The 55,924-nt window shown below is 72.0% G+C and carries 51 protein-coding genes and 4 pseudogenes (2 of these 55 cut by a window edge); 27 read left to right on the forward strand and 28 right to left on the reverse strand.

The features are described 5' to 3' along the window. The 6 genes from ACFYOH_RS35005 to ACFYOH_RS35030 form a co-directional block, all read left to right on the forward strand. Positions 1–405, forward strand: the end of a protein-coding gene (locus ACFYOH_RS35005) for an aldehyde dehydrogenase family protein (protein ID WP_388634266.1). It extends 918 nt beyond the left edge of the window; the window shows 405 of its 1,323 coding nt (coding positions 919–1,323); the start codon falls outside the window, past its left edge; the stop codon is at positions 403–405. A gap of 41 nt (positions 406–446) precedes the next feature. Beyond that, a complete protein-coding gene (locus ACFYOH_RS35010; protein ID WP_388634268.1) occupies positions 447–1,352 on the forward strand; it encodes an aldo/keto reductase in 906 nt (301 codons plus the stop codon). A 199-nt stretch (positions 1,353–1,551) separates the two neighbouring features. Then, positions 1,552–1,932, forward strand: coding sequence for a BlaI/MecI/CopY family transcriptional regulator (locus ACFYOH_RS35015; RefSeq protein WP_388634271.1), 381 nt, complete (start codon positions 1,552–1,554; stop codon positions 1,930–1,932). Further along, positions 1,929–2,864: a M48 family metalloprotease gene (locus ACFYOH_RS35020; protein WP_388634273.1), complete on the forward strand. Its 936-nt coding sequence runs from the start codon at positions 1,929–1,931 to the stop codon at positions 2,862–2,864. Before ACFYOH_RS35015 ends, ACFYOH_RS35020 begins: the two co-directional genes overlap by 4 nt. 129 nt (positions 2,865–2,993) lie before the next feature. Further along, positions 2,994–3,383: a VOC family protein gene (locus tag ACFYOH_RS35025; RefSeq protein WP_388634276.1), complete on the forward strand. Its 390-nt coding sequence runs from the start codon at positions 2,994–2,996 to the stop codon at positions 3,381–3,383. Positions 3,384–3,419: 36 nt separating this feature from the next. Then, entirely contained in the window at positions 3,420–4,499 is a 1,080-nt protein-coding gene (locus tag ACFYOH_RS35030) for an adenosine deaminase (RefSeq protein ID WP_388634277.1), read from the forward strand. Here the strand turns inward: ACFYOH_RS35030 and ACFYOH_RS35035 are convergent. From ACFYOH_RS35035 to ACFYOH_RS35045, 3 genes and pseudogenes are all read right to left on the reverse strand, one after another. Then, positions 4,481–4,996: a DUF664 domain-containing protein gene (locus ACFYOH_RS35035; RefSeq protein ID WP_388634280.1), complete on the reverse strand. Its 516-nt coding sequence runs from the start codon at positions 4,994–4,996 to the stop codon at positions 4,481–4,483. The genes ACFYOH_RS35030 and ACFYOH_RS35035 overlap by 19 nt on opposite strands. 28 nt (positions 4,997–5,024) lie before the next feature. Further along, positions 5,025–5,171 (reverse strand): annotated as a pseudogene (locus ACFYOH_RS35040) (carotenoid oxygenase family protein); the annotation flags it as partial. Positions 5,172–5,402: 231 nt separating this feature from the next. Next, positions 5,403–6,329, reverse strand: a complete 927-nt coding sequence (locus ACFYOH_RS35045; protein ID WP_388634283.1) for a LysR substrate-binding domain-containing protein — start codon at positions 6,327–6,329, stop codon at positions 5,403–5,405. Between the two features lie 111 nt (positions 6,330–6,440). Here ACFYOH_RS35045 and mgrA point away from each other — a divergent pair, with 111 nt between their 5' ends. Next, positions 6,441–7,433, forward strand: coding sequence for an L-glyceraldehyde 3-phosphate reductase (gene mgrA / locus ACFYOH_RS35050; protein ID WP_388634286.1), 993 nt, complete (start codon positions 6,441–6,443; stop codon positions 7,431–7,433). A gap of 256 nt (positions 7,434–7,689) precedes the next feature. Here the strand turns inward: mgrA and ACFYOH_RS35055 are convergent, their stop codons facing one another. Next, on the reverse strand, positions 7,690–8,073 hold the full coding sequence (locus ACFYOH_RS35055; RefSeq protein ID WP_388634288.1) for a nuclear transport factor 2 family protein: 384 nt from the start codon (positions 8,071–8,073) through the stop codon (positions 7,690–7,692). 327 nt (positions 8,074–8,400) lie between these two features. On the opposite strand from ACFYOH_RS35055, the gene ACFYOH_RS35060 reads away from it, so the two are divergent. From ACFYOH_RS35060 to ACFYOH_RS35075, 4 genes are all read left to right on the forward strand, one after another. Continuing rightward, positions 8,401–8,811 carry a hypothetical protein gene (locus tag ACFYOH_RS35060; RefSeq protein WP_388634290.1) on the forward strand — a complete coding sequence of 137 codons (411 nt, stop codon included), beginning with the start codon at positions 8,401–8,403 and terminating at the stop codon, positions 8,809–8,811. Between the two features lie 69 nt (positions 8,812–8,880). Next, entirely contained in the window at positions 8,881–11,220 is a 2,340-nt protein-coding gene (locus ACFYOH_RS35065) for an FHA domain-containing protein (protein WP_388634292.1), read from the forward strand. 38 nt (positions 11,221–11,258) lie between these two features. Beyond that, positions 11,259–11,822: a hypothetical protein gene (locus ACFYOH_RS35070; RefSeq protein ID WP_388634295.1), complete on the forward strand. Its 564-nt coding sequence runs from the start codon at positions 11,259–11,261 to the stop codon at positions 11,820–11,822. After that, positions 11,822–12,835: a serine/threonine-protein kinase gene (locus ACFYOH_RS35075; RefSeq protein ID WP_388634297.1), complete on the forward strand. Its 1,014-nt coding sequence runs from the start codon at positions 11,822–11,824 to the stop codon at positions 12,833–12,835. The genes ACFYOH_RS35070 and ACFYOH_RS35075 overlap by 1 nt, the downstream gene beginning before the upstream one ends. An 11-nt stretch (positions 12,836–12,846) precedes the next feature. Here ACFYOH_RS35075 and ACFYOH_RS35080 read toward each other — a convergent pair whose 3' ends face one another. Beyond that, positions 12,847–14,115 carry a streptophobe family protein gene (locus ACFYOH_RS35080; protein ID WP_388634299.1) on the reverse strand — a complete coding sequence of 423 codons (1,269 nt, stop codon included), beginning with the start codon at positions 14,113–14,115 and terminating at the stop codon, positions 12,847–12,849. 201 nt (positions 14,116–14,316) lie between these two features. Between ACFYOH_RS35080 and ACFYOH_RS35085 the strand changes: the two are divergent. Together ACFYOH_RS35085 and ACFYOH_RS35090 are read left to right on the forward strand one after the other, a co-directional pair. Further along, positions 14,317–15,528 (forward strand): annotated as a pseudogene (locus tag ACFYOH_RS35085) (DUF6777 domain-containing protein); the annotation flags it as partial. Between the two features lie 380 nt (positions 15,529–15,908). Further along, on the forward strand, positions 15,909–16,361 hold the full coding sequence (locus ACFYOH_RS35090) for an ATP-binding protein (RefSeq protein WP_388634301.1): 453 nt from the start codon (positions 15,909–15,911) through the stop codon (positions 16,359–16,361). 19 nt (positions 16,362–16,380) lie between these two features. Here ACFYOH_RS35090 and ACFYOH_RS35095 read toward each other — a convergent pair whose 3' ends face one another. Continuing rightward, positions 16,381–17,274: an RNA polymerase sigma factor SigF gene (locus tag ACFYOH_RS35095; protein ID WP_388634304.1), complete on the reverse strand. Its 894-nt coding sequence runs from the start codon at positions 17,272–17,274 to the stop codon at positions 16,381–16,383. A gap of 570 nt (positions 17,275–17,844) precedes the next feature. Between ACFYOH_RS35095 and ACFYOH_RS35100 the strand changes: the two genes are divergently transcribed. Beyond that, entirely contained in the window at positions 17,845–18,327 is a 483-nt protein-coding gene (locus ACFYOH_RS35100; RefSeq protein WP_388634306.1) for a VOC family protein, read from the forward strand. 23 nt (positions 18,328–18,350) lie between these two features. On the opposite strand, the gene ACFYOH_RS35105 is transcribed toward ACFYOH_RS35100, so the two are convergent. The 5 genes from ACFYOH_RS35105 to ACFYOH_RS35125 form a co-directional block, all read right to left on the reverse strand. Further along, positions 18,351–19,259, reverse strand: coding sequence for an aminoglycoside phosphotransferase family protein (locus ACFYOH_RS35105; protein WP_388634309.1), 909 nt, complete (start codon positions 19,257–19,259; stop codon positions 18,351–18,353). Positions 19,260–19,314: 55 nt separating this feature from the next. Beyond that, positions 19,315–20,193: a geranyl diphosphate 2-C-methyltransferase gene (locus ACFYOH_RS35110; protein WP_388634311.1), complete on the reverse strand. Its 879-nt coding sequence runs from the start codon at positions 20,191–20,193 to the stop codon at positions 19,315–19,317. Between the two features lie 64 nt (positions 20,194–20,257). Then, the gene (locus tag ACFYOH_RS35115) at positions 20,258–21,328 is read right to left on the reverse strand and encodes a family 2 encapsulin nanocompartment cargo protein terpene cyclase (RefSeq protein WP_388634314.1); all 1,071 of its coding nucleotides are present in this window, start codon (positions 21,326–21,328) and stop codon (positions 20,258–20,260) included. Further along, positions 21,325–22,767: a family 2B encapsulin nanocompartment shell protein gene (locus tag ACFYOH_RS35120; protein ID WP_388634317.1), complete on the reverse strand. Its 1,443-nt coding sequence runs from the start codon at positions 22,765–22,767 to the stop codon at positions 21,325–21,327. The genes ACFYOH_RS35115 and ACFYOH_RS35120 overlap by 4 nt, the downstream gene beginning before the upstream one ends. Before the next feature lie 285 nt (positions 22,768–23,052). Further along, a complete protein-coding gene (locus ACFYOH_RS35125) occupies positions 23,053–24,060 on the reverse strand; it encodes a zinc-binding alcohol dehydrogenase family protein (RefSeq protein ID WP_388634435.1) in 1,008 nt (335 codons plus the stop codon). Between the two features lie 163 nt (positions 24,061–24,223). Here ACFYOH_RS35125 and ACFYOH_RS35130 point away from each other — a divergent pair, with 163 nt between their 5' ends. Both ACFYOH_RS35130 and ACFYOH_RS35135 read left to right on the forward strand, forming a co-directional pair. After that, a complete protein-coding gene (locus tag ACFYOH_RS35130; protein ID WP_388634320.1) occupies positions 24,224–25,018 on the forward strand; it encodes a VOC family protein in 795 nt (264 codons plus the stop codon). Between the two features lie 33 nt (positions 25,019–25,051). Next, the gene (locus ACFYOH_RS35135) at positions 25,052–25,747 is read left to right on the forward strand and encodes a ribonuclease H (protein WP_388634322.1); all 696 of its coding nucleotides are present in this window, start codon (positions 25,052–25,054) and stop codon (positions 25,745–25,747) included. Positions 25,748–25,762: 15 nt separating this feature from the next. On the opposite strand, the gene ACFYOH_RS35140 is transcribed toward ACFYOH_RS35135, so the two are convergent. Together ACFYOH_RS35140 and ACFYOH_RS35145 are read right to left on the reverse strand one after the other, a co-directional pair. Then, positions 25,763–26,584 (reverse strand): tyrosinase family protein, encoded by an 822-nt coding sequence (locus ACFYOH_RS35140; protein ID WP_388634324.1) that lies wholly within the window; start codon positions 26,582–26,584, stop codon positions 25,763–25,765. A gap of 36 nt (positions 26,585–26,620) precedes the next feature. After that, positions 26,621–27,007: a tyrosinase cofactor gene (locus tag ACFYOH_RS35145; protein ID WP_388634327.1), complete on the reverse strand. Its 387-nt coding sequence runs from the start codon at positions 27,005–27,007 to the stop codon at positions 26,621–26,623. A gap of 339 nt (positions 27,008–27,346) precedes the next feature. Between ACFYOH_RS35145 and ACFYOH_RS35150 the strand changes: the two are divergent. The 4 genes and pseudogenes from ACFYOH_RS35150 to ACFYOH_RS35165 all read left to right on the forward strand — a co-directional run. Then, a pseudogene (locus ACFYOH_RS35150) lies at positions 27,347–27,895 on the forward strand (FAD-dependent monooxygenase); the annotation flags it as partial. Positions 27,896–28,010: 115 nt separating this feature from the next. Beyond that, positions 28,011–28,832: a lipase family protein gene (locus ACFYOH_RS35155; protein ID WP_388634330.1), complete on the forward strand. Its 822-nt coding sequence runs from the start codon at positions 28,011–28,013 to the stop codon at positions 28,830–28,832. Positions 28,833–29,127: 295 nt separating this feature from the next. Next, positions 29,128–30,111 (forward strand): aldo/keto reductase, encoded by a 984-nt coding sequence (locus tag ACFYOH_RS35160; protein ID WP_388634332.1) that lies wholly within the window; start codon positions 29,128–29,130, stop codon positions 30,109–30,111. Between the two features lie 53 nt (positions 30,112–30,164). Continuing rightward, a complete protein-coding gene (locus ACFYOH_RS35165) occupies positions 30,165–30,719 on the forward strand; it encodes a DUF6328 family protein (protein ID WP_388634335.1) in 555 nt (184 codons plus the stop codon). A gap of 36 nt (positions 30,720–30,755) precedes the next feature. Here the strand turns inward: ACFYOH_RS35165 and ACFYOH_RS35170 are convergent, their stop codons facing one another. From ACFYOH_RS35170 to ACFYOH_RS35200, 7 genes and pseudogenes are all read right to left on the reverse strand, one after another. Then, positions 30,756–31,814 (reverse strand): hypothetical protein, encoded by a 1,059-nt coding sequence (locus ACFYOH_RS35170; RefSeq protein WP_388634337.1) that lies wholly within the window; start codon positions 31,812–31,814, stop codon positions 30,756–30,758. A gap of 119 nt (positions 31,815–31,933) precedes the next feature. Further along, positions 31,934–32,662, reverse strand: a pseudogene (locus ACFYOH_RS35175) (TIGR03557 family F420-dependent LLM class oxidoreductase); the annotation flags it as partial. Further along, a complete protein-coding gene (locus ACFYOH_RS35180) occupies positions 32,578–34,212 on the reverse strand; it encodes a protein kinase (protein ID WP_388634339.1) in 1,635 nt (544 codons plus the stop codon). The pseudogene ACFYOH_RS35175 and the gene ACFYOH_RS35180, both read right to left, overlap by 85 nt. Before the next feature lie 197 nt (positions 34,213–34,409). Beyond that, positions 34,410–35,372, reverse strand: coding sequence for a threonine/serine dehydratase (locus ACFYOH_RS35185; protein WP_388634341.1), 963 nt, complete (start codon positions 35,370–35,372; stop codon positions 34,410–34,412). A gap of 99 nt (positions 35,373–35,471) precedes the next feature. Beyond that, complete coding sequence (locus tag ACFYOH_RS35190; protein ID WP_388634344.1) at positions 35,472–36,491, reverse strand: polyprenyl synthetase family protein; 1,020 nt, start codon at positions 36,489–36,491, stop codon at positions 35,472–35,474. Further along, positions 36,488–37,528, reverse strand: a complete 1,041-nt coding sequence (locus ACFYOH_RS35195; protein ID WP_388634346.1) for a tetratricopeptide repeat protein — start codon at positions 37,526–37,528, stop codon at positions 36,488–36,490. Before ACFYOH_RS35195 ends, ACFYOH_RS35190 begins: the two co-directional genes overlap by 4 nt. A 156-nt stretch (positions 37,529–37,684) precedes the next feature. Beyond that, complete coding sequence (locus tag ACFYOH_RS35200) at positions 37,685–38,362, reverse strand: AIM24 family protein (protein WP_388634349.1); 678 nt, start codon at positions 38,360–38,362, stop codon at positions 37,685–37,687. 308 nt (positions 38,363–38,670) lie between these two features. Here ACFYOH_RS35200 and ACFYOH_RS35205 point away from each other — a divergent pair, with 308 nt between their 5' ends. Further along, positions 38,671–39,195, forward strand: a complete 525-nt coding sequence (locus ACFYOH_RS35205; protein WP_388634352.1) for a cysteine hydrolase family protein — start codon at positions 38,671–38,673, stop codon at positions 39,193–39,195. Positions 39,196–39,491: 296 nt separating this feature from the next. Here ACFYOH_RS35205 and ACFYOH_RS35210 read toward each other — a convergent pair whose 3' ends face one another. After that, positions 39,492–40,667 (reverse strand): serine hydrolase domain-containing protein, encoded by a 1,176-nt coding sequence (locus ACFYOH_RS35210; protein WP_388634353.1) that lies wholly within the window; start codon positions 40,665–40,667, stop codon positions 39,492–39,494. A 318-nt stretch (positions 40,668–40,985) separates the two neighbouring features. Here ACFYOH_RS35210 and ACFYOH_RS35215 point away from each other — a divergent pair, with 318 nt between their 5' ends. After that, entirely contained in the window at positions 40,986–42,773 is a 1,788-nt protein-coding gene (locus ACFYOH_RS35215) for a M4 family metallopeptidase (RefSeq protein ID WP_388634355.1), read from the forward strand. Positions 42,774–43,058: 285 nt separating this feature from the next. Continuing rightward, positions 43,059–44,414 (forward strand): SGNH/GDSL hydrolase family protein, encoded by a 1,356-nt coding sequence (locus tag ACFYOH_RS35220; protein ID WP_388634357.1) that lies wholly within the window; start codon positions 43,059–43,061, stop codon positions 44,412–44,414. Here ACFYOH_RS35220 and ACFYOH_RS35225 read toward each other — a convergent pair. From ACFYOH_RS35225 to ACFYOH_RS35235, 3 genes are read right to left on the reverse strand one after another with little or no spacing between them, the layout of a single operon-like run. Beyond that, positions 44,335–44,688: a UBP-type zinc finger domain-containing protein gene (locus ACFYOH_RS35225; RefSeq protein ID WP_388634360.1), complete on the reverse strand. Its 354-nt coding sequence runs from the start codon at positions 44,686–44,688 to the stop codon at positions 44,335–44,337. The genes ACFYOH_RS35220 and ACFYOH_RS35225 overlap by 80 nt on opposite strands. Next, positions 44,685–46,145, reverse strand: coding sequence for an ATP-binding protein (locus ACFYOH_RS35230; RefSeq protein ID WP_388634362.1), 1,461 nt, complete (start codon positions 46,143–46,145; stop codon positions 44,685–44,687). Before ACFYOH_RS35230 ends, ACFYOH_RS35225 begins: the two co-directional genes overlap by 4 nt. Positions 46,146–46,161: 16 nt before the next feature. Further along, positions 46,162–47,838: an FAD-dependent oxidoreductase gene (locus tag ACFYOH_RS35235; RefSeq protein WP_388634364.1), complete on the reverse strand. Its 1,677-nt coding sequence runs from the start codon at positions 47,836–47,838 to the stop codon at positions 46,162–46,164. Positions 47,839–48,076: 238 nt separating this feature from the next. Between ACFYOH_RS35235 and ACFYOH_RS35240 the strand changes: the two genes are divergently transcribed. Next, positions 48,077–48,943: a universal stress protein gene (locus ACFYOH_RS35240; RefSeq protein WP_388634366.1), complete on the forward strand. Its 867-nt coding sequence runs from the start codon at positions 48,077–48,079 to the stop codon at positions 48,941–48,943. 1 nt (position 48,944) lies between these two features. Here the strand turns inward: ACFYOH_RS35240 and ACFYOH_RS35245 are convergent, their stop codons facing one another. The 3 genes from ACFYOH_RS35245 to ACFYOH_RS35255 form a co-directional block, all read right to left on the reverse strand. Then, positions 48,945–50,180: a DUF4032 domain-containing protein gene (locus ACFYOH_RS35245; protein WP_388634369.1), complete on the reverse strand. Its 1,236-nt coding sequence runs from the start codon at positions 50,178–50,180 to the stop codon at positions 48,945–48,947. A gap of 31 nt (positions 50,181–50,211) precedes the next feature. Next, on the reverse strand, positions 50,212–50,958 hold the full coding sequence (locus tag ACFYOH_RS35250) for an MBL fold metallo-hydrolase (protein ID WP_388634372.1): 747 nt from the start codon (positions 50,956–50,958) through the stop codon (positions 50,212–50,214). 78 nt (positions 50,959–51,036) lie between these two features. Further along, complete coding sequence (locus ACFYOH_RS35255; protein WP_388634374.1) at positions 51,037–51,666, reverse strand: alpha-ketoglutarate-dependent dioxygenase AlkB; 630 nt, start codon at positions 51,664–51,666, stop codon at positions 51,037–51,039. Positions 51,667–51,770: 104 nt separating this feature from the next. On the opposite strand from ACFYOH_RS35255, the gene ACFYOH_RS35260 reads away from it, so the two are divergent. After that, positions 51,771–52,442, forward strand: a complete 672-nt coding sequence (locus ACFYOH_RS35260; RefSeq protein WP_388634377.1) for a TetR/AcrR family transcriptional regulator — start codon at positions 51,771–51,773, stop codon at positions 52,440–52,442. A 56-nt stretch (positions 52,443–52,498) separates the two neighbouring features. Continuing rightward, positions 52,499–54,172, forward strand: coding sequence for an FAD-binding dehydrogenase (locus tag ACFYOH_RS35265; protein WP_388634379.1), 1,674 nt, complete (start codon positions 52,499–52,501; stop codon positions 54,170–54,172). A 2-nt stretch (positions 54,173–54,174) separates the two neighbouring features. Here the strand turns inward: ACFYOH_RS35265 and ACFYOH_RS35270 are convergent, their stop codons facing one another. After that, positions 54,175–54,522 (reverse strand): DUF488 domain-containing protein, encoded by a 348-nt coding sequence (locus tag ACFYOH_RS35270; RefSeq protein ID WP_388634382.1) that lies wholly within the window; start codon positions 54,520–54,522, stop codon positions 54,175–54,177. A gap of 159 nt (positions 54,523–54,681) precedes the next feature. Here ACFYOH_RS35270 and ACFYOH_RS35275 point away from each other — a divergent pair, with 159 nt between their 5' ends. Continuing rightward, on the forward strand, positions 54,682–55,924 hold the 5' portion of the coding sequence (locus tag ACFYOH_RS35275; protein ID WP_388634384.1) for a M1 family metallopeptidase. 167 nt of this gene lie beyond the right edge of the window; the window shows 1,243 of its 1,410 coding nt (coding positions 1–1,243); the start codon lies at positions 54,682–54,684; the stop codon falls past the right edge of the window.

Genomic DNA, 55,924 nt, shown 5'->3' on the forward strand with positions numbered 1-55,924 from the left:
GGGCGGATCGCGGTCGGCGGCGAGAGCGACCGCATGGCGAAGTACATCGCGCCGACCGTCCTCGCGGACGTCGACCCCGCGTCGCCCGTCATGCAGGAGGAGATCTTCGGCCCGATCCTGCCCCTCGTCACCGTGTCCGGCCTGGACGAGGCGATCGCCTTCATCAACGACCGGGACAAGCCGCTCGCCCTCTACGTCTTCAGTGAGTCCGAGCGGACCCGCGCGCGCATCGCCGCCGAGACCTCCTCCGGCGGCCTCGGCCACGGCCTTCCCCTCGCCCATCTCACCGTTTCCGACCTGCCGTTCGGCGGGGTGGGGGAGAGCGGCACGGGCAGCTACCACGGACGCTACTCCATCGAGACGTTCAGCCACCGCAAGGCGGTCCTGCACAAGCCGCTGGGCTGAATTCCCTTGCACGGCAGGCCGGATGTGCGAAACTCCGCCGAATGACCGTTCAAACGATCACTGCGGACGCCTCCGGCACCTTCCAACTCGGCGACCTGCCCGTCCACCGCATCGGCTTCGGAGCCATGCGGCTGACGGGCAGCGCCGCGTTCCACCTCGGCACGCCCAGCGACCGCGCCCGCTCGATCGCCGTGCTGCGCCGGGCCGTCGAACTGGGCGTGAACCACATCGACACGGCAGCCTTCTACTTCTCCGCCACCCGCTCGGCCAACGAACTGATCAACACCGCCCTCGCCCCGTACCCCGAGGACCTGGTCATCACCACCAAGGTCGGCCCCTTCCGCGACTACCACGGCGAGTGGGGCGACCCGGCGCGCCCCGACCAGCTGCGCGGCCATGTGGAGGAGAACCTGCGCCAGCTCGGGCGCGACCACCTCGACGTCGTCAACTTCCGCCGGCAGGAGCAGGATTCGATCGCCGAGCACTTCGGCGCGCTCGCCGAACTGCGCGAGGCCGGCCTGATACGCCACCTGGGCATCTCGGGTGTCGGGCCGCGCCACCTCGCCGAGGCACTGGAGATCGCCCCGGTGGTGTGCGTGCAGAACCGGTACGCCCTGGACCGGCCCGATCCCCTCGACGACGAGATGCTGCGCCTGTGCGGCGAACACGGCATCGCGTTCGTCCCCTTCTTCGCCGTCGCGGGCCAGGCCGGACCGCGGGCGGCGGCCGACACCCATGACGACACCGTGCGCGACATCGCCCGCGCCCACGGAGTGAGCCCCGCGCAGCTCCGCATCGCCTGGACCCTGCACCAGGGTCCCCATGTCCTCGCCATACCCGGCACCGGCAACCCGGACCACGTCGCCGAGAACGTCGCGGCGGGCGCGCTGCCCCTCACAGCGGACGAACTGGCCCGGCTCGACGCCCTGCACACCCCGGCGAGCTGACGCTCCCGGCCGCAACCCGGGGCCTTCTCCTGGAAGGCGGCCCGCCGGGCCCCGGGTCCCCTGTCGCCCGGACGGCGGCCCCCGTACGATCGGCCCTCCCATAATGGGTGCGGGGGCACAGCCGTACGAAGACTCGATTGACTACCATCGTGTAGACGGTCGCCCGGGCCGCACACGAAGACGGGGTGAGGGACGTTCCATGACCGAGGCGAAGGACGAGCGCCGGCCGGCCGGCGAGCTGGAGGCGAGCGTCATGGCCGCACTCTGGGCCGCGGGCGGACCGCAGACGCCCGGCCAGGTCCAGCGGAGCCTCGGCGCGGACCTGGCCCGTACGACGGTGACCACGATCCTCACCCGCCTGTACGAGAAGGGCGTCGTCGAGCGGCACCGCCAGGGTCGCGGCTACGCCTACCTCCCGGTCCGGGACGTCCAGGACGCCCACGGTCTCACCGCCCGCCGGATGCACAGCGAACTCGACCGGGACAGCGACCGCCAGACCGTCCTCGCCCGCTTCGTCGCCCAGCTCAGCCCCGACGACGAACGGATCCTGCGGGACCTGCTAGAACCCGACGAACGATGACCGCGCTCCTGCTGCTGCCCCTGCTGCTGCCGTTCGCCCTGCCGGCCCTGGCCCGCCGGGCCCTGGACCGGCTGGCCCCGGCCGCCGCGCTGTGGGCCGTCACCGGCTGTGCGGTGGTGCTCGCCGGCTGTTCGCTGGCCGCGCTCGGCTCGTTCGTGCTCATCGGGCTGCTCAAGGTCCCGCTCTTCGCCGCGCTCGGCGAGCTGATACACCCGCTGCGCACCGCCTCCGACCTCGTCGTGCTGCCGGCCGCCGCGACCTCCGTCGGCGCGCTCGCCGTCTGCGGCTGGACCCTCGTGCGCTCGGTGCTGCACCAGACCCGCGCCTTCCGTGCGGCCCGCACGGAGGCCGGGCACGGCCCCTCGGCGGGCGATCTGTGCGTGGTGGACTCGCCGCGCCCCGACGCCTACGCGCTGCCCGGCCGCCCGCACCGCATCGTCGTCACCACCGCGATGCTGCGCAGCCTGGACGGCCCCGAGCGGGAGGCGCTGTTCGCACACGAACGGGCGCACAACGACGGCCACCACCACTACTTCCTGGCCGCCGCGGAACTGGCCGCGCACTGTCATCCGGCGCTCCGCCCGGTCCGCGGGACCATCCGCCTCGCCGCCGAGCGCGCCGCCGACGAGGCCGCCGCCGCGAGTGTCGGCGACCGGCGCCTGACCGCCCGGGCCATCGCCCGCGCGGCCCTCGCCGGACAGGCGGCCGGCTCAGCCCACTCGGAGCGTCCTGACTTCGCGCCCGCCGCTACCACCGGCCCCGTCCCGCAGCGCGTCCAGGCCCTGCTGGCCGCACCTCTGGTGCCCCGGGCCGGCCATGCGATCGCCGCCCTGCTCATCGCCTGCACGGCCGTCTCCTGTGCCGCCTCGGTCGCCGGCATGGCCGACTTCCACCATCGGGTGGAGATCGCCCAGGGCGACGAACGGCCCTGACGCGCCACACTCGAGAACGGCCGCGGCAACCTTTCGGCAACCCTGGCGCAACGCGCGTAGACGAGGACTGGCGCCAGCAAGGTTTTACGTATAACCTCACCCGCTAACCACCTCCACCGGAAGGTTCCGATGCGACGCGTCGCCCTGGTCACCCTCGTCGTCGACGACTACGACGAGGCCATTCGCTTCTACACCGAGGCCCTCGGCTTCCGGCTCGCCGAGGACGCCCCGCGCCCCGACGGCTCCCGCTGGGTCGTCGTGGAGCCGGGCGGCGCCGGCACCGGGCTGCTGCTGGCCCGCGCCAAGGGCGAGGCCCAGCGGGCGCGCGTCGGCGACCAGACCGGCGGACGCGTCGGGTTCTTCCTGCACACCGACGACTTCGCCCGCGACCACGCCCGGATGACCGCGGCCGGCGTGACCTTCCTGGAGGAGCCGCGGCACGAGCCCTACGGCACCGTCGCCGTCTTCCAGGACCTGTACGGCAACCGCTGGGACCTGCTCCAGCCCGCCACCCACTGATCAGCACCGCACCACCTGCCGAGGAACGAAAACGCCATGACCGCGCCCCGCATCGACACCGAGACCCTCCGCCGGCTCCCCAAGGCCGTGCTGCACGACCACCTCGACGGCGGCCTGCGCCCCGCCACCGTCGTCGAACTCGCGGCGGAGATCGGTCACACCCTGCCCACCACCGACCCCGACGAGCTGGCCGCCTGGTACTTCGAGGCCGCCAATTCCGGCGACCTGGTCCGCTACATAGCCACCTTCGAGCACACCCTCGCCGTCATGCAGACCCGCGAGGGCCTGCTGCGCACCGCCGAGGAGTACGTGCTGGACCTCGCCGCCGACGGTGTCGTCTACGCCGAGGTGCGCTACGCCCCCGAGCTGAACACCCAGGGCGGGCTGTCGATGCGCGAGGTCGTGGAGACCGTGCAGGAGGGCCTCGCCGCCGGTATGGCCAAGGCGGCCGCCGCCGGCACCCCCGTACGCGTCGGCACCCTGCTGTGCGGCATGCGGATGTTCGACCGGGTCCGCGAGGCCGCCGACCTGGCCGTGGCCTACCGCGACGCCGGTGTCGTCGGCTTCGACATCGCCGGCGCCGAGGACGGCTTCCCGCCCGCCGACCACCTCGCGGCATTCGAGCACCTGCGCCGCGAGAGCGTGCCCTTCACCATCCACGCCGGCGAGGCGCACGGCCTGCCCAGCATCCACCAGGCCCTGCAGGTCTGCGGCGCCCAGCGCATCGGCCACGGCGTGCGCCTCACCGAGGACATCCCCGACCTCGCGGCCGGCAAGCTCGGCCGGCTCGCCTCCTGGGTGCGCGACCGTCGGATCGCGCTGGAGATGTGCCCCACCTCCAACCTGCAGACCGGCTGCGCCACCTCGATCGCCGAGCACCCGATCACGGCCCTGAAGGACCTCGGCTTCCGGGTCACCCTCAACACCGACAACCGACTGGTGTCGGGCACGACGATGACCCGGGAGATGTCCCTGCTGGTCGAGGAGGCCGGCTGGACCGTCGAGGACCTGCGCACGGTCACGGTGAACGCCCTCAAGAGCGCCTTCATCCCGTTCGACGAGCGCACGGCCCTCATCGAGGACGTGGTCCTGCCGGGTTACGCGGCCGCGCTCTGAACGAGCCCCCTGAGGTAGGCGGCCTGTCCGATGTGCTGAAGGTCGTCGGACAGGACGCTCATCAGGCGGACACCCAGGCTGACCGGGGGATCCCAGCGCTCGTCCACGATCCGTTCCAGATCCTTGGCGGCGAGGCCGCGCAGCGCGCCGAGGGTCTGCTCGTGCACCGCGTCGTAGTACCCGGTGAGCAGGTCGGCGGACTCGACCCGCACCTTCGCGACCTTGGCCGGGCTGTGCCCGTACCCGGTGTCGTGGCGGGGCAGGTCGAGGCCGAAGCGCTTCTCCCAGTCCTGGGAGAGCCACACCTGGTCGAGGTCGAAGGCGTCGGCGATGTGGTCGTCCTGCACCCGGGTCAGATGCCAGACGAGCCAGGCGACGGAGTTGGCGTCGGGCGCCGGGCGGTGGTGCAGCGCGTCCGGTCCGAGGCCGTCGAGGACGGCATGGACTTCTTCCTGGATGCGGCCGTAGCCGTCGATGAGGATGTCCTTTGCATGCATACCGTCCACCATCCCAAACAGCGGGCGTTCACGCGTCCGGAATCCAGCTTCCGTGGAAGCCGAGCGGCACCCGGCCGGGCAGGTGCACGCGCGCCACGGGCTCGCCGGTGAACTCCTGAGCGGCGAGGATCACCAGGTCGGCGGCACCACGGTCCGGGTTGTGGACGTACGCGATCGCGCATATGGGGCAAACGCCCCTTCCGGAAAAGGACAGTGACGACCTGTCATCCCTCCTGCGGGATATGCCACCGCCCGGCCCGCGCCGAGACCGGTGAGTGCGCCCGCCGCCGCGAGTCCGGCCGTCGCGCGCAGCACGGTCCGCCGGGTGTGTTCCGCCATGACATGTCCTCCTGACCGTCGTCGTCTTGGCCGACGGTCCCGAGTCTGCGGTGGCGGGCGGCCGTGATCAGGAGGGCTGGGACCCCTCCTGGGGTGGTGCCAGGCCCCCTGTTCCGCCGCCGGTCTCCAGCAGCGTGACGAGCGCCCGGGCGGCGGGACTGGTGGCACGGTCCGGCGGCAGCAGCGCCACGGTCTCGTACTCCGTCTCGCCCGTGCCCTTCAGCGGCAGCGCGGTGAGCGAGGGCCGCTTGTGCCGGAAGTGCCGGGGTACGACCGCGATCCCCAGGTTCTCGTCCACCAGGTCCAGCAGGCTGTGCACGTCGTTGACCTCCAGCGCGACCGTGCGCCGGACGCCGGCCGCGGCGAACGCGGCGTCGGTGCTGCGGCGCGGGCCCCAGTCCGGGTGGAAGTCCACGAAGACCTCACCGGTCAGGTCCTCGGGGGTCAGCACCGCGCCGGCCGAGGCCAGCCGGTGGCCGGGATGACACAGCACGGTCATCGGCTCGCTCGTCAGCGACACCGAACGCAGCTGGTCGCTGTCCGCCTGGGTGCGGTAGGCGAAGGCCAGGTCGAGCCGGCCGGCCGCCACTTCCTCGGCCAGCGCGCCCGAACCGGCCTGCCGCAGCCGGATCTCCACGTCCGGATGCCGGCCCCGGAACGCGGCCAGCAGCCGTGCCACCTGCACCCCGGCGATGCACTGCTCGGTGCCCAGCGCCAGCGTGCCGCGCAGCACGCCCTGCACCGCCGCGACCGCCTCGTGCGCCGCACGGACCTGCGCCAGGATCCGTTCGGCCTCCACCAGCAGCGCCCGCCCCGCCTCGGTGAGCGTCACCCGCCTGGTGGTACGCACGAACAGCGGCGCCCGCAGCTCCCGCTCCAGCGCCCGGATGGACGCCGACAACCCCGACTGGGACACCATCAGGCGTTCGGCGGCCCGGGTGAAATGCTGGTCCTCGGCGACGGCGACGAAGTGCTGGAGATGGCGCAGTTCCATGATTGAGAAGCCTAGCCGCTGAATTCCATCGGATTCTTCTGTTGGACCGCTGCCCGCGCCCCGGGGAAGAGTAGAGCCGGTAGATCGTGTGCCAACCCCTCTGGAGTCGCGTTGTACACCGCACACCCCGACCGTTACGCCGACATGCCCTACCGGCGCACCGGACGCAGCGGGCTGAAGCTCCCCGCGCTGTCCCTCGGCCTGTGGCACAACTTCGGCCCGGACCGGCCCGCCGAGACCCAGCGGGCCATCCTGCGCCGCGCCTTCGACCTGGGCGTCACCCACTTCGACCTCGCCAACAACTACGGCCCGCCGCCCGGCGCCGCCGAGTCCGCGCTCGGCGAGGCCCTGAAGGCCGACTTCGGGCCGTACCGCGACGAGCTGATCATCTCCACCAAGGCCGGCTATCTGATGTGGCCCGGCCCGTACGGCGAATGGGGTTCGCGCAAATACCTGCTGTCCTCGCTCGACCAGAGCCTGAAGCGCATGGGCCTGGACCACGTCGACATCTTCTACTCGCACCGCCCCGACCCGGACACGCCGCTGGAGGAGACGATGGGTGCCCTGCACTCGGCGGTGCAGCAGGGCAAGGCGCTGTACGTCGGCGTCTCCAACTACTCGCCGGAGCAGACCCGCGAGGCCGCCCGCATCCTCGCCGACCTCGGCACCCCCCTGCTCATCCATCAGCCGCGCTACTCGATGCTCGACCGCCGGCCCGAGCAACAGGACCTCCTCACCACCCTTGACGAGCTGCGGATCGGCTCCATCGCCTACTCCCCGCTGGAGCAGGGCCTGCTCACCGGCCGCTACCTCGACGGCATCCCGGAGGACTCGCGGGCCGCGAGCGACAGTCCCTTCCTGAACTCGGACGCGGTCACCGAGGACCTCGTGGCCCGCCTGCGCTCCCTCGACGAGGTCGCCAAGTCCCGCGGCCAGAGCCTGGCCCAGCTGGCCCTGGCCTGGGTGCTGCGCGGCGGCCGGGTCACCTCCGCGCTGGTCGGCGCGAGCAGCCCGCAGCAGCTCGAGGACAGCGTCGGCACCATCCGCAACCTGGACTTCGACGCCGAGGAACTGGAAAGGATCGACGCGATCGTGGAGGGCTGAGCTCCCCCCGTTTCGGGGCCCATCGACCTCAGCCGGGGGAGCGGGGATCTGCTGCGGTACTGCCTCAGCGAGGCCGACGGGCTGCCGCCCGGCCGGCTGCCGGCGCCGGCGGACGAGCGCCTGGCCCCGGCCCCGAGAGCGCCCTCGGCGACCTTTCGAGCACTGCGGGTGCCGAGCGCGGCCGGACCACATGGGTCCGGCCGCCGCTTAGCGGGCGGACCGCCGTGCGCGGCGGACTCACCGCGGCCAGGCGGTGTCAGGCACCGGCCGGCACCCGGTCCAGAAAGCCCAGTACCTGCCGGATCCGGCCCTCGTCGTCCAGCGTGACGACGTCGAACCCAGCCACCGGCGCCGAGCCGTCGGCCTCGTTCACCAGCTCCCAGCCGAAGCGCGCCGTGTCGTGGTGTCCGTCCACCGCACCGAGCGGGCGGAAGACGAACCCGGGGAACTGAGCGTGCGCCGCCGCGATCACGGCCGCGATGCCCTCGTGGCCGCGGACGTCGGCCAGGGGGTCGGTGTAGCCGCCGTCGGTGGTCCACGCGGCGGCGACCGCCTTCTTCAGCGCCTCCGGCTCAGAGGCGTTCCAGGCCTCGAAGTAACGGGCGGCGGCGCTCTCGTAACGGTCGGTGTTCACGGACATGGTGCATCAGCCTCCATCGAGGTCGCATCTGCTGGTAAGTGCTGGTCAAAGCCGGATCCGGGGCTTCGCCGATCCGGTGTGACCACCATGCCGGAGCACCGAGGGGCGGGTCGATTACCTGCCTGGTAATGCCCGGGGGGTGCGAACGCGCCGGTGCGTTCCGGCCAGAACCGGCGGTGAATATGCCAGCAGACTGGCCGGAAAGTCATGGTGACAGTGTTTCGGGAGTGGCGATACTCGAACGTCAGGGGCACTTCACCGCACAGGAGCCGCACGGAGAGCGAGGCCGGTTCGGGCGCAACCAGCGAGGCGACGGGGGAGTGAGACGTGCACGACGAATTCCTGTGCCATGTCACGGCGTACGGCATGTGCGACGGCCGGCGCATCGGGGTACCGCTCGGCACCTATCGCGCGCCCACGCTGGCCCTGGCCCTGTGGTGGCTGCGCGACCGCGCGTCCTGGATCGCCGAGCGCCTGGACCCGAGCCCGGAGGACCCCGCCTTCCCGGTGGGCGCGCTGGTGCCGGTCGCGGACACGGTGGCGGACGTGCCCGCGCTGCTGCGCGCCTGGTGCGCCGACGGCGTCCGGCAGGAGCTGGTGGCCGACGAGCTGGCCGGCGGACGGCTGGTGCGGATCGCCGCCAGCGACGACACCACCGAGTACGAACTGCTCGCCGAGTCCGTCGACGCGCTGCGCATGCAGCGCACCCTGCCGGCGCTCGTCGTACCCGTCGCCTGACACGTGTCCGTCGCGGTGCCGCACCCCGACTCCAGGCACACATGTGGACGAATCGGTAGAATTCTTGCCATGGCCGAGCGGCCGATCGCCCCGACGGCGCCCGAACTCGTCCTGGAGACCGACACGGGCTCCACGGTCATGAGCCCGGGCCACGACTACCACGTCGGACGCGACCCGTTGAGCGACATCGTCATCGACGATGCCCGGGTCTCGTGGCACCACGCCGTGCTGCGCTGCGACCAGGACCGCTGGACCCTCACGGACCGGCACAGCACCAACGGCACCTACGCCGACGGCCGCAGGATCAGCGAATGGGGCGTACGCCCCGGCAGCGTGATCCGCTTCGGCAACCCCACCGACGGCCCCCGCGCGGTCCTCGCCGGCGCCCCGCGGCCCGACCCCGACCGCCCCTCCGCGGTGTCCCTGCCCCAGCTGACCGGCACCTTCCGCCGGCCCAGCAGTGTCCGCCCGCTGCCCGTGCGCTCGATCCGCATCGGCCGGGCAGCCGACAACGACTTCGTGGTGAACGACCTGGTCGTCTCCCGGCGCCATGCCGAACTGCGCGCCCACAGCGACGGCACGTACGAGATCGTCGACCTGGGCAGCCACAACGGCACCTACCTCAACGGCCGGCCCGTCACCCGCGCACCCATGGGGCCCGGCGACATCGTCGGCATCGGCCACTCCGCGTTCTGCCTGGTCGGCGACGAACTCCAGGAGTACGTCGACACCGGCGAGATCTCCCTGGACGTGCAGGACCTCACCGTCGCCGTGGACGGCGGACGCAAGGTGCTCCTCGACCACGTGTCCTTCCCGGTGGGCGAGAAGTCCCTGCTCGCGGTGGTCGGACCGAGCGGCGCCGGCAAGTCCACGCTGCTGAACGCCCTGACCGGGCAGCGTCCGGCCGACCGAGGCACCGTCCTGTACGACGGCCGCGACCTCTACCGCGACTTCGCCGAACTGCGCCAGCGCATCGGCCTGGTCCCGCAGGACGACATCCTGCACCCCCAGCTCACCGTGCGCGCCGCCCTGACCTACGCCGCCGAACTGCGCTTCCCCGAGGACACCGCCGCGGCCGAGCGGCGGGCCCGGGTGGACGAGGTCATCCGGGAACTCGGCCTCGAAAAGCGCGCCGACCAGCCCGTGCACAGCCTCTCCGGCGGGCAGCGCAAGCGGGTCAGCGTGGCCCTGGAGCTGCTCACCAAGCCCTCGCTGCTCTTCCTGGACGAGCCGACCTCCGGCCTCGACCCCGGCATGGACCGGTCGGTGATGAACATGCTGCGCGGCCTCGCCGACGACGGCCGCACCGTCATCGTGGTCACCCACAGCGTCCTCAGCCTCGGCGTCTGCGACCGCCTCCTGGTGCTCGCCCCCGGCGGCAAGGTGGCCTACTACGGGCCGCCCGACGACGCCCTCGCATTCTTCGGCTTCGAACAGTGGCCGGAGGCCTTCGAGGCCTTCGACCGCGACCCGGACCGCGACTGGGCCAGGGAGTACCGCGAGTCGCCGTTCCACCGGCACTACGTCGCCGAGGCCACCACCCAGCCCCACCACCCGGGCCCGGCCCCCGTCTCCCCGGCGCCGCCACCCCGCCCACGCGGCTGGGGCGCCCAACTCGGCACGCTGATCCGCCGCTACGCGGCCGTCCTCGCCTCCGACCGCACCTTCCTGCTCGTCATGATCGCCCTGCCGTTCGTCATGGGCGCCATGGCCCGCGCCCTGGCCGGCGGCCGGCTCGCCCGGGACACCGCGATGAACGCGCTGCTCATCCTGTGCGTCGGCGCCGTGCTGACCGGCGCCGCCAACGCGGTGCGCGAACTCGTCAAGGAACGCGTCGTCTACCAGCGCGAACGCGCCGTCGGCCTGCCCCGTTCGGCCTATCTGATGTCCAAGATCGTGGTACTCGGCACGATCAGCGTCGTCCAGGCCGTCGTCCTCACCCTGGTCGCCCTCCTCGGCGTCGACCTGAACACCCCCGGCGGCCGGGGCGTCCTGCTCCCGCCCCTCGCCGAGATCGCTCTGGCCACCGCCCTGCTCGCGTTCACCGCGATGATGCTCGGCCTGCTGGTCTCCGCGCTGGTGCGCAAGGAGGAGGTGACGATGCCGCTGCTGGTGCTGCTCGCCATCGTCCAGGTCGTGTTCTGCGGAGCCCTGCTCCCGCTCAACGGTGTGCCCGGCCTGGAGCAGCTGTCCTGGCTCGTGCCCTCCCGCTGGGCGCTCGGCGCCATGGCCGGCACGGTCGGGCTGTCCCGGATCGTCCCGGGCAACCTGTCCGCCGACCCCCTCTTCCGGCACTCGACAGGCGTCTGGCTGCTCGATCTGGCCATGCTGGTGGTGCTCTCCGTCCTCTACGGACTCGTGGTCGCCCGGCTGCTGCGCCGGCACGAGCCCGCCGTGATGCGGAAGTAGGCGAACGCGATGGCACACACCCGGAAGCAGGCGCCCCGATGAACAGAGCGGCCAGTCCCGGATTCCAGCCCACGCACGTCGTGCCTCGGCACGGCATGCCCGCCTGGGAGGCCCCCGACCCGGCCCGGCCCACCGTGCCCCTCGACCCACTGCTGCCGGTGGAGCTCGTGGAGCGGCGCGGCGACTGGGGGTACATCCGCTGCGCCAACGGCTGGGGCGCCTGGGTCGACGGCCGCCGGCTCGTCGCCGTACCCGAGGACCCGCCCGCCGCCGACGGCCCGGCCGGCACCGCCGATCCGCGGCCCCTGCTGGCCCACGTCGAACAGGCCCTGGCGGATTACCGGTCCGCGGTGGAGGAGCTGGCCGCCGGCACCCTGGACGGCGAGGACTTCGAGGACCGCACCCGGGGCCTCAGGCTCGGGATCGTCGTCGACGCGGAGGCCATGTGGCTGTACGACCCCGAGGAGGGCAGCTGGGTGTACGGCGACGGACGGCGGCTGACCACCTACGCCACCGACCGGGAGGTCACCGGCGAGGACGCCGGCGAGGACGCCGCCGGGCACGCCCCGACCCGGCTGGTGGCACCCGAAGGTGAGCGCTGATGGCGGGCGAGACCAGCCTGTTCTCCGGTCGACCCTCGGAACTCATCGGCCGGCAGATCGCGAGCTACCGCATCGAGAGCGAGATCGGGCGTGGCGGCATGGCCGTCGTCTACCGCGCCCGCGACCTGCGCCTGGACCGGACGGTCGCCCTCAAGCTGCTCGCCCCCGAACTCGCACGCAACGACACCTTCCGCAAGCGGTTCACCCATGAGTCCCAGGTGGCCGCGGCGATCGACCACCCGCACATCGTGCCGGTCTTCGAGGCCGGCGAGACCGACGGGGTGCTCTACATCGCCATGCGGCACGTCTCCGGCAGCGATCTGCGTCACATCCTCGACCTGCGGGGACCGCTGCCGCTGCCGGATGCCGTGCGGATCGCCGCCCAGGTGGCGTCCGCCCTCGACGCCGCCCACGAGCACGGCCTGGTGCACCGGGACGTCAAACCCGGCAACATCCTGGTCGCCGAGGGCATCGACACCGACCACCCCGAGCACGTCTACCTCACCGACTTCGGGCTCACCAAGAAGTCGCTGTCCCTCACCGGCTTCACCAGCGTCGGCCAGTTCGTCGGCACCCTCGACTACGTGGCCCCCGAGCAGATCTCCGGCCGCCCGGTCGACGGCCGCTGCGACGTCTACGGTCTGGCCTGTGTCGTCTACGAGAGCCTCGCCGGCCGGCCCCCGTTCCTGCGCGACGACGACATGGCGCTGCTCTGGGCCCACCAGTACGACGATCCGCCACCGCCGAGCGAGGCCCGCCCCGGCCTCGACCCGGCGCTGGACCCGGTCTTCGCCAGGGCCCTGGCCAAGAGCCCCGACAGCCGCTACGACACCTGTCTCGCCTTCGTCGCCGCCCTGCGCGCCACCATGGCGACCCCCGCCGGCCCGGCCGACGTCCGCCCGGCGCAGGAGCCCGACACGGAGACGCACCACAGGGCGACCGGCCCGCCGAGCCCCCCGCACTGGGCGGACCCGGTGTACCGGGGCGACGCAACCGCGCGAAACCCCGCCTGAAACCAACACACCTAGGGCCCGCTCACCTCGCCCCGCCGGTGCACCCGGCGGGCCAGCAGGCCGCCCAGGAATCCGGCGGCCAGTCCCCACAGCGCACCCAGGCCCACCGCCTGCCACAGCCGGGGCCGGAGGAACAGTTCCCCGGACAGGCCGCCGCCCAGGTTGCCGATGCCGAGCAGGGAGAGTCCGTAGTGCGCGGAGACACGGCACGTCAGACAGATCATCAGCACCGTCAGCGCCAGCGCCACGGCCAGGTGGACGGCGTGCTGCCACAGGCGGATCCGGGCCGGTGAGGTCGCTGCCGTCCAGAATGCCACCGCCAGCAGCAGCACCGCGTCCACGACCACCAGCCACCACCACCGGCCGTCGTAGTCGGTGAGCGAGCCGAGGTTCAGCGACGAGACGTCCGGGGTGCGCAGGATCGCGTCCAGGACATGCGGCATGGGCAGGCCGAACGGGCCGTGCACCCGGCCGTTCCAGGTCGCTCCCAGGCCGATGGTGAGGGCCAGCCAGGCCAGGTTGGGCAGGCCGAGCAGGATCAGCGCGAAGGTCGCCGGGGCGTGACCCCGGGTGGCCGCCGTGATCAGCGCGGCGACCAGGCCGACGACCACGTACGCGAGGAGCAGCACCACCATCGCCTGCGCCGCCGGGCGCACCGACTCCTGGAAACGCAGCAGCCGCCCTGGCACCGGCGCCCCGCGCGCGACCAGCAGCGCCAGCGCCAGCACCCCGGCCAGCCACAGCAGGCCGAACAGCACCGTCAGCGGCACGTCCGCGCTGAAGCCGACGCGGGGCGCGGCATTGAACAGGCCGGTCAGGTCGCTGAGGGTGCCGCTGCCGACGTCCACGGCGAAGGTCTGCCGGGCGCCGAGGGCCAGGCCGATCAGCGCGAGCAGCCACAGCACCGCGATCCGGGCCGCCCAGCCGGCCAGTTCGCCGACCGAGGCGACCGCCCGGTGCCGCAGCGGGCGCAGAAAGCCCCCGCCGATCACCAGCGCGCCGACAAGCGTCACCGACAGCGGGATCACGGTGACCCCGGCCCGGGTCTGCGCCAGCACGCCCGCGTTCCCGGAGAGCTCCACACTTCCGCCGACCGCCGTGACCAGGGTCGCGGCCACCACTCTCGGGAAGGCGTCGTCCGGCAGGTCACCCGCGCCGGCCGCCCACAGGCCCAGCGCCGCCACCAGCACCATGACGGCGAGCCCGGTCAGCACCGCGGCCACGGCCTGCGCCCAGCCATGACGGACGGCGGGCCGCGGGGAAACGGTGGGAACGCTCACGGTTGACACGCTAGGCAGCGGCCGCGCACCCCGCCCGCCGGGTGGGCCGTTCGCGTCGGCTTGCGAGCCTCACCGCCCTGCGACACACAATGGGATCAAAGTGCAGCCAAATGCACCAGAAGGAATTTGACTGAGCAAAGCCGCGTATCGCACCGCGTGTCGCATCGCGTATCGCGACGATCGCGACGGGAAGAAGTGCTCGTGAGCGCCGATCCTCCGTCCTCCGGCCGCCCGACCGGGCCGCCCTCCGGCCCGCTGTCGGGCTCCTCGCGGCCCCCGTCCGGACCACCGCCCTCCCAACCGCCGGGTGGCGGTGGCGGAGCCCAGGGTCCCCACGGGCCGTGGTGGAAGTCCGTGCCGCGGGTGGCAGCCGTCAGCGCCGCCGTGGTCGCCGCCGTGGTCCTCGCTGTGGTCTTCACCCGGCCGGGCGGCGGATCCGCCAAGGGCGGCGAGGTCTTCCTGCAGTCCGCGAACAGCACCGGCCAGGACCCGTTCACGGAGTCCACCGCGAGGCAGAGTTCCGCCCCTCCGCCGCCCTCCGCCGCGCCCTCCGGTACGACCAACGCGGTCCAGGGAGTCGACGGCGGTGCGCCCGGGCTGTACGGCGGCACCGCCCGCACACCAGCCTGCGACGTCGAGAAGCAGGTCAAGTTCCTCCAGGCCGACCAGGGCAAGGAGAAGGCCTTCGCCTCCGTGGTCGGCGTCCAGCCCTCCGGCGTGCCCGCCTATCTGCGCTCGCTGACCCCGGTTCAGCTGCGCGTCGACACCCGGGTCACCAACCACGGCTACCGCGACGGGGCCGCCACCAGCTACCAGTCGGTGCTTCAGGCGGGCACCGCCGTGCTGGTGGACAGCCACGGCGTCCCCCGCGTGCGCTGCGCCTGCGGCAACCCGCTGAACGCGCCGGTCGCCCAGAAGAGCACGCCGAAGCTGGTGGGCCCGCGCTGGCCCTCGTACCGGCCCTCCAACGTGATCGTGGTGACGCCCGCGCCGCAGGTCGTCAACGTCTTCGTGCTCTACGACAACCACCACCAGGACTGGATCCACCGTCAGCGCGGTGACCAGTACGGCCGGCACGACGAGCACGCCAGGCCGCCGGCGTTCCCGCACCCCTGGAACCCGCCCCGGCCGCCGTCCCCGTCGACGTCGTCCTCGTCGAGCGCGTCGCCGTCCCCGTCGAAGTCCTCCCCGTCCTCTTCGCCCTCGTCATCCTCTTCCTCGTCCTCGTCGTCGTCGAGTTCGTCGCCGTCGTCCTCCTCCTCGTCCCCGTCGTCGTCCGCTTCGTCCTCCAAGTCCTCGTCTTCGTCGTCGTCCTCGCCGTCCGGATCGAAGTCGTCGGAATCGAAGTCACCGTCGGAGTCGAAGTCGTCGGCATCGCAGTCGTCCGCATCGCAGTCGTCCGCATCGCAGTCGTCCGGGTCGAAGTCGTCCTCGACCCAGCCGTCCTCCGCCGGGCCGGCGTCGCCGTCCGCGGGCTCTCCCTCGGCGCAGACCTCCAGCGCCGGCGAGAAGTCGTCGCAGCAGCAGACGACCGGCTCCATTCAGCGGTCCTCGGAGAATTCCGTTCCGGCCCCGCCGACCCCGGGGACGCCCGGCGAGTCGGGCGCGATCACGCCCACGCAGCAGGCACCGCAGGGCTCGCCTTCGCAGTGAGCGGTCGCCGCTCCGGGCGGCGTGACCATCGCCACTGTGCGCGGTGGGCGAACGCCCGGGGGGACTGCCGAGCCCGGCATGGGGTACGAGGACAGGTGCACCAGGCGACCGGCCGGGCCGGGCTTTCCGAGAGAGACAGCATGACCAACCACCTTGACGAGGCAGTCATAGCGACTGGCTTCGACGTACCTGTGGAGCCGCTGTGGCGGGCGGCGCACTACACCGGCGAACCCGGTTGCATCGCCCAGGCACGCGCCTTCGCCTCCCGGTTCCTGGAGCAACTGCGCACCGAGTGGTGCGCCATCGCCGACCGCCGCGCCAACGGTGAGCTGCTCCTGGTCGTGAGCGAACTCGTCACCAACGCCGACCGGCACAGCAACGGCCCGTACATCCTGGAACTGGAAGGCACGGACAGTGCCGTCACGGTGTGCGTCTACGACAGCAGCTCCGCCCTTCCCCGCCGCTTCCCGAGGGACCCCGAACGCGTCGGACAGCACGGTATGGAGATCGTGCACGCCCTGGCCTCGGAGGTCACCGCGGAGCGCGTGCCCGTGGGCAAACGGGTGCGCGTCCGCTTCGAACTGAACCGCTGAACCGAACCGGGGCGCCGTCTCAGGCGCGGTCGAGTTCGCCGAGCATCCCCTCGCGCAGCCGGGCGATGATCCGCTTGATCAGCCGGGACACATGCATCTGGGAGCAGCCGAGCCGTTCCCCGATCTCCGCCTGGGTGGCCTCCTCGACGAACCGCATATGGATGATCCGCCGGTCCCGCTCGCTCAGTTCCGCCATCAGCGGCGCGAGCGCCTGGAAGTCCTCGACGAGCCGCAGCCTCTCCTCCTCCACGCCGATGAAGTCGGCGAGCACCGCCTCGCCGTCCTCCGTCCCGTCACCGGTGAGCGCGGCGTCCAGGGAGGCGGAGTTGTACCCGTTGGAGGCGAGCTGGGCCTCGACCACCTGGTCCTCGGGGATGTTCATCAGGGTCGCCAGCTCGGCGACCGTCGGGTCCCGGTCCAGCCGGCTGGACAGCTCCTCGCGCGCCTTGGCCAATTCCACCCGCAGCTCCTGGAGCCGGCGCGGCACGTGCACCGCCCAGGTGGTGTCCCGGAAGAACCGCTTGATCTCGCCGACGATGTACGGCAGCGCGAAGGAGGTGAACTCCACTTCGCGGGCCAGCTCGAACCGGTCGATGGCCTTGATCAGGCCGATCATGCCGGTCTGGACGATGTCCTCCATGTCGTCGCCGCGGTTCCGGAAGCGTCCGGCCGCGAAACGCACCAGCGACATGTTCATCTCGATGAGGGTGTTGCGTGCGTACTGGTACTCGTGCGTGCCCTCCTCCAGCTCGGCCAGCCGGCGGAAGAACTGCCGGGACAGCTCCCGTGCGTCACGTGGTGCGATGGACGCCGGGTCCGCGATGCCGGGCAGTGCTGCCGATACCTCGCCCGGCCTGTCCTGCGCGGTCCTCACGGCGACCTCTGCTTCCGGCCGGATCCCGGCGGTGTTCATGTGCCTCTCCCACGAAAGTCCTGGTCCTGTGTCTGCCTCGGCGGCCTCAGCGTGTCCGTTCTATATCGTTCGTCCGGTTTACCCATCACTCGGTGTTTCACACGTACCAGCTGATGCCGCTGACGGGGCGAGTACCCCCGGTCACGCCGCGCATGCACACGCGGCCGCCGGTCCGGGGAATCGGCCGACGCCGGACCGGCCGGCGCAGCCCGGGCCCGAGCCCATGGCGGAGAAGGAGCCGCTGTGGCGAGACCTGGTCGGCGAGGGTGCTGCGCCGTGAGCGGCGGGCACAGGACCGCAGCCCGAGGGACGTGTCCGACGCGGCCAGGATCTCGCTGCCCTGCTCTGCCCTGCCTGGCCGAGATCGAGCGCGGCCGCACGTGGCCTCCTCGGAGGTCTTCGTGGCCGCGGCGCACGCCCTCGGCGACCTGCTCTCACTGACCCACGACGGGCTGACCAGGCGCACGGGCGCGCAGCACCGGACCATATTGTTCGGCGGCGCGGCCGATGAGTTTTGCCGCGAGGATCGGTCGACACTGGTGACCGCGTTCCCTCGCCAAGGAGGTACTCATGACCACCGACGGATTCCTCACCTGTCTCTGGTTCGACGGCCAGGCCGAGGAGGCCGCCGAGTTCTACGTGTCGGTCTTCAAGAACTCCAGCCTCGGCCGGGTCAGCCGCTACACCGACTCCGCTCCCGGTGAGACCGGCTCCGTGCTGACCGTCGAGTTCACGGCCAACGGCCAGAAGTTCGTCGCGCTCAACGGCGGCCCCCAGTTCAAGTTCAACGAGGCCATCTCCTTCCAGATCCTGTGCGCCGACCAGGCGGAGATCGACCACTACTGGACCAAGCTCACCGAGAACGGTGGCGAGGGCGGCCCCTGCGGCTGGCTGAAGGACAGGTTCGGCGTCTCCTGGCAGGTCGTATACGACCGGATCCCCGAGATCCTCCACGACCCCGACCCGGAGAAGGTCGACCGCGCCATGAAGGCGGTGATGGGCATGGGCAAGCTGGACGTCGCCGCGCTGGAGAAGGCGTACGCGGGGGAGTAGCGGACCCCGTCGGTCCGCGACCGTCACCCGGCCTCGGCGAGGATCTCGGTGATCACATGCCGGGAGTTCTCCGCCAGGGCCGGGTTCGTGTGCCAGTAGTACGGCAGCTGGATCAGCGAGATCGACAGCGCCCAGCCCCGGCCCCGCGCCCACTGAGCGTCGTCGGCGCCGACGGCCTTGCGGAAGGTGTCCCGGACGGACGAGGGCAGCAGGTTCCAGGCCACGATCAGATCCACCGCCGGGTCACCCGCTCCCGCGCAGCCGAAGTCGAGTACCGCGCTCAGCCGGCCCTCGTCGACCAGCACGTTCCCGGGGGAGAGGTCCCCGTGGGCCCACACCGGCGGTCCCGTGTGCTCCGGGGCCCGCAGGGACTCCTCCCACAGGGCCGTGACCGCGCCGGCGTCGACCCTCGGGCCCAGCTCGGCGACGGCTGCCCGGGTGGGCTCGTCCCGGTCCCGCAGCGGACCGCCCCGGTAGCCGGGCGGTGCGTCCTGTGGCGCGATCCGGCGCAGCGCGCGCACGAACGCCGCGAGATCCTCGGCGAACCGTTCCGGCTCCCGCACGGCGCCGGCCACCGGATTGTGCCCCTGCAGCCAGCGGTAGACCGACCAGGGCCACGGATAACCCTCGTCCGGCTCGCCGATGCCCACCGGTTCGGGCACGGCGACCGGCAGCAGCGGCCCGAGCCGGGGCAGCCAGCGCTGCTCCAGCCCCAGGTCCCCTACGGCGCCGGGCCGCCGGGGCAGCCGTACCAGCAGGTCGGTACCCAGCCGGAACATGGCGTTCTCGGTCCCGGCGGACGGCAGCCGGCGCACCGGCAGCGCCGCCCACCGCGGGAACCGGTGGGCGATCATGCGCTGGACCAGCGGGGCGTCGAGGTCGATCTCGTCCGCGTGCATCCTCGGCGGAGTCTGGCTGTCGTGGGCACTCATCGGGGCCCATCCCAGCGCCTCGGCGCCCTCGCCGTCCAATGGATTTCCGTCCTCCTCAGACCCGGTCGGCCGCGATCAGCAGGTACTGGAAGCTGCCGTTGCGGTAGGCGTCCAGGAACGTGTCCTCGATGCCCGTGACCAGATGGTCGGCCTCCCTGCGCAGTTCCCAGTAGGGGATCGTCGCCTCGGTCAGGTCCTCGACGTGCACCGGCACCAGGCGGTTGCGGGCCATCGCCTTGAAGTACTCCGAGCGCGGGTGGATGTCGCAGATGTAGTGGGCGTTGATGAGCGACACCTCGCGCGAGGCCTGCCCGTAGGTGTCGTTGTAGCAGCCGGTGATCACCACGTAGCGTCCGCCACGGCGCAGCAGCCGGGCGTGCTCGGCGAACAGCAGGTCCAGCTCGACGTACATGGTGGACTCGTTGTTCCACGAGGCCGCGTACGCGCCGGTCTCGAAGCCGGTGTCGAGCATGTTGCGGTGGTGGTAGCGCACCTTGTCGTCGATGGCCCGGGCACGGGCCTGCTCGTTCGCGAACTCGGCCTGCTTGGCGGAGATGGTGACACCGTCGGCGTGGCAGCCGTACCGCAGATGCGCCACGACACTGCCGCCGCCCCGGCCGCAGCCGGCGTCGAAGACCCGGTCGGCGGGGGACAGCGGGCCGAGATGCGCGGCGAGCAGCTCGGCCTGGGCGTGTTCCAGGCGGTGCAGTTCGGCGGTGACGCGGTCCCGGCGCCGGTCCGGATCAGGCTCGTCGAGCACCGACCGGTCGGCCTCTCCGATGCCGTAGTGATGGTGATACAGGTCGTCGATCTTGCCGAGTTCGAGGTTGACCGGGTTCTCCTCGGTGTTCCAGTAGTCCGCGACCCGGTTCTGGTAGACGGACTGGGTCGGGATCGCAGCGGGCGTGGTCCGGGCGACGGGGGCGGTGGTCAAAGGTGGCTCCTCGCGCATGTGGCGGTGTTCGTCTTGCATGTGACGGCGTTTCGGGAGAGGGCGGTCACCAGTAGTCGGGCAGGTGGTAGCGATGGGTGTTGGTGGCGTGCCACTCGTGGTTGCCGGACACCCAGGCGGCGAGCCCCCGGGCGTAGCGCTCCACCAGCGGCGAGGTGGCCGACAGCAGGGCCGACTCCTCCTCGAAGGCCGCCATGATCCGGTTGTGGATCTCGACGGACTTCAGATAGGCGGCCTTCAGCCCGCGCCGCTCGTTGGCGGCGACGACCTGCGGCAGGTTCAGATGCTCGGGGTCGCCGGCCAGTTCCTTGGTGAAGGAGTACAGGTCGTTGACGATCGTGGTGGCGTTGCAGGCGAGGGCCGTGATCCGCTGGATCTCGGGGCGGGCGTACACCTGCTCGGGCAGCTCGTAGCCGTCCACGGCGTCGACGATCGACAGACAGGGGCGGAAGTTGTTGAACTGCCGCATCACCAGGTACTCCCAGATCCGCGGCTTGTACCGCGTCTCCGCCCAGGCGGCCTCCGCGAGGTAGCCCAGGTGCAGCCGGGCGATGTCGTGCACGAACCGGTCGGTCTGGCTGGGCGTGGCGAAGCCGGCGAAGTCCTCCAGGGCGAAGTGGTACGAGCGCAGCGGACCGTCGGCCCGTACGCCCTGGCGCCATTCCTCCTCCAGCTCCGGAATGCCGTGGTAGGGATCGAGCGCCGACTGGGCCAGGATCAGCCGGCCGGCGAGGCCGCGGCGTGCCGCGCCCCGGCCCTCGTCCTCCTCGCAGTAGCAGGAGTCGACGATGTTCTCGGCGAGCAGCAGCTTCCCGGCGGCCGTCAGCCGGTCCAGGTCCAGCGCGCCCGGATGCTGCAGGACGACGGCCCGGCCGAACTGGAAGCCGGAGAAATCCCCCTTCCACGCCTCCGGGAACAGATCCAGGCCACGGGCCCAGGTCTCCAGCCTGCGGTCCACCTCGGCTGCCTTCACCGGGTCGGCGGGCACGGCCGGCTGGTGGTGCAGTCCGGGGACGGCCCCGGTGCGGCGGGGTCTGCGCAGGCTCGCGGCGATGTCAGGCGGCCCCGGCAGCGGGTAGGAGGGAGTGGGCGTGCCCGTGGTCTGCTCGGTCGTCATTCGGGGAACCGGCCGATCTGCACGTTCTCCAGGATCCCGGCCGCGTCGGGCACCAGGATGGCCATCGAGTAGTAGGCGGTCACGAGGTAGCTGATGATCGCGGCCGAGTCGATGCCCATGAACCGGACGTTCAGCCCCGGCTGGAACTCCTCCGGGATGCCGGTCTGGTAGAGGCCGACCACCCCCTGGTCCGCCTCGCCGGTGCGCAGCGCGATGATGCTGGTGGTGTGGTCCTCGCTGATCGGGATCTTGCTGCACGGGAAGATCGGCACCCCGCGCCACGCCGGCACCTCGTGTCCGTCGACGCTCGCCGTGCCGGGCACCAGACCACGCCGGTTGCACTGCCGGAAGAACGCCGCGATCGCCTTGGGATGGGCGAGGAACACCTTGGTCTTGCGCCGCATCGACAGCAGCTCGTCCAGGTCGTCCGGCACCGGCGGGCCGGTGAAGGTGCTGATCCGCTGGCCGTGGTCGACGTTGTGCAGCAGCCCGAACTCCCGGTTGTTGACCAGCTCCCACTCCTGGCGCTCGCGGATCTCCTCGACCGTGAGCCTCAGCTGCTGCTGGGTCTGGTCCATGGGGTGGTTGTAGAGGTCGGCGACCCGGGTGTGCACCCGCAGCACGGTCTGGGTGAGGGACAACTCGTATTCGCGGGGGGCGAGTTCGTAGTCCACGAAGCCGCCCTGCAGGGTGGGCTCGCCGACATGGCCGGCCTGCACCGGCACCTCTGCCTCGCCCTTGCGGTTCATCGGCCGCTGCTGCCGCTCCACATAGGCCCGGAGATGGGCGGCGAGGGACGGGACGCGCTCGGTGAACTCCTGCACGACGGCCCAGGGCAGCGCGAGCACCACCCCCGCGGTCTCGGCCCGCACCGAGGTCAGCCACAGCGGATCGGACTGCCCGACCGCCTCGTCGCCCATCTGGTCGCCGTCGGTGACGACCCCTGTGATCTCCTCGTCGCCGTACTTGCCGGCGGTGTAGCGGGTGAACCGGCCATGGACGACCAGATAGGCCTCCGTCACGGGCTGACCCGCCTCGAACAGTACCTGCCCGGCGCGCACCTCCCGGGAGTGGAAGCGGCCGGCGATCTCCCGCAGCACCTCGCCGTCGGGGTAGCCGCGCAGGATCGGCAGCTCGGTCAGCGTCCGAGGGATGACCCGGATGTCGTCGGCGCCGTTCTGCTCGAAGTGCACCCGGCCGCGGCCCGTGCGCAGGGTCAGGCGGCGGTTGACCCGGTAGGTGCCACCCCGGACGTCCACCCACGGCAGTGTCTTCAGCAGCCATCGCGAGGTGATGGCCTGCATCTGCGGTTCGGACTTGGTGGTCGTGGTGAGCTGGCGTGCCGCCCGGGTGCTCAGGCTGGTGAGCTGCCCGTCGGCCGCGGGGTCGGGGGCGGGTTCGTCGACGGCGGAACCGGTGGCGCTGTCCGGTGTGGTCACATTCCCTCCAGCGGAGCTGCGTGCGAACAGGGGTGGCCGGATCGCCGGGTGGTGAGCGTGGTGATCCAGCACCCTGGCCAAGCCAAACAGTCCTCGTGAGGTGCCCGATACAGCGCGAAGGGGGCTGATCATGACACTGGGGTGTGTAAACCTTCCGATCGGGGCACGACCGGCAAACGGTGTGATCGGGCGCCGGTGCGCTGCGCCCCGGCCGGCGTCTGCGCGCGCCGGTGTGGTGCGCCCCGGGCGCTCGGGAGAGGCCGTCGACCAGGGCGCGGGACAGGCTCAGGTCAGGTCGTCGACCAGGACGGCCGCCCCGTCGAACCGGCCGGCCTTGAGGTCGGCGAGCGCCTGCGGGGCGCGGGACAGCGGATAGGCGTGCGTGGTTGCGCGCACGCCGTGCCGGGCGGCCAGGGCGAGAAACTCCCGGCCGTCCGCACGGGTGTTGGAGGTGACGCTGCGCAGTTCCTTCTCGTAGAACAGCTCGGTCGCGTAGTGCAGCGGGGGTACGTCGGTCAGGTGGATGCCGGCGAGGGCCAGCACGCCGCCCCGGTCGAGGGCGCGGAGCGCCACCGGGACCAGGTCGCCGACCGGGGCGAACAGGATCGCCGCGTCCAGCGGCTCCGGCGGCGCCTCGTGCAGGTCCCGCGCGGAGGCGGCGCCCAGCTTCAGGGCCAGCCTGCGGGCGGCGGGCTCCCGGGTGATCACATGCACGGTGGCACCCTCGGCGAGCGCCACCTGCGCGCACAGATGGGCGCTGCCCCCGAACCCGTACAGGCCGAGCCGGCCGCCCTTGGGCAGCCCGGTCCGGCGCAGCGCACGGAAACCGATGATCCCCGCGCACAGCAGCGGCGCCGCCGCCACATCGTCCAGCGCGCCGGGCAGCGGGTAGGCGAAGCCGGCCGGCACGGTCGTGTACTCGGCGTATCCGCCGTCGGCGTCCCAGCCGGTGTACTCCGAGTACGGGCACAGGTTCTCGGCGCCCCGCGCGCAGTACGCGCACACCCCGTCGGTGCGCCGCAGCCAGGCCACGCCGACCCGGTCGCCCGGCGCGAAGTCCCGCACCGCGGCCCCGGCCGCCGCCACCTCGCCGACCACCTCGTGGCCAGGGGTGACCCCTTGCCGGTGCACCGGCAGATCGCCCTCGGTGACATGCAGATCGGTCCGGCACACCCCGCAGGCCCGCACCCGCACCAGCAGTTCGTCCGCCCCCGGCACCGGCACGGGCCGCTCCACCAGCCGCAGCGGATGGTCGTCGACCGGCCCCGGCAGCACCACCGACCACGCCCGCATCGTGCTCGTCGTCATCGCACCGTCGCCTCCATTCCCATTGTCCGGGCGGTTCCCCGGTTCGGCGCGCGGGCCGACGGCCGGATGGCTAGCGTGAGCTTCGGGACGCAAGCCTCACAGGCGGGGGACCATCCGTACGGGACCGAAGACCAGGAGGGCCGCGAGCATGGCCGTGCAACCCGAGGGAACGCCCTGTTGGGCCGATGCGATGTTCAGCGACGTCGAGGGAGCCAAGCGGTTCTACGGCGACGTCCTCGGCTGGACCTTCGGCGAGTCGTCGTCGGAGTACGGCAACTACACGCAGGCCTACGCGGAGGGCAAGGCGGTCGCGGCCGTGGTCCCGCCCATGCCCGGCCAGGAGGGCCAGTCGCAGTGGTGCCTGTACTTCGCCTCGCCGGACGCCGCCGCCACCGCCGAGAAGATCCGGGAGAACGGCGGCGAGGTGCTGATGGAGCCGATGCAGGTCGGGGACTTCGGCACGATGTGCCTGGCCCGCGAGCCCAGCGGGGCCGTCTTCGGCGTCTGGCAGGCCGGCCGCCACGAGGGCTTCGAGGCGACGGCGACCCCGGGCGCGTACTGCTGGGCCGAGGTCTTCACCCGTGAGCCCGAGAAGGCCGACGCCTTCCTCTCCGCCGTCTTCCCGTACCGGATGAAGGACATCGTGGACGACGCGGTGGACTTCCGGATGTTCGACATCGGCGAGGACACCGTCCTCGGCCGGATGCGGATGACCGACGACTTCCCGCCCGAGGTGCCCTCGTACATCAACGTCTACTTCACCGTCGACGACTGCGACGAGGCCGTGGCCCGCGCCACCAAGCTCGGCGGTGTCCTCCGCTTCGGGCCGATGAGCAGCCCCTTCGGCCGGTTCGCGGCGCTCAGCGACCCGCAGGGCGCGAACTTCTCCGTGATCGACATCACGACCACGGAGGGGGAGATGCCCAAGGTCAAGGCGGTCTGACCGGCCCGTCACGGCGTCCCGCGCCGCCGTGGCATGATCGTGCGTATGCGTGAACGTGTGGTGGCCGCGTGCGACGGGGCTTCGAAGGGAAACCCCGGACCGGCCGGATGGGCGTGGGTGGTCTCGGACGGCGACGAGCGGACCCCCGCCCGCTGGGAGGCGGGCCCGCTCGGCCGGGCCACCAACAACGTCGCGGAACTCACCGCCCTGGAGCGGCTGCTCACGGCCGTCGAGCCGGATGTGCCGCTGGAGATCCGCATGGACTCCCAGTACGCGATGAAGGCCGTCACCACCTGGCTGCCCGGCTGGAAGCGCAACGGCTGGAAGACCGCGGCCGGCAAGCCCGTCGCCAACCAGGAGCTGGTCGTCCGCATCGACGCACTTCTCGACGGCCGCACGGTGGAGTTCCGCTACGTCCCGGCCCACCAGGTCGACGGCGACCCGCTGAACGACTTCGCCGACCGCGCCGCCAGCCAGGCCGCCTCCGTCCAGGAAGCGGCCGGCAGCGCGCTCGGCTCCCCGGAGCCGCCGCCCTCGCCCGGCACCCCGAAGGCGGCCGCCCCGCGCGGGAAGGCGCCCCGCCGCACCGGCGGCGCGACCTCCTCCCGCACCATCAAGGCGAAGTTCCCCGGCCGCTGCCTGTGCGGCCGCGCCTACGCGGCCGGCGAGTCCATCGCCAAGAACGCGCAGGGCTGGGGCCACCCGGAGTGCCGCACCGCCGAGGCCTGAGCGCGGCAGGTCCGATCAGCTGTCGAAGGTGTAGTACCGCGTGTGGTCCAGCAGGTCGGTCGGACGCACGTCGTTCCACGGCTTCATCGTCTCGTTCAGGTCGACGACGTCGGGCGTGCCGTCCGTGGGCAGGTAGCCCGCGTCCGGATGCCGCCGCTGCCACTCCGCCCACAGCTTGTCCACGAAGGCGTGGTGCAGCCAGAACACCGGGTCGTTGGGGGAGACCCCGGTGCCCATCTGCCCGCCGACCCAGACATGGACCCGGTTGTGCAGATTGACCCCGCGCCATCCCTCCAGGTTGTTGCGGAAGCCGTCCGAGGCGCTGTTGTACGGCGCCATGTCGTACGTGGGTATCGACAGCACCGACTCCACCTCCGCGCGTGTCGGCAGCTCGCGCACGGCCGTGCCGAGCGAGCGGCGCAGGAACGTACGGCCGTCCACCCGTATGTTCATCGGCCAGTTGCCGGCCGACGCGGCGAACGGCCCGTCCATCACCCGGCCGTCCGTGCTGCGCCCGGTGCCGCCGAGGAAGTCCGGTGCCCACAGCGAGGCACGCACCGTGCGGTCGGTGCTCCAGTCCCAGTACGGCAGCGCGACGGAGGAGTCCACCGACTGCAGCGCCTGCTCGAAGTCGAGCAGAAATCTGCGGTGCCAGGGCAGGAACGACGGTGAGCGGTGGCCGGTCCGCTCGCCGGTGTCGGTGTCCGACATGATGAACGCGTTGTGCGTGCGGACGAACTCGTCGTAGCGCCCGTTGCGCTTGAGTTCGAGGACGGCGGACACGAACCGCTTCTTCTCGTCGGCGGTCAGGGTGGCCTGGTTCTTGCGTACGGTCATGGTGCGCGATGCTCCGGAAGGTCCTTGCGGGGGCGGTCAGTTGGCGGGGAAGGGCAGCAGCGGGGCGCCCTGCAGTTCGTCCACCGCGGCCCGGGCGGCGGCGCGCGGGGTGGACACCGGGGCGTAGTGGCTGACGACGCTGATCCAGCTGCCGTCTGCGTTGCGCATCACATGCAGCTGCACGCCGTCGATCAACACCTCGTAGCCGCCGCCGTGTTCGTGGTGGTGACCGCCGGAGCCCGGCGTCATCGGCCGGCCCTGTATCCGGCGGCCCTTGTAGACCTCGTCGAAGGTCTGCGGCATCGGCATGGGGTGGTCGTGGCCGGCGGCCGAGGCGGTGGGGGCAGCGAGGGTGGTCACGGCGGCCGTCGCGGCGAGCGCCGCGGTCGCGGTGAGCGCGCGGCGCCGGGTGATGTCGGGCATACGGGTCCTCCTGGAGGCTGTTCGGGTGGTGACGACGTATGCCTATCGGGGGCTGTGGGGCGGGCGGAAATCTCCCGGAACCGGTTGGCTACGATCAGGACAATTGGCCACATGTCGTAAAGCGTTGAACCAAGATGATCTTGCTGTGGGTGGCGGTTGACGCGGCCCCGAACAGGGAATTCCTTGCCCCGCTCGCCCCGTTTCCGGTGATCCTTCTCGGCTGCCGTCCGTCCGAGTGGCCCGGCTCACCACGTCAAACTGGCGCGATCAGGCGACCCGACCGCCCTGCTACCCTGTGTATCCGGCCGACCGCATCCGGTGACTGTCTGGGGCGTGCACGTGAAGGTCGTCTGTGTCGGAGGCGGGCCCGCCGGCCCGCACCTCGCCATCCCGCACGAGCGCGACCCCGAGGGCTCGGCCTACGGCCGGGGCGTGACGTACCGGCACTGCCTTCTCGACCGGCTGCACGAGCACGATCCCGCCTCGGCGCGGGTGATCGAGGGCGCCTCCCTCCGTAGGAGCGACGGCGTCGCGCACGTACCCGTCCTGACGACCCGTCACCAAGGCGACGAGGGCTTCGGCACCGGCTGCTCGACCTGCTCGCCGACCGGGCCCGCACGCTCGGCGTCACCGGGCTCGGCATGGACCGGGCGACCGAGGCGGACAGCCTCGTGCTGCTGGAGCGGCTCTTCGCGGGCGTCCTCGACGGCCACCCGCTCATCGGCCGTCCTGGCGGCGGCCGGCCGAACTTCCGCACCTCCCCAACCTGGCACCACGGGCAACCTGGTACTGCTCGGCGACGCCGCCCACACCACCCACTGCTCCGTCGGCGCCGGCACCACCCTCGCCCTGGAAGACGCCACGTGCCTCGCCCGCGCCCGGCACGCCGGTCGTCGGACCACCGCGGCCGCGTCCCCGCCCGTTCCCGGCGCCGCCGGGCCACACCGGCTTCCCGCACCCGACTCCGGTTTCTCCCATCCCCCCACACCGAGGAGTTCCGTCCATGGCCGTACCCGTCTCGTTCGATCAGACGTCCACCGGCTACAGCCTGCAACGCGCCTACTGGCTGGCCCGCGCCGCCGACCTGGCCTACAAGGACCGCGCCGTCATCGAGGACCAGGCCGCCCAGTGGGGCTTCGACCATGTGCGCCACCACGAGACCCGCTTCACCCCGCCGTTCCCGCTGCAGGACACGCAGGCGTACACCGTGGCCAGCGACCGGATGATCGTCACCGCGTTCCGCGGCACCGAACCCGACCAGATCAAGGACTGGCTCACCGACGCCACCACCCCGCCGAGGCCGGGACCCGGGGGCAACGGCTACGTCCACCACGGATTCGCCGAGGCCCTGGAATCGGTCTATCCGGCCGTCCACCACACCCTCGCCGAGCTGCGCACCGACGGCCAGACCGTGTACTTCACCGGGCACAGCCTGGGCGGCGCCCTCGCGATGCTGGCCGGCGCCCGGATGTATCTGGAGGACCCGCACCTGGCCGCCGACGGCGTGTACACCTACGGCCAGCCGCGCACCTGCGACCGGCTGCTCGCCGAGGCGTTCCACAAGGGGTTCGGCGGCCGTATGTACCGCTTCGTCAACAACAACGACATCGTCCCCCAGTTGCCGCCCGAGCCCGTCTTCACCCATGTCCGCGCCCTGCGCTACATCGACTCCCACGGCCGGCTGCGCGAGAGCATGCCCATGCTGTCGGCGCTCACCGACCGCGCGACCGGACTGACCGCCGACGCCTTCGCGCCCGCCTCCGACGGCATCCGCGACCACTTCATGCACAACTATCTGACGGCCCTGGAGAAGAACCTCGACTGAGGGCCCCGAGCAGGGCCTGTGCCCACTTGCAGCCTCTCCGCCCCGGCCTGACGGCGTTCGCACTTGTCCTCGAAGTCGTTGACGTACCGGCCGTCGCGAGCCGGGCACCCGTCGGGGCACGGGTCGATGCGCCAGAACGCGTGGACGGGAAGGACGCCGACGCGCGGCTCGTACTGGGAGCCGCGCGAGACGGGACTGCTCGCGGACCTGGCCGAGGACCACTGCCTCAGCGCACAGCCCGCCCGTCGGAGCGGCTCGTTCCGCGCGTCCCGGTGCCGGATGACACACTGGCGCCATGGACGAACGCGTAATGGGCAGGTCGGGTCAGTGGGCGTCGGTGATCGGTCTCGGCACATGGCAACTGGGTGCCGACTGGGGCGACGTGGACGACAAGGAGGCGCTGTCCGTCCTCGAGGCCGCGGCCGAGGCGGGTGTCACCTTCTTCGACACGGCCGACGTGTACGGCGACGGACGCAGCGAGGAGACCATCGCCTCGTTCCTGCGCGGCCGGCCCGATCTGCACGTCCTGGTGGCGACCAAGATGGGCCGCCGGGTCGAGCAGATCCCCGAGAACTACGTCCTGGACAACTTCCGCGCCTGGAACGACCGCTCCCGCCGCAACCTCGGCGTCGACCGCATCGACCTGGTCCAGCTGCACTGTCCGCCGACGCCCGTGTACTCCTCCGACGCGGTGTTCGACGCCCTGGACACGCTGGTCGAGGAGGAGCGCGTCGCGGCGTACGGGGTGAGCGTGGAGACCTGCGCCGAGGCGCTGACCGCGATCGCCCGGCCGAACGTGGCGAGCGTGCAGATCATCCTGAACCCGTTCCGCATGAAGCCCCTGCAGGAGGTGCTCCCCGCCGCCCGTGAGGCCGGCGTCGGCGTCATCGCGCGGGTGCCCCTCGCCTCCGGCCTGCTGTCCGGCAAATACACGAAGGACACGGTGTTCGCCGCCAACGACCACCGCACCTTCAACCGGCACGGCGAGGCCTTCGACCAGGGCGAGACCTTCTCCGGCGTCGACTACGAGACCGGTGTCGAGGCCGCCGCAGAGTTCGCCGCGCTGGCCCCCGAGGGGTACACGCCGGCCCAGCTGGCGCTGCGCTGGATCACCGAGCAGGACGGCGTGACCACGGTCATCCCGGGCGCCCGCAACCCGGAGCAGGCCCGGGCGAACGCGGCCGCCGCCAAGCTGCCGCCGCTGCCCGAGGAGACGTTCACCGCGATCCGCGAGCTGTACGACCGACGGATCAAGGACCAGGTCGAGCACCGCTGGTAGTCGCCGTGTCACCCGCCGTTTGAACGGACGTCCGGGCGGTTACCCGCAAGCGCATGAAGGAGGAAGAACCGCGCAGGGGGCGGCACGAGACCGAGGAGGAGCGGGCCGACCGGATGTGGGTCGAGCTCATCCAGGAGGTCCGCGTCGCCCAGACGGGCGTGCAGATCCTGTTCGGCTTCCTGCTGACCGTCGTCTTCCAGCCGAAGTACGCGACGCTGCCCCACGCCGACCAGGTCATCTACATCGTGACCGTCGTCCTGGGCGCCTGCGCGACCGGCGCCCTCGTCGGCCCGGTGTCCCTGCACCGGCTGGTGTCGGGCCGCCGGATCAAGCCGCAGACCGTGCGGCTGGCGGCCCGGATGACCTTGGTGGGCCTGGTCCTGCTCCTCGCGACGATGACGTCCGCCCTGCTGCTGATCCTCCGGGTGGCCACGCGGGGCGGCTATGTGCCGTATCTGCTGGCGGCCGTCGTCCTCTGGTACCTGGTCTGCTGGTTCGGCCTGCCGCTGTGGGCCCGGCACCGGCACACGACCGGACCGGCCACCGACCACCTCGGGCCGGGGCCGTCTCCTCCAGCGCCCGGAGCTGACGGCCGTGGACACCGCTGAGCAGCAGCACGGAATCTCCGCGGCGAGCCAACGCGGTTACGGGACAGACGGATTCCCGCCGGCTCCGCGCAGCGCGGCCAGGCAGCTGCCGATGGCCTGCTGGAGTTCCTCCAGGCGCCGGACCATGTCGTCCTCGTAGAAGTCCTGGGCGTCGTCGAAGGTCAGCTCCTCGAACGCCCTCGTCGCCTTCTGCAGGCTGTTGTAGAACTTCGTCCGCCGTTCCTGGACGCGCAGTCCGGGATCGGCCTCGACCGCCTCGGCGACGAGCGACTTCATGGTGTCGTAGGCCTCGGCGGCCCACTCGCCGCCGCCCTCGCCGCCCTCCAGCTCGTCGATCAGCGACAGATGGCGCTCGGCCTCCTCGCGCAGCTCCGCCGGGGCGTCGACGGTCTGCCCGGCCGGCGTCTTGATCCGCCCGGACTCCGCGATCTGCCGGACGTACCCGATCCGGTCGGCCGCCCGGCTCTCGGTCGCGACGGCCTTCTTCAGGTCGTCGGTCCGTACGACGTCACGCGCCAGTTCCGCCTGCAGCTCGGGGTCCTCGCGCAGCCGGTCCAGCAGTGCGGCGCGGGCCGTGCGGGCGGTGGCGGGGTCGGCGAGGATCGCGGCGCGCAGTGCGGTCGGGTTCTCGGCGACCTCCAGCGCCTTGGTGGGACGGATGCCCTCGGCCTCGGCCGCCTCGGCGATCGCGGTGCCGCGCTCGGAGGTCGCGCTGTTGCGGGAGACGTAGTAGCTCAGCCACACGTCCGCGTCCGGCAACTCGACCTCCTGGCCCGGCCGCAGGGCCTCGAAGTGCGGCACGAGCCCGTCGTCAGCGGCCCGGTCCCAGGCCCTGTAGTAGCGCATGACCCGCTCCGGGGAACAGCCGGCCAGCTGCGCGAACTCCTTCGCGGACACCTTCGGCGTCTCACCGGCGGCCTGTCCGCCCGGCCGCACGCTGCGGGCCACCATCAGCGCGAACGCCCAGCTCCCGGTGCGCGCGTAGCCGCCGAACTCACGGGCGTCGCGCGCCACCAGGTCGGACAGCGGCACCGCGGCCGCAGCGGACGTCTCGGCCGGGGCGGATGCCTCGGACGGGTCGATGACCAGGGTCACGGATGACTCTCCTGCAAGAATGCTCAAGGGACCGCGCCCGGGAGCGGGCGCAGCCAGGAAAGCCTATATGGACGCATTGGCCATGTTGGGCGGACCCGTTACGGCGCCGTCCGCGCGCGTCAGCCGAAGGCCTCCCGCAGCGCGGGCAGCAGCGTCTTCGCCGACCAGTCCAGATACTCCGCCTGCGCGTCGCCGCCGATCTGCACGAGCGCGATCTCCCCGAACCCGGCCTCGGCGTACGGCCGTACGGCCGCCACGAAGGCGTCCGGGTCGTCGCCGCACGGGATGGAGGCGGCGACGTCGTCCTCGTCCACGAACTGCGTCGCGGACTCGAAGGAGTCGGGGTGCGGCAGTTCGGCGTTCACCTTCCAGCCGAGCCCGAACCAGCGGAACTGGGAGTGGGCGCGCTTGACCGCCGTGTCCCGGTCGGGGTCGTAGCACACCGGCAGCTGGCCGACCCGGGGTTTGCCGCTGCCGCCGTGCCGGTCGAAGGCCTCCAGCAGTCCCGGTTTCGGTTCGGTCGCGATGACCAGGTCGGCGAGGTGCCCGGCGAGTGCGCAGGACTGGTCGCCGGAGACGGCGATGCCGATCGGCGGGGGCTGGTCCGGCAGATCCCACAGCCGGGCCGACTCCACGTCGTAGTGCGGCCCGTGGTGGGTGACGTGGCCGCCCTCGAACAGGGCGCGAATGATCCCCACGGCCTCCTCGAGCATCTCGTGGCGCACGTCCACCGGGGGCCAGCCGCCGCCCACCACATGCTCGTTCAGGTTCTCGCCGGCGCCCAGCCCGAGCCGGAACCTGCCCTGGGACAGCAACTGCACGGTGGCCGCCTGCTGCGCCACGATCGCTGTGGCACCCGGAACGTCTGCAGGAACGTCCTCAGCGCCAGCCGGTTCGCGGCGTCGCCCCAGGTCGCGGCGGGGGTCGTGAAGCGCAGCGAGAAGCTGTCGCCGCCGCCCGTCAGAAAGCCCCGCCCGAAGGTGTGCACCCGTGCGTCCCCTGTCCCCGCCAGCCACTCCAGATCGGCGGCCCGGTACCCCTGGTACGTGGTGGCCCGGACGGTGCCGACGCCCTGGTAACCGGGGAGCCGCTCAAGTCCGGGCTCGACGTCGTCCCGCCAGACGGCCACGGGATCCGGGCCGACGTGTTCGCCGTGCGTGACGGCGAGGGTGGGGGAGGTGCCGCCCCGGCCGAAGATGACGCGGTAGGCGCCGGTGACGCGGGTGGTGGTCAGCCGCTGCCAGCCGTCCGGCAGGGCGACGGAGAAGCCCTCCGGGGCGGTGTAGCGGTGGAAGCCGGACGGCAGGGCGGGCGAGGCGCTCGGCGCCGGGGCCGGTGAGGAGGGCGCGGTGCCCGCGGTGCGCCGGCCGGCCGAGATGGTGGGCTGGGCCGGTGCCTGCGCGTTGCCGACGCCCGGCGACTCGTGGGTCGCGGCCAGGACGGCGGCCGCCACGGTGACCACGGCCAGCGCGGTACCGGCCGCCAGCAGCCCTCTGCCCCGCTCCCGCCCGGCGAGGCGGACACCCGCGTACGCGGCGCGCAGCCGGGGCATGGGGGCCGGCTCCCGGTCGGCGTCGGCGTCCTCGTCCAGGGTCCGGACCAGGGCCTCCCGGACCACCGGCCGGGTCAGCCGCTCCCGCGAGTTCTTCCGCAGCAGCCCCTGCACGGCCTGGGTGAGCGGGCCCGTGCGCAGCGGGGTGCGCAGCGGCAGCCGGTCCACGGCCTTCAGGGTGGCGTCGGGCCGGCCGCGGTCGCGGAACGGCGGCCGGCCCTCCGCCATCGTGTACAGCAGCGCCCCCAGCGCCCACAGGTCGGCGGCCGGTCCGATCCGCTCGTCGCGGGCCTGCTCGGGCGAGGCGTACGACGGTGCCGTGAGCCGTGGCACCAGCGTCGCGCCGGCCAGCCCGAACCCGGTGACGACGACCGGCCCGCTGTCGCGCACGAAGACCTGGCCGGGACTCAACTCGCCGTGGGTGATGCCCTCCTCGTGCGCGGCCTGCAGCACATCGAGCAGTTCCACGCCGATCCGGGCCGCCCGCGCGACATGGAACGCGCCCTCGCGATCGAGGAGTTCGACGAGAGACGTGCCGTCGATCCACTCGGTGACCGTCCACAGGATGCCGGCCTCCACCACGGCGTCCACGACCGTGGCGACCTGGCCGGGGCACAGCAGCCGCATGGTCTCGGAGGTCCGGACGACCCGGGCCGTGACCCGGCGCGCGGTGTCGTCGGCGGAGGGTTCCGGCAGGGTGGTCTGGGCCACCAGCCGGAGCTGCTCCGCCGACACGTCCTCGGCGTACCACCACAGGCGGTTCGTCTCGCGGGCGAAGACCTCCAGGAGCCGGTACCGTCCGGCGACCAACTGGTGTGCGGAGACGTGCGCCTTGGTCATGGTCATCCCTCGCTGAAACCCTGTTGCGTGTCTCACAGAGGTACGCGGGGCGTGCGGGGGTGTGTTCAAAGAATCCGCGAGTCCGGTGCCGTTCCTGCCTTTCATTCAATTCTTCGAAAGGGCTTGCGAGTTTGGGATGGTCGCACCCGGGGTGCGTTCGACCTGCGGGTAACCGAGGGTAAATACCCGGGTGCGCCCCTGGCTCACAGCAGCCCGAACCGCTCGGCCCAGCCGGTCAGTTCCCGTGGTGTCGAATTTCCGCCGCACACCACGAGTCCGATCCGGGCGCCGTCGCCGACCCGGGCCACGACCTGGCGGACCGCCGGCAGCAGACAGCCCGCCGCCGGCTCGGCCCACACCTTGGCGTGCTCGACCAGGTCCAGCGAGCCCCGCACCGCGTCCCGGTCCGGCACCACCAGCACCTCCTCCACCAGCGCCGACACATGCTCGTACGTCAGCTGGGACACAGAGGGCGCGCTGAGCGTGGTGACCAGCGACGACAGGGGCACCGGCACCGGTCCGCCGGCCTTCAGCGCGCCCGACATGGCCTCGGCGCCCTCGGTCTCCACACCCCAGACGCGGACCCCGGGGCGCCTGGCGGCGAGTGCCGCGGCGACCCCGGCGATCAGCCCACCGCCGCCGATGCTGACCAGGACGTCCGTCGGGCCGTCCGCCGCGTCCTCGGCCAACTCCAGCCCGACCGTGCCCTGCCCGGCGATCACCACCGGGTCGTCGAACGGGTGGACCAGGGTCAGCCCCTCGTCCCTGAGCCGTGTCACCAGCGCGAAGGCGCTGTCCATGCCGTCGGTCAGCCGCACCTGGGCGCCCGCCTGCCCGGCGAGGGCGACGGAACGCTCGGGCGCGGTACGGGGCATGACCACGGTCGCCTTCACATCGAGGGCCGCGGCCATCACCGCGAGGGCGATCCCGTGGTTGCCGCCGCTGACGGCGACCACGCCCGCCGCCCGCTCGGCCGCGCTCAGCGACAGCAGCTTCGCCGTCGCCCCGCGCGCCTTGAACGAGCCGGTGCGCTGCAGCAGTTCGAGCTTGGCGGTGACCGGGACGCCGAGCAGCTCGGTCAGACCCGGACTCGGCACGGTCGGCGTCCGCACGACGTGTCCGGCGATCCGCTCCGCAGCGGCTTCGATCTCCGTGATGCCGATCAAGGTGCTTCACCCTTCCGGCGCGGGGGTGAGGGCCGCGCCGATCGCACCCTGACCCGCCTGGACCGTCGAGGTCAACACGGATTCACCGGCCGTCCGTGATCACAGCTGACGGCCCGCCAGGTGATCGAGGAGCTGGACGAGTTGTCCGGCCGCTTCGGTGGCCAGTGGTGCGGCCGAGAGGAGTGCCCGGGCGGTGGCCGTGTGTGCACGGGCCTGGGTGAGTGCCGCCGTCCGGCCGCCCGCCGCGTCGATCAGTGCGGCGGCCTCCGCCTCCCGCCCCGGTGCGTCGAGGAGCTCGGGCAACCCGCGGGCCGCCGGGGAATCGAGTGCGGCCAGCACCGGGTACGTCTTCTTGCGCTGCCGCAGATCGCCGCCCACGGGCTTGCCGGTGACGGCCGGGTCGCCCCAGATGCCCAGCACGTCGTCGACCAGCTGGAAGGCGATGCCGAGATGCCGTCCGGCCCGGTCCAGCGCGTCGGCCGTGCCCTCGCCCGCCCCGCCGAGCACGGCGCCCAGCGCGGCGGCGCAGCCCAGCAGGGCGCCGGTCTTCCCCTCCGCCATCGACCGGTACTCATCGGCCGTGACCCGCTCCGGCCCGGTCCAGGGCCGGGTGGCGAACAGCAGGTCGTCGGCCTGCCCACGCACCAGGTCGGCGAGGGCCGCCGACAGCAGCCGTACGGTGCCGGCGCCCTGCGGCGCGGTCGCGAGGGTCTCCACCGCCAGCGCGAACAGGGCGTCCCCGGCCAGTACCGCCGGGCCGGTGCCGTACGCCTTCCACACGGCGGGGCGGCGGCGCCGGGTCGCGTCGCCGTCCATGATGTCGTCGTGCAGCAGCGAGAAGGTGTGCACCAGCTCCACCGCGACCGCGGCCGGCACGCCGGCAGCTCCGTCGGCGCCGGCCGCCTCGGCGCCGAGCACCGAGAGCGCCTGCCGTACACCCTTGCCGCCCGGAGCGGCGGCGGGCGCCCCACCGACCTCGCACCAGCCGAAGGAGTACCCGGCCATCTCGGCCACCCACGGATGTAGCCGCCCGACCGCCTCCCGAAGCGCCGGCTGCACCAACCCCCGGCAACGACCGAGGACTTCTGGAGCCGAAGGCGGAGCCTGTACGGCGGTCACCGGGCACCCTCCGCGTCGAGACCGAACTCCTCCTGGGCCCGGGCCACCATCTCCCGGGCGTGTTTCAGCCCGCTCCGCTCCAACGTCGCTGCCAGATCGGCGAGTTCCGCCGCCGTCAGGGACCGGTCCCGGCCCAGCTGCGCCAGCGACTTGACCAGGCCCAGCCGGGCCAGCGCCTCGCCGCGCGGCTCGCTCATCGCACGGAACTCTGCCAGCGCCAGCTCGTACAGATCCCGCGCCTCGCCGTATCGCCCGGCCCGGTACAGGACGTTGCCACGCATCTTGTGGTTGTAGGCGAGCGCACTGGACAGGTTCATCGCCCGGCAGGAGGCCTCGGCGCGGGACAGCAGCTCCAGTGCCCTTTCGGTGTCCTTGTCGCGCACCGAGAGGATGTCGGCGAGTCCGCGCAGCGCCCAGGCGTGCCCCCGCCGGTCCTCCGCCCGCTCGGCTATCTGCGCGGCCTCCTCGAACAGCGCGTACGCCCGGTCGAGGTCGCCGGTGTTGCGGTGCATCTGTGCGATGCCCTCCAGCGCCCACACCGTGTGCCGGGCCTCCCCGCGCCGGCGCGCCTCGGCCAGCAGCTGCTCGTGCAGCCGGCCGACAGCCGCGTAGTCGCCCTGGATGCGCCCGGTCTCCGCGAGACCGGCCAGCGAGTAGCCGCGGACAACGATATCGCCGCCCCGCTCGCCGAGTTCGGCCGCGAGCCCCAGCAGCCGCCAGGCCAGCGGGAAGGCCCCACGCTGCCGGGCGAGGGTGCCGCCGCTCCACAGCGCCCACGCCATCGCGGCGGTGTCGCCGGCCGCGCGGGCGGCGCGGTAACTCGCCTTCCAGGCCCGGTCCGCCTCCGCCGTGTGGCCGAGCCGCCGGCGCGCCTCGGCGACGGCGAGCCCGCAGCGGGCCGCCTCGGCGGGGCACCCGGACCGCTCGGCCTCGCGCAGCTTCTCGGTGCCCTCCGCCAGCACATCGACGAGCGAGGAGTTCACGGACAGGGTGGTCAGGGCGCCCTGGTACTCCGGGGCGAATGCCTTGCCGTACATGCGTACCTTTCTATACACGACATGTATACATCGCGTGTATAGGGTCTGGGAAAATCGCCCCGGCCGAGGGGACCGGGGCATGTCGGTCTGTTGCCGATCAAGACGCGGGTACGGCGACGGGGGTTGCCCGTGCGATGTGGATCACCCTGTGAAGGTTCAGTGCTGCTGGGCCTTCTGCGGGGTCAGCTCGCTCGGGCGCACCACGACGAAGCCCTCGCCCTGGAGCATCAGCTGTACGGCTTCACCGGAACCGCCGCGCAGCATCGAGCCGATGGACTGGGAGCGGTGCAGCGAGGTCTCCAGATGCGCGGTCCAGCCGACCGCAGCGTCCGTGTCGACGTACACCGGGGACTGCGCGGAGACCGGGATGACCAGCGGGTTGCCCTCGCACACCAGACCGAGCCGGCCCTGCCCGCTGAACACGCTGTTGAACAGGCCGCCGCCGGCGATGCCCGACCCCTTCACCGTCCTGATGTCGTAGGACAGCGAGGCCTCGAAACACAGCACGTTGCGGCCGTTGACCGTGAACCGGTCGCCGGGCTCGACCTCGACGATGAAACAGTTCTGCGCCTCGTGCGCGAACCAGGCCTCGCCCTGTCCGCGCACCGCCATGAGAGGCAGCCCCTCACCGGTGACGGCACGCTTCAGCATGCCGCCGACGCCCTGGCCCTTGCGCTCGAACTTGAGGCTGCCGCGATAAGCGACCATGGCGCCCTGGCGGGCGTACATCTCACCGTTCACCGCGTACCTGATGCACTTGGCGTTCTCGACGGACATGCCCGGCTCCACGGCCGGCTGCACCACATGCGCACTGGAAAAGAGATCACCCTTCATGCGGGGCATGGTGTCCCGGAGGGTGTCGTTCCGCCAAGATCACGGAAAGTGCGTGCTCCACCACGCGAACGACGGGGCGCGACCGCACGGCCGAGGCCCGATTTGCGGGGTCTGATGGCGCGGCGGAGCATGGGCTGCACGGGCGGAGGCCGGCCCGGCGACATGACCCCGCCTCAGGAATCCCTCCGCAACCGGTGAGGACCATCATGCCCGGAACCTATGACCTCGCCCGCACCGCGATCCTCCTGGTCGACCCCTACAACGACTTCCTCTCCGAGAACGGGAAGGTCTAGCCCGCGGTACGGCACGTGGCTCTTGAGGTCGGGCTCCTCGACCATCTGCGCGCCGTCGTCGCCGCCGGCCGGGAGAGCGACCTGCGGATCTTCTTCGTACCGCACCGGCGCTGGGAGCCGGGCGACTACGACGGCTGGGACCACCCGAACCCCACGCAGCGCAAGATCCAGGAGGCGCACCACTTCGCCAGGGGTTCCTGGGGCGGGGAGTTCCACCTCGACTTCCAGCCGCAACCGGGTGACGTCATCGCCCACGAGCACTGGGGGTCGAGCGGGTTCGCCAACACCGACCTGGACCTGCTGCTCAAGCAGCACGGCATCACCCACGTGGTGGTCGTCGGCCTGCTGGCCAACACCTGCATCGAGGCCACCGCCCGCTTCGCCATGGAGCTGGGCTACCACGTGACACTGGTCCGTGACGCCACCGCGGCCTTCAAGCCCGAGATGATGCACGCCGCCCATGAACTCAACGGGCCGACCTACGCGCACCGCATCACCACGACCGAGGAGCTCCTCCAAGTGCTGAAGAACTCCGGGTAGCCGGCCGGGAGGAGGCACGAGGCACGCAACGGTGGTGGTGCCCCGGTCAACACCTGGTCGGCCGTCTCCCGGGCTCGCGGCCGGACTGCCCCGGGTATGCCGCCTGCAAGGCAGCCCAGTGGTCGTTGACGGCTCAGCGACTTCACCGACGCGCCGAAGACCAGCGCGGCCGACGTGGCGGAGCAGACCATGGAAGCCCTGGTGAACGACCGGATCGAGGTCCTCACCGACGAGTGGACCAGACACGCCAAGCGCGCCCTGTCGCAGCCGCCCGAACGGTGAGCGGACGCCGGTTCCTACCCCTTCGCCGCCTTCCTCCCGCAGAACGCCGAATCCAACGCCCCGGCCAACGCATCCGAAACTTTCCCGTTGTTGGACGTGTTGGCGACGGCCGTGAGACTCCGCCTGCCGTCCTTTGTGGCGAAGGCGTACGTGGAGTACCCCTGCACCACCCCCGTGTGCCCGTACACGGAGATCCCGCACGGCAGATCACGCCGCCGCAGCCCCAGCCCGTACGCCGTCGTGCCGTTGACCGGAGTGAAGCGTTCCATCTCCGCCAGCCGTGCCGAGGACAGCAGCCTGCCCCCGAGCAGCGCGCTGTAGAACGCGTCCAGATCCCGCGCACTGGAGATGATCGCTCCCGCGCTCTGCGCCCATGACACCGTCTGCTCGGTGGAGTCCACCAGCGGGTCGCCGACCTTGTCCGGGGTGAGGTATCCGCGGGCGTACCGGCCCGGGATGCCCGTCGCGGGATGCACGTAGAAGGTGTCCCGCAGCCGCAGCGGCTTGAAGACGCGGTCCTCGTACTCGGTCCGCACCGAGTGCCGGGTGAGCTTCTCGATGAGCATGCCCGCCACCACGAAATTGGTGTTGGAGTAGGAGTACGCGGCGCCCGGTGCGTTGGTGCGGGGCTTCTTCAGGGCGAGGCCGACCAGCTGACGGTAGGTGAAGACCTTGTTCCGCACCGCCTCGAAGCCGGACACGCTGTCGGCGAACAGGTCGTCGGTGTAGTCGTACAGGCCGCTGCGATGACCGAGCAGCTGGCGGACCGTGATGCGGTCGTCCGGCAGCAGCTTGGGCAGATAGCGGTTGACCGGCGCGTCGAGGTCCAGCCGGTGTTCGTCGGCGAGCTGGAGCAGGACGACGGCCGAGAAGGTTTTGGTGACGCTGCCGACACGGAAGCGGTCGGCGGTGCTGATGGCCCGTCGCGTGCTCCGGTCGGCGACTCCGCTCGTCGCCTCGTACGTCCGGCCGTGGTCGTCGATGCGGGCCAGGGCGCCCGGCGCGCCCCGGCCCACCGCGGACCGCACCACCGCGGTGAGGCCGGCGGTGTCGGGTGCCGGCAGGGCCGCCCGAGGCCTCGCGGCCGCCCGGGCGGCCGGCTCTCCCGTCGCGGCCCGCGCCGGGAGCGCGAGGAGCGACAGCGCGACGGCTCCGAGGACCGCGCCTCGCCCCACCGTTGCCGTGACCATCCGTCACCCGCTTTCAGCGATACGAACCGGTACGAGGCGTGATGCGACATCGGTCACATTCCGGCTTCGGAACCTAGGGGATTCAGCGCACGTCTCCACAGCCGACACACAGTTGGTCAGGCAGTGATCACTCTATGGCGCGCATTCGTAAAGGATTGCCATAGAAGGTCGCGAAATCGATCATTCCGCCTTTACGTGGACATGACTGATCCGTAAGGGTTACGCCTTGGGGCCCGACCAGCCCCCGTGACGCGAACGGCGTCATGTCTCAAGGCGGTTGGTGATCCCCGCTGCCTTCGAACGAAGGAACCCTGATCCTTGCGTAGACCGCACATACGCAGCGTTGCCGTCGCCATCGCGGTGACGACCGCTGCCACGGGCCTGGCCGGTACGGCTTTCGCGGGTCCCTCCACGGGGGTGGAGCGGTCCTCGGCGTCCGCCACCACGAACGCCACGGCGGTGGTTGAGGCGGCGCGCACCGCGGCCTTCGCCCACGCCACGGCGACCGGCGTCTCCCAGGGCGACGAACTGCACGCGCAGGACGTGATGATCGACCCCGAGGGCGCCCGGCACGTCCGGTTCGTCCGCACGCACGACGGCATGCCCGTGCTCGGCGGCGACCTCATCGTCCACCTCGACCACAAGCTGGCGTACACCGGCGTGACCCGCGCCGCCGGTCACGCCGTCGAGCCGGCCACCACCGAGGCCAAGCTCACCGCGGACCAGGCCGCCGCCAAGGCCGCCCAGGCGGCCAAGGGCGACGCGGGCACCGCCCAACTGGTCGTCGACGCGCGCGGCGGCTCCTCCGCCCTCGCCTACCAGGTGACCGTCACCGACCAGAACGGCACCAACACCGTCGTCATCGACGCCGTCACCGGCAAGGTGCGCAGCAACACGCCCGACAGCGACGAGTTCCTCTCGCCGAAGCTGCTGGAGAGCCTGCGCAAGCACGGCGAGACCATCGACCCGGCCGCCGGCAACGGCTCCGCCTCCCCGGAGGCCGGCCTGCTCGGTTCCGTCTCCTCGGGCGCCACGACCTACCCGTCGGCCGCCATGGGCACCGGCAAGACCCTCTTCGTGGGCAGCGTCGGCCTGACCACCACGGCGACCTCGCGCGGCCACTACCAGCTCAAGGACCCGAGCCGGTACGGCACCGAGACGCGGGACGCCAAGGGCTCGTACACGGAGAAGTTCAGCGCCGGCGCGAAGTTCACCAGCACGACCAACGTGTGGGGCAACGGCACGACCAGCAACCGTGCCAGCGCCGCCGCCGACGCCCAGTACGGCATCACCCAGACACTGGACTTCTACAAGAAGACCTTCGGCCGCAAGGGCATAGCCAACAACAGCAAGGCCGCCCAGGGCATGGTCCACTGGGGCAAGAAGGTCGCCAACGCCTTCTGGGACCCGACCTGCAACTGCATGCTGTACGGCGACGGCGACGGCCAGACCTTCAAGAAGCCGCTCGTCGTCCTCGACGTCACCGGCCACGAGCTGACCCACGGTGTGGTGGACGCGACCGCGAAGCTGGCGCCGACGTACGTCGACTCCGACGGCAACCAGTACGGTGAGCCCGGCGCGCTGAACGAGTCGCTCGCGGATATCTTCGGCTCCAACGTCGAGTTCTTCAGCAACAACAAGAACGACACGCCGGACTACCTGATCGGCGAGAAGCTGGGCCTCGCGCAGAAGTTCCTGCGCCGTCTCGACCACCCGTCGCTCGACAAGCTCGAGGGCACGATCGACTACTGGTCGCCGGACACCTACTACACCGAGGTGCACGCCGGTTCCGGTGTCTCCTCGCACGCCTACTACCTCCTGGCGGAGGGCAGCGGCAGCAAGACGATCAACGGGGTCAAGTACTACTCGCCGACCTACGACAACTCCACGGTCACGGGCATCGGCCGCACCAAGGCCACCGCGATCTTCTACCGTGCGCTCACCCGCTACATGGTCTCCACGACCTCCTTCCACGACGCGCGCGTCGCGACGCTGAAGGCGGCCAAGGACCTGTACGGCGCGAACAGCACCGAGTACAAGACGGTGGACAAGGCGTGGGCCGCGGTCGACGTCACCGCCGCCAACACGCCGGCCGCCCGTCACTGACGCGGCCGCAGCACCACCGGATGCCCCGCCTCGCGCGGGGCATCCGCATGTCCGGGGTGCTCGCGAACCGCCTCCCGCCGGAGGCGCGCATGCCCCCGATGTCCCCGGCCACCCAGCTCCGGCGAGACCGCCCACCGTCGCCGACCTGCACCGGCCGGACCGGAAACCCACCGAGGTGCGCATCCGCGGCGGCGGCGGGACCATGACCTGCGTGGGATACGCAGGCCCGTCCCGGACGGTCCGTATGCGACCCGGCGGGTCCGTCGCACTCCGGGACCTCGCGCGATGACCGGCCGGTTCGGACGCGTCCGCCGCGTCGCCGCCGTCCTGCTCATGGCCGTCGTCTGCCAGTCCGCGCCCGGCCGGGCGGCCGCTCTGCCCGCGTCCGCCGAGCATGCCTCAGGGGTCGTCACCTGGGCGGCGAGCGCCGACCGCCTGGGCGAGGGCACCGCCGGACAGGACTACCGGATGATCGTGCGCACCAGCGTCGGCGGCGACGATCTGCGCGTCCGCCTGAGCAACGCCTTCGGTGACCGGGCGCTGACCGTGGACGGCGTCTACGCCGGAGTGCGCGGCGAGGGAGCCGCCCTGCGGCCGGGCAGCAACCGCCGGCTGACCTTCGGCGGCGCCCGTACGGTCGTCGTCCCGGCCGGTGCCACCGCCTGGAGCGATCCGCGGCCAGGCCGGCTGCGCCCCGGCACCGATCTGGTGGTCAGCCTGCACACCCCGGCCGCGGCAGGACCGGCGACCGGCCACTGGCTGGCGATGCAGACCTCCTACACCGGCCAGGGCGACCACACCGCCGAGGAGAGCGCGACCGACTGGACGCAGACCACCGGATCCTGGTGGTACCTCGACGCCGTGTCCGTACGTCCGTCCCGCGGTGCCGGCGCGGCCGTGGTCGCGCTCGGCGACTCCCTCACCGACGGCTGGCACTCCACCGTGGACCTGGACCGCCGCTGGCCCGACTACCTGGCGCGGCGCCTGAACACCGCCCGCGCGGCCGTCCGGGGCGTCGCCGACGAAGGCGTCTCGGGCAACCAGGTGCTCGCCGACGGCGCCGGGCAGAGCGCGCTGCACCGGCTGGACCGGGACGTGCTGTCCCTGCCCGGAGTGCGCACCGTCTTCCTCTTCGAGGGCGTGAACGACCTCAAGGCGCACACCGGCGTCACCGCGCAGGACCTGATCGCCGGGTACCGGAAGATCGCCGAGCGGGTGCACGCGGCGGGGAAGTGCGTGGTCACCGCGACCATCGGCCCCTTCGAAGGCTGGCCCGAATGGGACCCGGCCGCCGAGGCCGTACGCCGGGAGGTGAACCGGTTCATCCGCACCAGCGGGGTGTTCGACGCGGTCAGCGACTTCGACCGCGCCCTGCGCGGCCCCCACGACTCCGCACGGCTGCTGCCGTTCCTCGACGGCGGTGACCACCTCCACCCCGACGACAACGGCATGCGGGCGCTGGCCGACGCCGTCGACCCCGGCAGCCTCGACTGCCCCCGCTCACCGGCGCTCCGGCCGGCTCATCGCGCCCGACTGGAACGCCCCGAGGGGGCGGGGGCACTCAACCCCGCAGTATCTCCGCCCAGTTCTCCGGCACCCGCCCGGCAGGACCCGGCACCGGCTGTTCGGCGGGGTGACTGACGGGCGGGGCCAGCTGCGGACCCGAGGCGTACATCTCGTCCGTCGCGTAGTCCCAGAACCACTCCTCGCCCGGCTCGAAGCTCCGGATCACCGGATGCCCCGTGGCGTGGTAATGCGCGGTGGCATGCTTCGCGGGGGAGTCGTCGCAGCAGCCGATGTGCCCGCACTGCGCGCACCGGCGCAGATGGAACCACCAGCCGCCGGCCTCCTCGCACTCCACGCATCCCGGACCGCTGGGCGGGACGCCCGGGTCGACTCCGTCGACAGTGGTCATGCGATTTCCTCCACTTCCTCCGCCGGCGTCTCGGCGGTCAGCGGCAGCAGCACCTGGAAGCGGGTGTCGCCGGGCACCGACTCCACGCGCAGGCTGCCGTGGTGCTTGTTGACGACGATCCGCCAGGAGATGTCCAGGCCCAGCCCGGTTCCCTCGCCGACCGGTTTGGTGGTGAAGAACGGGTCGAAGATCCGGTCCTTGATCTCGGGCGGGACACCGGGCCCGGTGTCCTGGAACTCCACCAGCAGCCGCTCGTGGTCGAGCGCGGTCCGCACGGTCAACCTGCCCGTGCCGCCCGCGCTGTTGATGGCCGACACCGCGTTGTCGATCAGGTTGGTCCACACCTGGTTCAGCTCCGCCGGATAGGCGGGCACCGGCGGGAGCGTGCGGTCGTACTCCTTCACGACCTCGACACCGGGGCCGATCTTGCCGGACAGCATCAGCAGGGTGCTGTCGAGGAGTTCGTGCACGTCCACCACGCGGTAGGGCGCCCGGTCCAGCTGCGAGTACTGCTTGGCCGCGTCGACGAGATGCGAGATCCGGGTGGTGGAGTCCTCGATCTCGTTCATCAACAGTTCGGTCTCGATGGTGTAGTTGAGCCAGCCGATCGCACCGGCCAGGATTTCTTCGTCCACGGCCGCCGCTACCTGCTCCAGCCAGTCGACGTCGAGGCCGGCCTGCACGAAGGTGGGCGCCACCTGCCAGCCGGAGTCGATGCCGTGGTCGTCCAGCCAGTCGCTGAGCAGGTCCTCCCGGTCGGCGGTCTCCATCGGACCGAGCACGGGGGCCTTGGCGACCCGTTCGGCGGTGCGCTCCTGGATCTCGATCAGGCTCGCCAACACGTCACGGGAGAAGGGGCCTTCGGCGATCACGGCGAGCTTGCGGCGCATCTTCGCCACCCGTTCGCGGAGCGTGGCCGTCGCCCGTACGGCCGCCGCGGCGGGGTTGTTCAGCTCGTGCGTGAGCCCCGCCGACAGCGAACCCAGCGCCAGCAGCCGCTCCTGCTGCCCGACCGCCGCCTGGGTGCGCTTCGCCCCGAAGAACAGGCCCTCCAGCAGATGCACGGCCATCGGGAACCACTCGGTCATGACGTCCGCGAAGATGTCCGCCGGCAGCACGAAGAACCGCGACGGTTCCGTCACCCGCATCGAGTTGGTGTAGGCCTGCCGCACCCGGTCGCCGAGATAGGCCTGCATCGCGCCCGCGTACACCCCGCGCTGCGAGGTGCGGCTGACCTCCACATCGTCGCCACCGACCCGGCGGGAGAGCACCGCCGTGCCCTCGATCATCACGAAGAAGCAGGTGGCCGGGTCGCCTTCGGTGTACACCGGACCGGGCTGGAACAGCTCGATCCGCCCCTCGGCGCACAACCGGCCCAACTGTTCGGGACTCAGCTTCTCGAAGAGGAACAGCGAGCCGATCTCCTTGGGATTGCACGGCATGATCTGCCCGCTCATGACTGCTCCAGATCGTTCATGACTGTTCCAGATACCGGTGGACGAGCATCACGGCCATGGCCCCCTCGCCGACGGCGGACGCGACCCGCTTGGCGGACTCGGCACGGGCGTCACCCGCCACGAAGACGCCGGGCACACTGGTCTCCAGGTGGTACGGCGGCCGGTCCAGCTCCCAGCCGGCCGGCGGCCGCCCGTCGGCGGTCAGATCGGGCCCGGCCAGGATGAACCCGCGCTCGTCGCGCAGCACCGCGTCGCCCAGCCAGTCGGTCAGCGGGGCGGCGCCGATGAACACGAACATCCAGTGCGCGTCGACCCGTTCGGTCTCCCCGGTCACGGTGTCACGCAGCGTCAGCTGCTCCAGGCGGTCCGCGCCGTGCGCCGCGTCCACCACGGTGTGCGGGCGCACCGAGATGTTCGGCGCCTCGTTGATCTGCTGGATCAGGTAGTGCGACATGGAGGCCGACAGGTCGGGTCCGCGCACCAGCAGCGTCACCGACTTCGCGCCCCGGGAGAGATACATCGCGGCCTGGCCCGCCGAGTTGGCGCCGCCGACGATGTAGATGTCCTGCCCCTGGCAGGAGGCGGCCTCGGTCAGCGCCGAACCGTAGAACACCCCGCAGCCGGTCAGGTCCACGCAGCCGACGGCCTCCAGCTGCCGGTACTGGACGCCGGTCGCGAGGATCACGCTGTGCGCGGCGATCGCCGTGCCGTCCGCGAACCGTACGACCCGGGCGGCGCCGTTGACCTCCAGTCCGGTCACCTCGCGGGTGGTGAGGATCTCCGCGCCGAACTTGGCCGCCTGCCGGCGCGCCCGGTCGGTGAGCTGGGCGCCGGAGACACCGTCGGGGAACCCCAGGTAGTTCTCGATCCGGGAGCTCTGCCCGGCCTGCCCGCCGGTCGCCGACCGCTCCACCAGCACGGTCCTGAGCCCCTCGGAGGCTCCGTACACGGCCGCACCGAGCCCGGCCGGCCCGCCGCCGATCACGATCAGGTCGTAGAAGTCGGCCGTCGGCATGGTCGCCAGTCCCACCCGCGCGGCCAGTTCCGGCGCCTCCGGCTCGACCAGCGTGGTGCCGTCCGGCGTGATCACCAGCGGCAGCCGCCGCCCGTCCTGCCCGGCGGCCGCGAGCAGCCGCTGCCCCTCGGGTTCCTCCACCGAGTACCAGCGGTACGGCACCTGGTTGCGGGCGAGGAACTCGCGCACGTCCGACGACCGCGCCGACCAGCGGTGCCCGACGACCTTGGTGCTGGGCACGGGCCGGTAGGCGCTGGTGCGCCAGGCCTGCAGCAGGTCGTCCAGGACCGGGTAGAGCTTCTCCTCCGGCGGGTCCCAGGGCTTGAGCAGATAGTGGTCCAGATCGACCACGTTGATCGCGTCGATCGCCGCGTTGGTGTCCGCGTACGCGGTCAGCAGCACCCGGCGCGCACCCGGGTACACGTCCAGCGCCAGTTCCAGGAACTCGATGCCGTTCATCTGCGGCATGCGGTAGTCGGCCAGGATCACCGCCACCAGGTCGCCGCGCAGCTTCAGCTCGCGCAGGGCCTGGAGCGCGGACTCGCCGGACTCCGCGCGCACGATCCGGTACGACTCGCCGTAGCGCCGCCGCAGATCGCGGGCGACGGCACGGGAGACCCCCGGGTCGTCGTCCACGGTCAGGATGACGGTCCGCGCTGCGTCGGCGGCCTGTGCCATACGTCTCCCCACCCCGGGCGTCGGTTCCACGGCACGGCGTCGTGGGGACCACCGCACCGGTTCGCAGCCATCGTATGTTCGATCCCGCCCGCTCGCCCTGGGATACGTCGGGCAGTGCGCGCAGACCGGCCCGGGGGATCGCCGACGGCTCGTGGAGGAGGTCGTCGTGCGCGTGCGCGACCGTGACCGATAGTGGGCATCAGCACCACGAGAGCGGCGACGACGAGGAGGCCCACGCATGACACGCCCGATCACGGCAGGGGTGGACGGCACCGAGGAGAGCCTGGCCGCGCTGGACTGGGCGGGCCGGGAGGCCGTACGCCGTGGGCTGCCGCTGCGCGTGGTGCACGCCTGGCGGTATGCCGAGTCGCTCGCCACCGCCGACCGGAACACCCAGCACGGATGGGTGTCGGAAGGGGTGGCGGAGGCCGTGCGGGCCGTCGCCGAGCGGCATCCGGAGCTGGACGTGAGCGTCGACGTGGTAGAGGGCGAGCCCGTGCACGCGCTGGCCCGTGCCGCGGCGGACGCGCAGATGCTGGTGCTGGGCTCGCGCGGGCAGGGGCCCGTCCTCGGTTTCCTGCTGGGCTCGGTCGGCCAGCAGGTGATCGCCGAGGCGACCCGGCCGGTGGTCCTGGTGCGCGCCGGGGACCGGCCGGCGGCCGAGGCCGCCGGGCGGGACGTCGTCGTCGGCCAGCACGGCAACCCGGAGGACAGCGCGGCCACCCTGCGGTTCGCGTTCGAGACGGCGGCGGCCCGCGGCGCGGCCGTCCGGGCCGTCCGGGCGTGGACCCTGCCACCGGTCTTCGCCTACAGCCCCGGCTCGCTCAAGCTCCTCGACGACGCGGGCGGCCTCGAACCCTACGAGAAGCAGGCCCTGACGGAGGCGCTCGGGCCGTGGCGGGAGCGGTTCCCCGAGGTGCCCGTGGCCGAGCAGGTCGAGATGGGCAGCGCGGGCCAAGTGCTGCTGTCGGTGGCCGGCCGGGCCCAGCTGATGGTCGTCGGGCGCCGGGCGCACCGTACGGCCGTGGGCGCCCGGATCGGCTCGGTCGCGCACGGGATGCTGCACCACGCCGAGTGCCCGGTCGCCGTGGTCCCGCACGAGTGAGCTACTCGGCCTCGGTCGGCTCCAGGCCGGCCCGCGCCGTGGGCAGGACGTTCTCGATGTAGTCCTTGACGGCCGTGTCGAGGCCTATGTCGTGCTGGGCGCGCTCGGACAGGTACCAGCGGTGTTCGAGGAGTTCGTGGTAGATCTCGGCCGGGTCCATCGAGCCACGCAGCTGAAGCGGTACGGCCCGCACGGTGGGCCGGAACACGTCCCGCACCCAGCGGTGGGCCAGCACCTCCGGGCGGGCGGCGAGGGGGTCGCCCGGGGCGTAGTCGTCCTGGGTGGCCATCCAGCTCTCCAGGTCGTTCAGCAGCCGCCGCGCCTGGTTCTCCTCCGTGTCCAGGCCGGTCAGCCGCAACAGCTGCCGTTGGTGGTGTCCGGCGTCGACGACCTTCGGCACGAAGGTGACCGTGTCGCCGTTCGAGGAGTGCTCGATCTGCATCTCGGCCACGTCGAAACCGAGGTCGTTCAGCCGGCGGATCCGGCGTTCGATGTAGTGGTACTTGCCCGCCGGGTACACCGAGGTGCGGGTCAGCTCCTGCCACAGGCCCTGGTACCGGGTGCAGATCTCGTGCCCGAACTCCACCGGGTCCACGGACGGGTGCAGCGCACCGGACGCCTCCAGGTCCAGCAGTTCCCCGCTGATGTTCACCCGGGCCAGATCAAGGTCGTACTCCCGCTGCCCCGGGCTCAGCCGCGGGTGCAGGTCGCCGGTCTCGGCGTCGACCAGATAGGCGGCGTAGGCGCCCGCGTCCCGCCGGAACAGGGTGTTGGACAGCGAGCAGTCGCCCCAGGCGAACCCGGCCAGGTGCAGCCGGACCAGCAGGACGGCGAGGGCGTCCATCAGCCGGTGCATGGTCGCTGGGCGCATGGTCGTCTCGAACATCGAGCGGTACGGCATCGAGCCGCGCAGATGCCGGGTGATCAGCACCGGCTCCAGCGGGGCGCCCGAGCGGTCGGTGCGGCCGGTGACCACGGCGAGGGGGTCGACGGCGGGGATGCCGAGCCGGTCCAGGTCGCGCAGCAGCTGGTACTCGCGCAGTGCGGGGCGCTCGGCGAGCTCCTTGACGGCGATCACCTCGTCGCCGGCGTGCGCGTACCGCACGACGTGCCGGGAGATGCCCCTCGGGAGCGGCACGAGGTACTCCTCGGGCCACTCCTCCAGGGGCACGTCCCAGGGCAGGGCGAGCAGGAGCGCGGGGTGCTCCGGGTTCGTGGCGCTGATCTGCAAGGCCATGGCACGAACCCTAAGGCCCCGTGCGGGTGTTCTAGGAGGCCCGGTCCCGGGCCTGCTCGGCCGCCGCGCGCACCGAACCCCGGTGGACCGGCCCGTGGCCCGGCAGCAGGGTGTCGCCGTCCAGCGCGCCGATCGTCTCCAGGGAGGCCACGACCCCGGCCCGCTCGTGGTGGAAGAAGTCGAGCAGGATCTGCGGCCCCTTGACCCGCGAGGTCGCATGGCCGCTGACCAGGGCGTCGCCGGAGATGACGATGCCCGCGTCGGGGAGGTGGTAGACGCAGTGGCCGCCGGTGTGGCCCGGGGTGTGCACGGGCACGGGGCGGCCGGGCAGGTCCAGCGGCCCCTCGCCGGGGAACGGCTCGGGAGCGGTGACGGGGTTGTGGTCGGTGCCTCCGACGCGGATCACATGGGCCGCCCAGGGCAGGACGCCCGGCCGCCAGGCGTTGCGCACCACGTCGCCGATGGCGGCCTGCTGCAGGAAGTCCCGTCGCGCGTGCGGCACTTCGGCCGGGTGCAGATACACGGGGGTGCCATGGGTGGCGCGCAGGTACTCGGCCGAGCCCAGATGGTCGTTGTGCGCGTGGGTGATCAGCACGGCGGCGACCGCCTCCGGTGAACTGCCCACCTCGGCGAGGGATTCGAGGACTCCCTGGCGGTCTCCCGGATAGCCGGTGTCCACCAGGGTGACGGCGTCCCCGTCCTTCAGGATCACCCAGTTGACGTGGTTGCCGTGCACCAGATGGATGCCGTCGGCGACTTGGTGTACCTCTGCCCGCATGATCTCCCCGAACCCTGTGCGGCTGACCGTCCGGGACAGCCAACCAGATGTGCCGGTGCCCCGCACCTGCGGGGCGCGTCACTGCACGCCGTGCGGCCGGAACTGGATGCTGATGCGCGGCCCCGCGGCCCGGGCGGTCTTCGGCACGCAGTGCTCCCAGGTCCGCTGGCAGGAGCCGCCCATCACGATCAGGTCGCCGTGACCGAGCGGCCGCCGCAGCGTCGTGCCGCCGCCGCCCGCCGGACGCAGCAGCAGGTCCCGGGGCGCGCCCACCGAGAGAATCGCGACCATGGTGTCCTCGCGGGCACCCCGCCCGATCCGGTCCCCGTGCCAGGCCACGCTGTCCCGGCCGTCCCGGTAGAAGCACAGCCCGGCGGTCGTGAACGGCTCGCCCAGCTCCTCGGCGTAGTGCTGGGACACGGCGTCACGGGCCTCGTCCAGCACCGGATGGGGGAGCGGGTCGTGCGCCGCGTAGAAGGCCAGCAGGCGCGGCACGGCCACCACGTTGTCGTACATCTTGCGGCGCTCCGCGCGCCATGGCACGTCCGCCGCCAGCTTCTCGAACAGGGCGTCGGCCCCGCGCAGCCAGCCCGGCAGGACGTCGATCCAGGCGCCGGCGCCCAGCTCGGTGCGGCGCAGCCCGTCCAGCGGTCCGAGCCGCGGCTCGTCGGTCTGGTCGAACAGGGAGCCCTGGAGTTGCGTGGACATGAACCCAGCGTACTCCTTAATCGAAAACATGTTCCCTTGCGCTTGCCTGAGGGCATCCGGCTGCGTCACGCCCCTTTCGATACACCGGTGTATCCGATACGTTCATGTATCGAACTTCGGAGGTGGCTGCTGCCATGGAGGAGACGGCCAAGCGCGTCACCCGGCGCCGGGTCCGCACCCGGGCCAGGCTGCTGCAGGCCGCGTTCGAGGTGTTCGCCGCCAAGGGCTTCGGGCGGGTCTCCATCGAGGAGGTCTGCGCGGCGGCGGGCTTCAGCCGTGGCGCCTTCTACTCGAACTTCGCCACGCTGGACGAGATGTTCTTCGCGCTCTACCAGGAGCGCGCCGAGCTCATCGCCTCCCAGGTGACCGAGGCGCTCTCCCAGGACGGGCCCGGACTCGACGTGCCGACGGCCGTCGACCGTGTCACCGAGGTACTGCTGCTCGACGTGGACTGGCTGCTGGTCAAGACCGACTTCCTGGTGCACGCCGCCCGCGACCCCGAGACCGCCCGGGCCCTCCTCGACCACCGCGCCCGGCTCCGCGAGGCGGTCGCCGACCGGCTCTTCCGGGCCCGCGGCAACACCGAACTGCCCGCCGTGCTCGGCGACGTGGACGGCGCCGCGCACGCGGTGGTCGCCGCGTACGACGGCGTCACCGTCCAGCTGCTGCTGGACAAGGACGTCGAGGCCGCCCGGGCCTGGCTCAAACAGCTCATCACCGCCCTGCTCACGGACGGCAGCACCCCGCACGGCCCCGGCGCGGCCACCCCCGCATGACCCCGCACCGGCCCGCACGACCCCGCAAGAGGATCTCCAGGAAGGAAACAGTCACGATGGACGCGGACGTCATCGTCGTCGGAGCGGGCCTCGCCGGCCTGGTCGCGGCGCATGAACTCACCGGCCGGGGCCGCCGGGTGGCCCTGGTCGACCAGGAGAACGCGAACAACCTCGGCGGACAGGCGTTCTGGTCCTTCGGCGGGCTCTTCCTCGTCGGCTCGCCGGAGCAGCGCCGCCTCGGCATCAAGGACTCCTTCGACCTCGCCTGGAACGACTGGCAGGGCAGCGCGCAGTTCGACCGGCTCGACGACGAGGACTCCTGGGCGGTGCGCTGGGCCCGCGCCTATGTCGAGTTCGCGGCCGGCGAGAAGCGGTCCTGGCTCAAGGGACACGGCATCGAGCTGCTGCCGACCGTCGGCTGGGCCGAGCGCGGCGACCTCAGGGCGACAGGGCACGGCAACTCGGTACCCCGCTTTCACATAGCCTGGGGCACCGGCACCGGCGTGGTCGAGCCGTTCGTGAAGTACGCCCGCCAGGCCGCCCGGGACGGACTGCTGACCTTCCACCACCGCCACCGGGTCGACGAGCTGGTCATCGCGGACGGCACCGCGCGCGGAGTGCGGGGCACCGTCCTGGCCGAGGACCGCTCGCCGCGCGGAGTCGCCTCCAACCGCGACCGCGCCGGCGACTTCGAACTCACCGCCCAGGCGGTCGTCGTCACCACCGGTGGCATCGGCGCCGACCACGACATCGTCCGCCGCTACTGGCCCGCCCGGCTCGGCACCCCGCCGGCCGAGATGGTCACCGGCGTCCCGGCCTACGTCGACGGCCGGATGCTCGACATCAGCGCCGAGGCCGGTGTCCGGCTGGTGAACCGGGACCGCATGTGGCACTACACCGAGGGCCTGCAGAACTGGGACCCGATCTGGCCCGGTCACGGCATCCGCATCCTGCCCGGCCCGTCCTCCATCTGGCTGGACGCCATCGGCCGCCGGCTGCCCGACCCCTGCCTGCCGGGCTACGACACCCTCAGCACCCTCAAGTACCTGCGCACCACCGAGGACATCGCCGGGTACGACCACTCGTGGTTCATCCTCACCCGGAAGATCATCGAGAAGGAGTTCGCGCTCTCCGGCTCCGAACAGAACCCCGACATCACCGCCAAGGACCGCAGGGGCGTCCTGCGCGACCGGCTGGTCGGCAAGGGCGCGCCCGCACCGGTCAAGGCCTTCCTCGACAAGGGCGCGGACTTCGTGACCGCGGGCAACCTGGAGCAGCTGGTCGGGAAGATGAACGCGCTGACCGACAAGCCGCTGCTGGACGCGGCCGAGGTGCGCCGCCAGATCGAGGCCCGGGACCTGCAGATGGCCAACCCCTACAGCAAGGACTCCCAGATCCAGGGCATCCGCAACGCCCGCCGCTACATCGGGGACCGGCTGGGCCGGGTCGCCGCCCCGCACCGCATCCTCGACCCCGCCGCGGGCCCCCTCATCGGCGTCCGGCTGCATGTGCTGACCCGCAAGACCCTCGGCGGCATCCAGACCGACCTCGACTCCCGCGCCCTGGCCGCCGACGGTACGCCGATCGAGGGGCTGTACGCGGCGGGCGAGGTGGCGGGCTTCGGCGGTGGCGGGGTGCACGGCTACAACGCGCTGGAGGGCACCTTCCTCGGCGGCTGCCTGTTCTCCGGCCGGGCCGCGGGCCGGCACGCGGCCGAGCACACCGGCTGACGTCAGCCCTTCAGCAGCTCCAGCAGGACCTGCGCGTGGCTCTGCTCCGGCGTCTTGGACGCGGTCAGCAGGGTCACGCGCTTGCCGCGGGCCGCCTTGCGCAGGCCGTCGAAAAGCTCGGCGGCCTCCGGAGCGTCGAGCTCCGTCTCGTAGCGGCCCCTGAACTCCTCGTAGGAGCCGCCCCCGTGGAACCACTTGCGCAGTTCGTCGGACGGCGTGAGCGCCTTCGGCCACTCGTCCACCCGGGCCGCGTCCTTGGCCAGGCCGCGCGGCCACAGCCGGTCGACCAGGACGCGCAGGCCGTCGTCGGCCTCGGGCGGGTCATAGATGCGGCGCACACGCACGCTCACGGTCGGGCCCCTCTCGGGTCGCGGACGGTCCAGCGAGCGTACTGCGGCTGCCCGCGACCACCCGGTCACGACGCGGGGCGAGATGACCTGAACAAGACAGTAACCGGGCGCTCGCCACCCCTACTCTGTATCACCCGCCACTTCCTCCAGGAGCCGCATGTGACGCCACCCGGCAGACAGCACCTCCGACGCCCTACCGCGGTCCTCGCCACCGTCCCCGTCGCCCTCGCGGCACTCGTCGGCGCCGCCGGACCCACGGCGCCGGGAACGGCCGGCGCCCCCGGCGTGGGCGACCCCTACTTCCCGCTCAGCGGCAACGGCGGCTTCCACGTCCGGCACTACGACCTCACGCTCCGATACGACACCTCCTCCCGGCATCTCGACGGCAGGGCCGTCCTCGACGCCCGCGCCACCCAGCACCTCAGCCGCTTCGACCTCGACCTGAAGGGCCTGAAGGTCAGCGGCGTCACCGTCGACGGCACGCCCGCGGCGTTCCGGCGCGACGGCCAGGAACTCGTCGTCACACCGCGCCACACCCTGCCCGCAGGCCGGGGGTTCCGGGTCACCGTCAGCTACGACGGCACCCCGAGACCGGTCACCGACCCCGACGGCAGCGCGGACGGCTGGATACCCACCGACGACGGCGCCTTCGTCGCCGGCGAGCCCCAGGGCGCGATGACCTGGTTCCCCGCGAACAGCCACCCCAAGGACAAGTCGTCGTACGACATCACCGTCACCGTCCCCCAGGGGCGCACGGCCGTCTCCAACGGCATGCTGCTCGGACAGCGCACCGAGCACGGCCGGACGACCTTCCACTGGCGCGAGACCCGGCCGATGGCCGCCTACCTGGCCACCGTCACCGTCGGGGCCTTCAAGGTCGAGCAGTACACCACCCACGACGGCCTCCGCGTGTACAACGCCGTCGACCCGCGCGAGGCGAACGCGGCCGCACCGGTGCTGAGGAAGCTGCCGTCCGTACTCGCCTGGGAGAGCAAGCTGTTCGGGCCGTACCCGTTCCGCTCCGCCGGTGCGATCGTCGACCACGCCCCGGCCGTCGGCTACGCCCTGGAGACCCAGACCCGGCCGCTCTACGACTCCGCGCCCGACATCGGCACCCTCGTCCACGAGAGCGCCCACCAGTGGTTCGGCGATTCCGTCTCGCTGACGGCCTGGAAGGACATCTGGCTCAACGAGGGCTTCGCCACCTACGCCGAGTGGCTGTACACCGAGCAGCACGGCGGCGACAGCGCCCAGAAGACCTTCGACGCCCTCTACGCCCGCCCGGCGAGCGACCACCTGTGGGCCTTTCCGCCCGGCGACCCGGGCAGCGGCAAGAACATCTTCGACACGCCCGTCTACGCCCGCGGCGCCATGACCCTGCACGAACTGCGCAAGGCCGTCG

Source organism: Streptomyces sp. NPDC007856 (assembly GCF_042868225.1).
Lineage (GTDB): Bacteria > Actinomycetota > Actinomycetes > Streptomycetales > Streptomycetaceae > Streptomyces.

Excerpts from the sequence above, each read along its gene's own strand:
- ACFYOH_RS35020 (WP_388634273.1), top strand. The coding sequence starts at position 1,929 with ATGACCGCGCTCCTGCTGCTGCCCCTGCTGCTGCCGTTCGCCCTGCCG.
- ACFYOH_RS35035 (WP_388634280.1), bottom strand. The coding sequence starts at position 4,996 with ATGCATGCAAAGGACATCCTCATCGACGGCTACGGCCGCATCCAGGAA.
- ACFYOH_RS35045 (WP_388634283.1), bottom strand. The coding sequence starts at position 6,329 with ATGGAACTGCGCCATCTCCAGCACTTCGTCGCCGTCGCCGAGGACCAG.
- ACFYOH_RS35210 (WP_388634353.1), bottom strand. The coding sequence starts at position 40,667 with ATGGTCACGGCAACGGTGGGGCGAGGCGCGGTCCTCGGAGCCGTCGCG.
- ACFYOH_RS35010 (WP_388634268.1), top strand. The coding sequence starts at position 447 with ATGACCGTTCAAACGATCACTGCGGACGCCTCCGGCACCTTCCAACTC.
- ACFYOH_RS35070 (WP_388634295.1), top strand. The coding sequence starts at position 11,259 with ATGAACAGAGCGGCCAGTCCCGGATTCCAGCCCACGCACGTCGTGCCT.
- ACFYOH_RS35065 (WP_388634292.1), top strand. The coding sequence starts at position 8,881 with ATGGCCGAGCGGCCGATCGCCCCGACGGCGCCCGAACTCGTCCTGGAG.
- ACFYOH_RS35130 (WP_388634320.1), top strand. The coding sequence starts at position 24,224 with ATGGCCGTGCAACCCGAGGGAACGCCCTGTTGGGCCGATGCGATGTTC.
- ACFYOH_RS35100 (WP_388634306.1), top strand. The coding sequence starts at position 17,845 with ATGACCACCGACGGATTCCTCACCTGTCTCTGGTTCGACGGCCAGGCC.
- ACFYOH_RS35145 (WP_388634327.1), bottom strand. The coding sequence starts at position 27,007 with ATGCCCGACATCACCCGGCGCCGCGCGCTCACCGCGACCGCGGCGCTC.
- ACFYOH_RS35240 (WP_388634366.1), top strand. The coding sequence starts at position 48,077 with ATGACACGCCCGATCACGGCAGGGGTGGACGGCACCGAGGAGAGCCTG.
- ACFYOH_RS35235 (WP_388634364.1), bottom strand. The coding sequence starts at position 47,838 with ATGGCACAGGCCGCCGACGCAGCGCGGACCGTCATCCTGACCGTGGAC.
- ACFYOH_RS35155 (WP_388634330.1), top strand. The coding sequence starts at position 28,011 with ATGGCCGTACCCGTCTCGTTCGATCAGACGTCCACCGGCTACAGCCTG.
- ACFYOH_RS35015 (WP_388634271.1), top strand. The coding sequence starts at position 1,552 with ATGACCGAGGCGAAGGACGAGCGCCGGCCGGCCGGCGAGCTGGAGGCG.
- ACFYOH_RS35075 (WP_388634297.1), top strand. The coding sequence starts at position 11,822 with ATGGCGGGCGAGACCAGCCTGTTCTCCGGTCGACCCTCGGAACTCATC.
- ACFYOH_RS35095 (WP_388634304.1), bottom strand. The coding sequence starts at position 17,274 with ATGAACACCGCCGGGATCCGGCCGGAAGCAGAGGTCGCCGTGAGGACC.
- ACFYOH_RS35200 (WP_388634349.1), bottom strand. The coding sequence starts at position 38,362 with ATGAAGGGTGATCTCTTTTCCAGTGCGCATGTGGTGCAGCCGGCCGTG.
- ACFYOH_RS35055 (WP_388634288.1), bottom strand. The coding sequence starts at position 8,073 with ATGTCCGTGAACACCGACCGTTACGAGAGCGCCGCCGCCCGTTACTTC.
- ACFYOH_RS35260 (WP_388634377.1), top strand. The coding sequence starts at position 51,771 with ATGTATCGAACTTCGGAGGTGGCTGCTGCCATGGAGGAGACGGCCAAG.
- ACFYOH_RS35090 (WP_388634301.1), top strand. The coding sequence starts at position 15,909 with ATGACCAACCACCTTGACGAGGCAGTCATAGCGACTGGCTTCGACGTA.
- ACFYOH_RS35255 (WP_388634374.1), bottom strand. The coding sequence starts at position 51,666 with ATGTCCACGCAACTCCAGGGCTCCCTGTTCGACCAGACCGACGAGCCG.
- ACFYOH_RS35115 (WP_388634314.1), bottom strand. The coding sequence starts at position 21,328 with ATGACGACCGAGCAGACCACGGGCACGCCCACTCCCTCCTACCCGCTG.
- ACFYOH_RS35140 (WP_388634324.1), bottom strand. The coding sequence starts at position 26,584 with ATGACCGTACGCAAGAACCAGGCCACCCTGACCGCCGACGAGAAGAAG.
- ACFYOH_RS35025 (WP_388634276.1), top strand. The coding sequence starts at position 2,994 with ATGCGACGCGTCGCCCTGGTCACCCTCGTCGTCGACGACTACGACGAG.
- ACFYOH_RS35230 (WP_388634362.1), bottom strand. The coding sequence starts at position 46,145 with ATGAGCGGGCAGATCATGCCGTGCAATCCCAAGGAGATCGGCTCGCTG.
- ACFYOH_RS35245 (WP_388634369.1), bottom strand. The coding sequence starts at position 50,180 with ATGGCCTTGCAGATCAGCGCCACGAACCCGGAGCACCCCGCGCTCCTG.
- ACFYOH_RS35030 (WP_388634277.1), top strand. The coding sequence starts at position 3,420 with ATGACCGCGCCCCGCATCGACACCGAGACCCTCCGCCGGCTCCCCAAG.
- ACFYOH_RS35105 (WP_388634309.1), bottom strand. The coding sequence starts at position 19,259 with ATGAGTGCCCACGACAGCCAGACTCCGCCGAGGATGCACGCGGACGAG.
- ACFYOH_RS35195 (WP_388634346.1), bottom strand. The coding sequence starts at position 37,528 with ATGTACGGCAAGGCATTCGCCCCGGAGTACCAGGGCGCCCTGACCACC.
- ACFYOH_RS35225 (WP_388634360.1), bottom strand. The coding sequence starts at position 44,688 with ATGACCACTGTCGACGGAGTCGACCCGGGCGTCCCGCCCAGCGGTCCG.
- ACFYOH_RS35180 (WP_388634339.1), bottom strand. The coding sequence starts at position 34,212 with ATGACCATGACCAAGGCGCACGTCTCCGCACACCAGTTGGTCGCCGGA.
- ACFYOH_RS35125 (WP_388634435.1), bottom strand. The coding sequence starts at position 24,060 with ATGCGGGCGTGGTCGGTGGTGCTGCCGGGGCCGGTCGACGACCATCCG.
- ACFYOH_RS35165 (WP_388634335.1), top strand. The coding sequence starts at position 30,165 with ATGAAGGAGGAAGAACCGCGCAGGGGGCGGCACGAGACCGAGGAGGAG.
- ACFYOH_RS35160 (WP_388634332.1), top strand. The coding sequence starts at position 29,128 with ATGGACGAACGCGTAATGGGCAGGTCGGGTCAGTGGGCGTCGGTGATC.
- ACFYOH_RS35265 (WP_388634379.1), top strand. The coding sequence starts at position 52,499 with ATGGACGCGGACGTCATCGTCGTCGGAGCGGGCCTCGCCGGCCTGGTC.
- ACFYOH_RS35220 (WP_388634357.1), top strand. The coding sequence starts at position 43,059 with ATGACCGGCCGGTTCGGACGCGTCCGCCGCGTCGCCGCCGTCCTGCTC.
- ACFYOH_RS35135 (WP_388634322.1), top strand. The coding sequence starts at position 25,052 with ATGATCGTGCGTATGCGTGAACGTGTGGTGGCCGCGTGCGACGGGGCT.
- ACFYOH_RS35250 (WP_388634372.1), bottom strand. The coding sequence starts at position 50,958 with ATGCGGGCAGAGGTACACCAAGTCGCCGACGGCATCCATCTGGTGCAC.